This window comes from Micrococcus flavus, from assembly GCF_014204815.1.
Classification (GTDB): domain Bacteria; phylum Actinomycetota; class Actinomycetes; order Actinomycetales; family Micrococcaceae; genus Micrococcus; species Micrococcus flavus.
The window spans coordinates 1-40,805 of record NZ_JACHMC010000002.1; the positions used below are offsets into that span (position 1 = coordinate 1).

The following is a 40,805-nucleotide window of genomic DNA, read 5'->3' on the forward strand; positions in this document are numbered from 1 at the left end:
GGCAGTTGGAGCAGACGACCTCACCGCAGATGGTCCAGTCCCGTGTGCGGCAGCTTCAGAGCTTCGCCCTGGACCCGACGAAGGCGCTGGCGGCCACCAAGCAGCACGGCCGCCGCGGAGCGCACGGCCAGGGCGTCGAGCAGGGCCGGCAGGAGGTGCTTTCGCGGTGACCCTGGCGATGGAATACGACGAGGCTGAGGACGAGCAGCCCGAGGCCGCCGAGCCGGTGTTCGCCACCGCTCAGGAGTGGGTCACCGAGTGGTTCCTGCCCCACTTTCGCCGCAACCCCAAGGCCGTCCGGTGGGACCCGCAGTGGTGGCGTCACGAGGAGGCCGGCACGGTCCTGGAGGCCATGTGGGGATCGTGGGAGGCCACCCGCGCGACCGGTGATGCCGGCGCGATGGTCGCGTGGTTCCGTGATGTGTTCTACCCGCTGACGGACCGGCTCACGGCCGAGAACGGGCCGTTCTGGTCCATCCATGAGGCCCTGGGGCGTGTAGAAGTCCCCGACACCCTGCCCCATGAGCCGGCGCCGGCCGGCTGGTTCGGCTGAGCTTCCAGCTCACACGAAAGCGCCGCCCCTAGTGACAGGGGCGGCGCTTTCGTTGCCGCGAGTCCTTCACTCCCCGCTCGGGGAGTCCTCCCCCTCCATCTCCATGAAGTCCTCGTTGAAGCGGTAGATTCGTTCCCAGGTGCCCGGCCCGTAGGCCCGAACGAACCCGTCGTCCTGGTGCTCGATCACCAGAGCACCACCCCCCTGGATTTTGAATGACAGGGGAACCGTGACGGTCCCTTCGTTCGGCAGAGTCTCCGTCACGTCTTGCCCGACCACGGCGCTGTAGAAATGAATCCACCCCTTGCCCTGGTCAGCGCCGCGGATGATGAAGCACGGCGCCATGTGGGTTTCCTGCAGCTGGAGCCGCGCCATGCCCTCAACGAGCTTCTCCTGGCTCATTACGACGAGGCCCCGCCCGGGGACATGCACCATCACACTCGCCAGCAGCTCGGTGTCCTGATCGTCGGTCTTGTCCGTGTCCGTCATGCTCACTCCTCCAGTTCAGTTGGGTGATCGTCAGCCTATGGGCCCGCCCGACGCCTTAGCCGTCATCCTCATGGCTCGTAGTGGTCCTGGGACGCCTTCACGGCCGGTCCGTAGGGCTTGGAGCTGTAGTGGGTCAGCGTCACGAGGGCCGCGGGCGCCCCCGAGGTGGACAGCACCGCGCGGCCGCGCGGCATGGCCGCCAGGTCCGACACGTCGAGGATGCGTTCACGCTGCACCGAGGTGGTCACCGACCGGCCACCCCGCGCCGCCGAGGAGGAGGTGCGGCGCACCACGTCCCGGTCCCCGACCACCTGGGACAGGAACGGCAGGAAATCCGCGTCCTGGAGGCCACTACCGGCCACGCGCACGTTCGAGGCGTTCCAGAGCTTCCGCATCCCCTCCCGGCCGAAGGCTTCCACGCCCTGATCCCAGCCCTGGAAGAACGAGGACAGGACGATCCCGCGCGAGCCGTAGTGGCTGTAGACGTCGGGCAGCTGACGCCACCGGCACACGTTGGCCACCTCATCGAGCACGCCCAGCAGCGGCGGCGAGAGCCGCCCGGAGGCCAGCGACGCGGCGTGCTCCTCGGCGTCCGTGAGGATCGCCATCGTCAGCGCGCCCGTGATCGCCCGGGCCGTGCCGGCGCCCTCCTTGGAGATCAGATACAGCGTGTCCGTGGTGGAGGCGAACCGGCGGTGATCGAACTCGGCGCGGCCGAGCGCGCCGGTATCCCTGATCCACGGGATCACCGAGTCATAGGTCAGCACGTTCACCCACGGCCGGGCGGTGCCGAACACGCCGTCACGCTGCTTCGGGGTGAGTTCCTGAATCCGGGCCAGGGACTCGGCCAGCTGGCCGTGCCCGGCCGCGCGCAACTCCCGCACTGGGGTCTCGTCCTCGGGGTCTTGGACCCACCGGGCCACGTCCGTGATCGGGCGATCCGCCACGGCCGCGGCGTAGAACAGGTGCGACAGCAGCCGCTTGCCGTCCGACTCGAAGTAGGCATCGGACTGCGCGCCGGCAGAGGTGGCGGAGGAGACGAACACATCGGTGAGGGCTTCGGCGCGCATCATCGAGGTCACGAACGTCAGCGGATTCCACCACCATGAGGCCGGCTCACCGATGATCCCCTGCACGTCATGGACCCAGACAACGCCCTTCTCCGAGCGGGGCCCACGGGTCAGGTCCACAATGTCTCGCTTGTTCGAGGTGGCCAGCACCGGCCCGCCGGTCTCCACGATCTGCGGCACGCACACGCACGTGGTCTTGCCCGCGCGCGGACCCATGATCCAGGTCTGCACCCACTCCCACGAGGCATACAGCTGGCGGCCGCCGTTGGTCAGCTTGGCCAGGGGCACGCCCGGGCCGGCAGCGTCCGCGTGCAGGCGCCCCGCATCCTTGACCGCCCGCTCCTTGGTCATCTCCCGGAAGTCGCCCGGCCGCGACATGGACCGGGCCAGGTGATCCACACGAGAGGAGCCGGCGCCCATCACCTTGATCCCGACTAGCAGCAGCACCAGGACCAGCAGACCCGTGGCCACCGCGGCGACGATCTGCCACATCGTGACCGGCAGCGTCCCACGCCACTGCATCACCAGCACGTCGAACAAGGACGAGCCGGTCGGCGCGTCGGCCGTGGCCATGCCGACCCCACCCCACACCGCACCGACGACGACGACGACGGCGAGCACCCCGGTGGCGATCAGCCACGGGGTGTCCGCCATGCCCGGCTGGGCCCGCCGGCCGGCCCGACGATCAGACAACATCACGGTTCGTCATCTCCCAGTCGCGGTTGGTCTCGGTGTTCGGTTTCTCCGCGCGGGTCAGCTGGGTGTGGAACGGGATGCCGGCCTCCTTGCCCGTCTTCAACAGGAAGTTGCCCGCGCCGGGCCGCAGACCCGCCTTGCCGGTCCACGGGTCCACGGGAGCCTCACCGATCCAGTCCGAGAGCTGGGCCACCTCAGCGTCGGTGAGCGCGAACGCCTCCTCGAGATTGCCCATCTCGCCCTCGGCCAGACCGCCCAGGAAGACCATCGCGGACCGCTCCACGAAGCCCCACGCCACGTCCGTGAGGTGCTGTTCCGGCAGCTTCAAGTCCTTCATGGTGTGGGTGACCATGATCTGACCGATGCCCATTCCGCGGTTGAGACGGGTGATGGTATCCACGAAGTAGACCATCTCCCCCGAGGCCCGGAGCACCTGCCACAGCTCGTCCATCACCAGGATGTACGTCCGGCGGCGCCGGCCGGCCGCGCGCGAGAGGTGGGACTCCGCCGACACCGTGGCCGAGCCCAGATTCCAGCACAGTGACTGGATGGCAGCCATGAGCACGCCATCGTTCTTGTTCGCCCCGGAAATGTCGAACACGGCCGGACGCCCAGGCTGGAGGTGTTCGGAGGTGGGCTCGGAGAACAAGGTGCCGTAGGGGCCGCTGGGTCCGAGGGACACCAGGGCGTCCAAGAGGCCCTGCACGCGGGCGTCGAATGCGTCCGCGTTGTCGTAGGTCAGCGCCACGTTCCGGAGGCCCTCCGGGCGCGCGCGGATCAGGTCAGTCAGGTCTGTGATGACCGGAGCGGTCCGCAGCTCAGGATCGAGCATGTGCACCGCCTGGGTCAGCACAGACGCCTCATGGGGGGCCAGAGGCCGCCCGAGGATCATCCCGATCATGCTTTTCAGCTGCGCCAGACGCCGCGAGGCCATCTCGTCCAGGGCCGCCTTCCGCGCCGCCGGATCAGCGATCTGGTGCAGCTGAGCCACGACCGGGCCGAGGTCCAGGGGGTTGATGTGCCCCTTGCCCGGCGCGAACTCGATCACCTGCCCGCCCAGCGCGCGGATCGTGTGCACGTAGTCCGGGCGGCTGTCGGCCAGCACCAGCGGGATCGTGCCCCAGTTCGAGAGCACCGTGATGATCCGGTGCACCAGCGAGGACTTCCCCAGACCAGGCTGGCCCAGGACGAAGGCAGAGGGGTTGGAGATGATGCCGGCGGTGAACCAGCTCACCGGGTCCGCGCAGACGGTGCTCCGCCGCCGCGTGTGGTAGCCCAAGGGCACCCCGACCACCGGCAGGCCGGCGCCGGCGGTGAACGGGAAGAACCCGCACAGCTGCACCGCGGACCCCTGGACCTCGAACAAGTCCTCCAGCATCCCCGCCGGGGCGCCGGCCGCCCGGTTCCATCCGCGAGGACCGGGCCGAGAGGTGTTCTCCCGGCGCGAGTCGGCCCACCGCTGGAGGATGCCCCCGGCGCCGCGGCGGGCCGCGCGCTCGGCCTTTGCGGCCTCCTGCCGCGCCCGCTTCTCCGAGCGAGCCATGCGGCGCACGTCCCGCTTGGACAGGGTCAGCGCCCCTGCCAGGCCGTCACGTCGGCGCTCTGCGCCCACAGCCTCCAGCGCATCAGCCCCCAGCTGCTCCGGGGCCTCATTGACGGTCAGCTCGTCCACGCTCATGGTCACAGGCCCTTTCGGATCGACTCGGGGATCAGCATGTGGTCAGACAGAACCGTGCCCAGCGGCAGGCCGGCCTGGAAGGTGACGGCCTGAGTGGACAGCGCCGTGCGGACCCGGAGCTTGGCCGGCGTCAGCTGGGCCGGCACCTGCCGATCCCACAGCCGCAGCTGGTCCTTGTCCTTGACCGAGACGGTCACGATGATCCCAAACCGGGCCAGGCCGGCGCCCTGGGCCTCCTCCGCCGCGGTCTTCGCGGCCGCGGCCTGCCGCTGGGCCGCGCGCGCATCGAAGCGGCTCTGCGAACCCTTCCACGTGGCGTCCTTCTGCTCCTGCTGCACCACCGTGGAGGTCCGCGAGGACGGGATGGGGCGGAACAACAGCGTGACGCGCTTCCTCAACACATCGGGGCTGGGCTCCACGATGCGCGCAAGCGAGTTCGACCGGAAGTGCCCGTTGGGGCCGCGCCACATCGTCCAGGACCGGGAGAACGCCCGGTCATGCTGCAACGTGTCGAAGCCATCGACCATGAACGAGGGGCCGGCCTCCTCCCACACCAACCCGGTGTCCTCGCCACGGGCGTGCAGCTCCTCCACCAGCGGGGCCACGCTGGGGTCATAGGCCACCCGCGTGAAGTCCACGATCTGCTGCGCCGAGCACACCATGACGTTGCCGGCGCCGGTGCCGGCCAGGTTCGCCGTCAGTTCGGGGATCTTGTTGCCGATCTCCTCGGCCATCTCCTCCAGCCCGCGGTCCTTGTTGCCCCCGTCCAGGTGGCGCCCATCGAAGGTCAGCGCCACACGGCACACCAGCTGGGGGGCACCCGTGGTGTGGGTGTCTCGAATCTCTTGGACCACAGCATCCGAGAACTCGGGCGCACCCTCCACACGCTTGGAGTCGAGCAGGTTCCGCACCCGGAACCCCGAATCCGGCGAGGACTCGATGACAACCTGAGCCCCGCGGATACCCTCGTCGTGGCCCAGCTGAGTGATCCAGTTCGCCCAATGGGCCACCCGGGAGTCCAGCTGATCGGGGTCGATCAGCGAGCCGCCATCAGGGTGCGTCTCGAACACGATGGTGTACTGCGACACGTCCTTGGTGACCATGCGGATCAGCCCGAAGGGCCGGCCGAAGGCGTCGGGGTGCTCGGACAGCTCCGACCGGGCCATGAGACCGGGCAGCCGCGCTGCCCCATCGGGGGTGCCCTTGCCGGTCACCCCGGCCAGGTACACGTCTTTGTTCGCCTTCTCCTTGCGCCGCTGATTCAGTCGCACGCCGACCCTCCCAAACACCGTTCGCCCGTTCTGGACCTTGACCCGCATCAATAGGATGACCACGCCCGCGGTCAGCACCACGGACACAGCCACCAACCACCGGCCCGTAGCCATGAACAGCACTACGAGCACCACCAGGGGCACCATCGCCACGCTTTGCAAGAGCGTGAAGCCCCACAGCCCGCTGCGCCCCGGCACCGTCAGATTTCCGAACACCCCATGCTGGGGCTCACGCACAGCAGCACTCACCGCTGATCCCCCTCCTCGGTTTCGATCATGCGGGCCGGATCAAGGCCCGCCGTGGTTGCCCGAACGTCCGCGACGGTCCGGGCCGCCCGGCCCATCCGCCCGCTCCTGGACCGCACGGCACGACGACGCTCCACGCGCCGTTCCTGCCGCGAGCTCGCAGCCCCCGTGGCAGGGGCAGCGCCCGCTCCCGGAGCACTCGTTGTGACGGTTCGGCTCTGCACGGTCCTGGCTGACGAACCGCCCGAGGCCGCGGGCCGGGCCGGCGCAGGGCTCCGCCCCGGCAGCGGCGCCGCGACGATCCCCGAGGGACCGTCATCCGCGCCATCCGCGCCACCGGCCCACCCAGCGGGCTGAGCCAGCACCTCACCACTCACCCCGCCACCGGCAGGGGCACCCCCGGAGGAAGCAGGAGCCGAGCCCGCGATCACCCCGCTGGAGACGGCAGCCGCGCCGCCCGAGGCCGGGGCGACCTCACCGGAGACCGCCGAGGATTCCTCCGCCGCCGGGGCCGCGCCCGAGGGCGCCGCACCCGAGACGTCAGCCACGCCGCCGGAGGCCGGGACAGCGCCACCGGACACGCCGGCTGCATCGCCCGAGGCCGGGGCAGCGTCCGAGGGCGCCGCACCAGCCGGGGCGTCCGTACCAGTCGGTGCGGCCGGCGTCTCGCCCGCAGCAGAAGTAGACCCGCCGGGCAGCCCCGGCATCTCGGCGCCGCCCGAGGTCTCACCCGCGGCGGCGTCTTCCCCGCGGGTGACGCCGGCAGCTCCGCCAGCACCCGGAGCCGAGAATCCGACCACGCCACCGGCCTCAACGGAGGCCGAGCCGGTACCGTCACGCGACCCCGACGCTCCACCCCGGCCCGAGGCCGGCCCCGCACCGGAGGCCACCGCGCCGCTGAGCACCCCCGCGGACGTGGACCCGGCACCCGCAGGACGATCCTCAACCTTCCCGCCCTTGGATGCAGCGGAACTGTTGGCCCCACCGGCCACGGCTCCGCCCTGGCCCGCGCCCGACTGGGACGCACTCTCTCCGGCCTTGCCCGTCGTGTTCAGCGGCCGCGCGCCTGGTGCCGCCGCGCCCGCCGACTGACCGCTGGCCGCCGGAGCGATCCCGCCCGCAGCGCGCCCCGCACCGGCGGGCGCCGCTGAGGTGTCCGCAAGGGCCCCGGCCGCTCCGGCCGCAGCGGCCGCAGCCACCGTGCCCGCGTCCGTGTCGTCATCGCCCGTGGACGGCGCGTGGTCAACGCCAGAAACCGAGGATGCGGCCCCGCCGATAGGCGCCGCACTACCCTCCGCCGGACTCGCCCCAGCGTCGGAATCGTTGTCGCCCTTGGGGCCCGCATGGTCCACGGCCCCATCTGCGCCACCCCCACCGATCCCGGCCGTCGCGCTACCACCGGCCGAGCCCACGCTGTAGTCGTCGGCACCGGAGGAGGACGCTCCACCCCCAGCAGCCGCGGTGTCGTCCTCCGAACCGGCCGCGCCGACGCCCGACACGGCGGCCCCGCTATCCGCGTTACCGCCGGCAGAGCCGCCCGCCGCGCCCGGCTCCTTGCCGGCACCCTTCGCGCCGGCCGCGTCCCCGGAGACAGTGGCCCCGGCCGTGCCCTTGGCTCCACCTGCCGTCTCGGCACCGCCACCGGCAGTCGCGGCCCCGCCACCCCCGCCGCCCGCGGCACCGCCGCCGGCTCCCGCAGCTCCACCGGCACCGCCGCCGGCTCCCGCAGCTCCACCGGCCCGCGCAGCACCCGCGGCCGCACCGGCTCCACCCGTGCCGGCCAGGATCGCCGCGCCGGCAGCGATGCCCAGGGCCGCACCCGCGACCCCAGCACCGGAAAAACCGCCCATACCCGTGGCCACGACCGGAGAAAGGAACCGGACCAAGGTCGGAAGGACGAGACCGGCCATCGCCAGCAGGAGGATGCCCGAGATTGCGGAGGAGAGCAGCACGCCGAAGTCCTCCGAGGTGCTGGTGACCAGCATGAACCCGAAGGCGTAGATGCCCGCCGCGACTGGCTTCATCAGCAGGCAGGCCATGAGATAGGCGTTTGCCTTCTTCCAAGACTGCCGACCCGCCTCCGTCGTGGATGCCGCAGCGATGACCGGGATGAACACGATCAGCAGCAGCAGCAGCACGTCACGAACGAGCATCATCAGGAAGTTGGCGATTGCGCCGAGGAACAGGCACAGCGCGAGCAGGAACGCCGTACCCGGCGAGGCGATGATGGGACCGGCCGCCATAGGCTCCGCAAGGCTGGCGAAGTCGATGCTCTCGGAGGACTGGTCGAGCAGCCATTCCGCGGTGGAGTCGCCAGCGGTCAGCAGCATGGGCACGAGCGCGACGTAGACGCCCGTGGCCAGCGTGATGTTCAGGATCAGCGTGCCCATCGACATGATGCCCTCGCGCGCTGAGCCATTCTGGTGTGCCGAGACCACGAGCCGCCCGATGGCGAGCAGCAGTCCCAGCACCCCGAAGAACCATACGAAAAACTGCAAGTTCTCGCGCATGAGGACCACGGCATCGGAGCCGAAGGCCGGGCCGGGGGCGTCCATCCACCACGTGCCCACGAGGCGAAGGATGCCCACGGCACCCTCGACCATGCTCTCGATGAAGCTCGTGATTGCTTGCTCTGCCAGGCTGCCGGCGGCGTCAGCCGCGGCCTCTTTGCCCTTGCAGATCAGATCCAGTGCGCCGCATTCCTCTGGCACCGGAGCGCCGGGGGTAGCGGGAGCCGGGGCGGGGGCGGGTGTCGTCGTAGCCATGTCGGTTACCGCCACATCGTGAAGCCGGTGGTGTCCTCGACCACGGCCACACCCAGGTCGTTCGACTGGGCGTTGATGGTCCAGTCGCGTTTGGTCTCGTCCCACACCATCGGGACGCGCATCGTCCCGTGGAAACCCGGCCCGGAAAGGAGGTATTCGACCTCCGCCTCATTTTCGTTAGACAGCAGCACGCGATACCCCTCCACGGTGCCGAACTCAATGTTGGAGCCGAACTGACTCTTGCGGAACAACGTCTCGCGGTTGGGGTCATCGGAAGCTGAGTTCTTGTCTCCAGTCCCGAAGTTGTAAGCCAGGCTGATGCCGCTCACGACGGCCCCGCTGGCCGTGCGGGCGGAGCAACGCCAGTAGGCACCCTCTCGTGACGTTGGCCCGTACTTCTTCGAGACAGGAACCACACCGCCCGAGGGGTGCCGTTCCCACTGGACCTCCGGCGCCTCCGCCGGCAGCCCCTTCTCCTTCACCCGCGGAGGCTTGCACTGGCCCTCCTCCGTGGCAGTCTCCGCCGCCATCGTCGGCGCGGCGGACGTGACGGGCGAGGACGCCACCGGCGCACCAGCCGGTGTGTCCTCACCCGCCACGCCACGCCACACCATGAACGCGACCATCGCCAGCGCCAGGAGCACCAGCGCCCCCGAGACGAACCAGGCCCGACCGAACGGGCTCGAAGAATCAGCGTCAGCCTTGGCCATCTCAGGGCTCCTATCTGTTGTTGACGAGGTGGATCAGGATCAGACGAAGGTCTGCATGATGCCGCCGACCGCGACGGCGAGGATGCAGCCGATGATGGACAGGAACAGGCCCTTGGCGGAGGCGAACTCGCGGCCCGTCACGGACGAGACCACGAGCATCCCGGCCGAGATGAGGAAGCCGAACACGCCGGCGAAGATCACGAACCAGGACACCCAGTTCAGGGAAGTGGTCAGGCCCTCCGTGCCCGGGGGCTGCTCCGGGGTGACGTTCGGGACGGTGGCCAGCGGAGTCAGTACGTCGAGCGCCGGCAGCAGATCGAGAGGCATCACAGGTGTCCTTTCAGAGACTCGCCGCTGCGCTGTGCAGCTGACGAACGATGCGGGTGACACGACCCGGGATCTTCCCGGCGTCGGGTGAGGCGTGTCGCCACGCCTCCACCCAGGGCAGATGAATCCCCCTGGGAGTCCTTTTGAGCAGACGGCGCATCGCCTTGCGCTGGCCGTCCGAGAGAGAGGGGCCGTCGTCCACGATGACCAGGCCCAGCAACGTCGATTCGTTCAGCAGGCCGGCAGCCCACTGCATCGTGAAGGCATCCGCCGCCTCCAGTCCGCGCCAGTGGCTCCGGCAGACCGCCACGACCCCTAGCGCCATCCCCTCCGGCGGCACAGGCCAGGTCCGCCCGTGATCCACGGCGTCAGCCCCGAGAAGCGTGGCCACCGTGCTGGCACCAGACCCGCCATGCAGCCCCATGACAGTGAGGCGTGTCACAGAATCGGCGGAAATATGCACTTTCGGCCAGGTGGCCGAATCGACATCACCTGGTGTGATCGGGAGGGCGCTCGGATCGGTCGGCCCGCTCTCCATGAGTCGCTGGCCCAGCAGGCTGTCGTGCAGCACCGCCTCCTCCTGCTCCGGCGCCACGCTGACCGATTCAGACGGCACGAACGGATTGGCTCTGGGGCTCACTTTTCACTCCTCCTCTAGCCTGTAACAGACAGAGTAGACGCTCTGTGTTCGCTATGCAAGCAGTATGGCATATGTCCGCAACATCGCTTGTGCGGCTTGTGTCTCTTGACTCGCTTGTGGATCTTAGAAAGAATAGAGGAGTGACTGTGAACGACGTTGCCGCTGTGGATGAGCTGCTGGCCGATCTGCCCGAGGTGCTGACGCTGGAGGAGATCGCTGACCTGCTGCGCGTCAGCACCGCCACTGTGCTGCGGTGGCAGCGGGAGGCGGGGTTGAAGACCCTGGTGCTCGGGGAGCGCCTACGGCGCGTCCGTAAGACCGACCTGCGCGCCTTCCTCATCACGGCCGACGAGATGGAGGAACGCGATGCCTGAACCTGCCGACCGCGGCGGCCACGAGTTCGACCCCACCGCCGTTCCCCCGTTCCCCGTCTTCACTCTCCACGTGGACGAAGACCTGGAAAGCGCCACCCTGGACGGGGCACCCATCCAGACGGCCGAAGGCCAGACGGTCCGAGAAGCCGGCATCGCGGCCATCGTCCGCCGCCTGGAGGCCCAGCAGCTCGAAGCTGTACGCGTGCGTGTCACCACGCCCGGTGACGAGGAATGGCGGATGGTCGTGACCGCTGATGGTCAGGCCCACGACACCACCCCGGAGGAGGACGCGCAGACACGGGGCCTCACGCGCCGCCGGCTGTTGGCCGGCGGCGCTGGCGTGGCCATGCTCGGCCTCCTGGGCGGAGCCGGGGCCATCTTCGGTCCTCGCCTCCTCGGGGCCAACGAGCCCCCGCCCTGGCAGGTGCCTGGCGCCGGATCGCAGATCCCCGTAGCTGTGCCCGCTGGGTTTGACGCCCGTGCCCGCTGGGCCGTACCCGTGGGGCGCAGTGCCGACGTCGGCCGGTTGGACACCGGCCACATCGTCACCGTCTCTGACGAGGGCACCATCACCGTCCGCCATCCCCAGACGGCGCAGCCGCAGTGGGCTGGCACGGGCGCACCGGATGCCCTCAACGGCGTCCGTCGCGTCTCCTGGGGCGGCACAGACGCCATTGCGGTGGCCACGCCCAGCACGCTGCACGTCTGGCCCATGACCACCCCCGGTGACGGCACTCTGACGGCGGCCGTCACCCACTCGCTCGACACCACCACCCGCGCGGAGCTACACGGGCCGGCCCCGTTCGTGGAACTCGAGGACTGGTTCGTGGACGTGCCCGCAGATCACATGGGCACGCGACGCCTGACGATCCCAGCCGGCACCCGCGCCGCCCTGCGCGAGGAGAGCGGCGTCCTCCACACCATCGGCCCCGACCGAGTGCATCACCTTGACGCCTCCGGCGCCCGCACCGCGGAGCACCAGCTGAGCATGAGCCGCCGCCCCGCCCAGATGCCCGCCGGCGTCTGGGGAGCCGGCCCCGAAACCGTGATCGCCGCATGGGCCGATGACCGGCAGACCCGCCTCACCCTGATCCGCCCTCGCGACGGCGCCGTGCTCATGGACACCACCACAGCCGAGCGCATCGACCAGCGCACCAAAGTCCGCCGCCTCACCGACACCTTGATGCTCCTGGGCTCCACCCTCGTGTCCACCGGCCGCAGCCCTTTCGCTCGGGAAATGACGGAGTTCAAGCCCAGCGCCGCCCACGGCGCCACCCTCTACGGCACGTTCGACCGCACCCCCGCCACGCTGGAGCTCAAACGCAACGCCACCCCCCAGCCCTCCCCCGGCTACCGGCCCGACGACCCGCCCCCAAGCATGGTCACCGACACCGATGCCTTCTTCATTACCGAGCAGCTGGACACAACCACCCTGTTCGTCGCCCCCCGCCGCTAAGGAGCACCGCCGTGGACGACTCGAAAGGCAAGGTCGCCGTCGCCGCCCTGCTGCTGTTGCTGTTCATCATGCTGCTGCCCCTGTTCCTCCTGACCACCGCGGCCCAGGAGGAGTATGACCAGCGTGCGACAAGTCTCGCCGGCTGCATGTTGGGGGCAGACGGTCAGGTAGAGGTGCCGGAGCAGTACGTCCCACACATCGAGAAAGCGGCCACTGTTGCTAACATGCCAGCCGCAGTTATTGCCGCGCAGATTTGGACCGAATCGCGTTTCAATCCGCAAGCCGTCAGCAAGAGCGGCGCCCGGGGGATCGCACAGTTCATGCCCGACACATGGGATACCTACGGCAATGGAGCGGACCCGTTTGACCCCATCGCTGGCATAGACGCACAGGGCCGATACATGCGCGACTTGCAGAAGATGGTCGCCCCTCTCGTGACCTCAGACCGCTCACGCATCGAACTTGCCCTAGCCGCCTACAACGCCGGTCCAGCCGCAGTCATCGCAGCAGGTGGGATGCCAGCCAAGCCGGAGACGCAGGCATACGTCCCCCAGATCATGCGGCTGGCGCAGGTCGATTTCACCACCGGCTGCCAAGACCCCGGCGGAGAAGTGATCGGAGAGCTGGGCACCGGCAAGTGGGTCAACCCCCTGCCAAACAGCTACGTCACCTCCCCGTTTGGCCGGCGATCCTGCCCCCCTGCCCCGGCTGAATGCACGGGAAGCGCGCGGAACCACTCGGGTCTTGACTTGGGCACCAGTAGCCGTGCTGGCACCGTGGTGGCCAACGCCGACATGAAGATCATCAAGGTGAACAAGAACGAGGACGCCGGATACGAAGTCGTGGGCCAGTCCCTTGACAATCCCAACGTCCGTTTTGCTTTTTTCCACTGCGCGACCGGCAGCCACCGCGTCACCGTGGGCCAGACCGTCACCCCCGGGACGCCCTTGTGCACGGAGGGAATGAACGGAAATGCCTCCGCTCCGCATCTACATTTCATGGTGATTATCAACGGCACCCCCGTGGACCCGGAGCCCATCCTTCTAGCGAAGAAAGTCCCATTGAGGTACACGTGAATATGAATACCACCCGCCCCGCAGCGGCCATGCTGGCCGCTCTCGCCCTGTCCCTGAGCGCATGTGCCTCAGACCCGGACCCGACGCCCACGTCCCTGCCCACGGTGGCCACCACCAGCGAGCAGCCCGAGGCGCCGCCGCCCGCAACCGAGGATCACGGCCACGACCACACGACTCCCACGGAGCAGCAGAAGGCCGTCGCGCTCGAAGCCGCCCGCATCATGAGCACGTGGAACCCCGCGAAGGACACCACCCGGACGGCCGCCGAGCTGCGCGCTCGGCACCTGATGACCGAGGAGTGCGCGGCCGACGTCGAGGAGCCCGAGCGCGGCAGCGGCGGCGCCGAATGGATCGCCGCCGAGCAATCCGGTGCAACCTCAGTGCCCGAGGTCCGATGGAACGACCGCGCCGACGTGGACGGCGTGGCCGTCGTGGCGACCTGGACATGGCAGAAGGCGGACGGGACGACGTTGGCCGGCCCCGCCCGCCAGCCCGTCCGGTTCTACACATTCCAGGTGTCCGAAGACGGCAAGATCACCGACTACGAATACCAGGACCGCTGACCCAACCCGCCGTCCCGGGGCATGCCCTTGGTAAACCTGACAGGTACAGGTACAGTGGCCCTCATGAGGACCACATATCGACGCCCGAGGGGCACGGAGACTGTGCAGCTGCACGTCACTCTCACGCCCGAGGTCAAGGCGCGCATTGACGCAATCGCTGTGCGGGCCGAGGCCCCGCTCTGGGCCGTAGTCGAGGCCGCGCTGAAAGCCGGCACCGAGGACGCCGACGGCATCCCCGTCGAGTGGAACCTCCGCAACCCCGATGCCGAGGCCCTGCCCGGCGTCGAAGGTACCCAGACAGCCGCATAAAACAGTGGTGGCCCCCCTGCCCAGGGAGGCCACCACTTGAAATCTCGACTCCGCCCACAGTCGGCAAACTTTCCGGCGGAGTCGCTTACCAGGAACCAGAGACGATGCAGTACGCAATAGGACCTAGCGGTGTCTAGGATACCCGACTACCAGGGCCGAGCAACAGCCGGCCGTGCCGCGATCCAGCGCGCCCGTGCCGAGCGCCACGAGGACACCCCCGAGCAGCCCCGCCATCGCGGCCGTGAGGGCACCCGCCGGCTGCTGGCTGACCTCGCCCCTGCCCACGCCACGCGCGTCACCGTCGCGGACGAGAAGGACGGCCACGGCACCGTCCGCACGATCCCCCCCACGGGACGCCCACGCGCCCGCGCCGTGGAGGACCACCCGTTCGTCACCCTCACGACCACCGGCACTGGACGATGCACTGGCGGGATCATGTGGGCGCTCGTCGTGGACATGGACCACGACGACTCGCTGCTGCGCCTCTACGCCGCCGACGTGCCCGCCCCGTCCTGGATCATCGAGAAGGGACGCAACGGCCACGTTCAGGCCGGATGGATCATCGAGCCCGTAGCCCTCGGACCGAACGCCCGCCCCGGCCCCATTGCCTACGCCGAGGACGTGCGCGCCGCGCTCACCGCCGCATGCGAGGGCGACCCCGCGTTCACCAACCGCCGCCACTGGAACCCCACATGGCCCGGATGGGAGACCGAGGGCCGCGTGATCTGGGGACCGACTGCCCCTCGCACCCTGGGAACGCTCCGAGCTGAGATGATCGAACGCGGCACCTGGCCCAGCTCCGAGGCCCAGCGCGCCCGGCGCCAGCGCACCCACCCCGACGCCGCCCGCGCCCTCGTGGCCACAGCCACCAGCTCCATCACCGTCACCACGGGAGAGCGCAACCAGTTCGTGTTCGACTACGCCCGTCTGCGCCCCTCCGGGACCGTCGCCGACGCGGCCGCCGAGGCCAACGCCATGTGCGCCCCTCCTTTGCCCTCCGCCGAAGTCGCCGGGATCGTCCGGTCCATCGAGCGGTACGAGGCCCGCACGGGCCGTTGTGGCCGTGAACGCGGCACCGGGAAGGTCAGCGATACCTACCGCGCCGCACAAGCCGCACGGGGCCGCGTGGGCGGATCACGAAGCACCCCCGCCCAACACGCCCAGCGCGTCGCCGCCGCCCACCGCGCCACCACCGCCCGGTCCCGCCGAGCCGCCGAGCGCGCCCAGCAGGCCCGTAGGCAGGCCCGCAACGGCTGGACCACGGCCCGCATCGCGGAGCACCACGGCGTCACGACACGCACTGTTCGGGGCTGGCTGAGCGCCCCCACCAAGCGGGCGGAAAATACCGGAGCATCAGGGTATCCGGGCGCCCCCCGCTGGACGCCCATCCCCCTCCGGGCAGCAGCGCACGAAGCTCCCCACCCTCCGCTGAGGTCCAACACGTGCCCCCGTCTGCACCCACCGCCGCACCCTGAGCCTCACGCGAAGATGACCCCATGAGCATTCCCCCACACCCAGAGCAGCGGACCCTCCCCGAGCCCTCCGCCGTCGTCGGCTACGCTCGCGTCTCCACCCCCGGACAAGCCGAGTCCCTCACCGAGCAGCGCGAACGACTTACCGAGCTGGGGGCCGTGCGCGTGTTCGAGGACGTGGCCAGCGGCAGCCGCGCTGACCGGCCCGGCCTGGCCGCAGCCCGTGACTACCTCCGCCCCGGGGACACCCTCACCGTCACCCGCCTGGACCGGCTGGGCCGATCCATGCTCGACACCCTCACCACCCTGCACGAGCTGGCCGAGACCGGCGTGCGCGTCCGCGCCCTGGACCTCGACCTCGACACCGGCACCGCCGCCGGGCGCATGGTCGTGAACGTCATGTCCGCCCTGGCCGAGTACGAGCGGCAGCTCCTCATCGAGCGCACGCACGAAGGCCTGGCCCACGCCCGAGCGCGGGGCCGGGTCGGCGGACGCCGCCGCGTGCTCACCGAGGAACAAGTGCAGGCCATCGAGACCATCAGCGAGGCCGGCACACTCTCGGTCGCGGACCTGGCGACCATGTACGGCGTGAGCCAGCGAACCATCACGCGCGTACGCGCGGGTGCGTACCGCAGGAACAAGGCCGATGAGGGGAAGGGGAGTCACACCCTTGTAGTTCGCACAGGAGTGTGATAGCATGACAAAGAGGCCGACCGTAGGTCACGGTCAGCCGGCTTCCGTCAAGCAGGAGGCATCCGCGCTGTGGTGCAGGTCCGAAACCTGTCCCCGTCTCACCAACCAGGTGAGCCAACCACTCCCATGAAACCCCAAGAGAACTCTGAGGAGAAGCACATGAGCACCAAGCAGCAGAGGCTTTGCAGCCGTCACGCACCAGGACCACACGAACGCATCCGTACCCACCTGTAAGCAAGTACGAACGCTGACGTTACTACTCGTAACTGACTACTGCAAATCCTCCAGGTAACCAGATACCAAGGAGGTGATGCTCGATGAGCATCCACAACAACCGCACGACCCCTACGACCCCCACCAGCAAGAAGCCCCCCCTGGCGCGCGAAGCGCTGATCAAGGGGCTGTTCTACGGAGTAGGGCTCCAGATCGCCAAGTGGCTGGGTGAGCCCGAGCTGTGGGAGTGGGTGAGTGCACTGATCCCGTGGATCACCTAATAGAAGTACCCGAGTGACCCTCTGGGCCGGCGATTCCCGCCGGCACAGGGGGTCATCTTTTGCCTCCCACGCGCCCGTGCGCCGATGGGCACCGGCGCCGGCCCGGCACTACCCCGCGCCGCTCTAGCGTCTCCCCGTGGCGGAAGTAGCTGGGCCTGGGGACTGGTCCACGCGGCCATGCCCGCTCCCTCGTCATAGGCCCCCCCGGTGAGCACGCGGCCACCCTCCGCCGGCAGCGCACGCCGGCCCCCCGTTGTCGCACGCCATCAGTGCATGCCTACGTGCCTACTTGCCGACGTAGGCACGTAGGTACTAGGCTGAGTGGTGAGCGGCACTCGCCGCGCACCCTCAGACCAAGGAGGAATCATGATCGAGAACGGGAATCCCCTGACGCTGGTGGCGTTGAACTCGAAGGGCGGCGTTGGCAAGACCACCACCACCATGATGCTTGCCGCCGCGTTCACCCACGCGGGCCGCAGCGTCGAGGTGTGGGACGCCGACCCCCAGGGCAGCGCGTCCGAGTGGATCGAGGACGCCACCGAGGCCCACGGCGAGGCCCTGCCGATCCGCTACGCGGCGGTCAACCGGGCGACGCTGGGCCGCAAGACCAGCACCGCGGACGTGCTGCTGATCGACACCGCCCCGGGCGACCCGGGCAGCCAGTCGGCCGCCGTGGCCCGCGCGGACCTCGTGCTCGTCCCGACCGGCGCCGCGCGGCTGGACCTGGCCCGCGTGTGGGCCACGGTGGACGCCGTAGGCCAGGCTGTGCCGTCCGTGGTGCTGCTGAACCGCGTGGACGCCCGCACGCGCACCTACACCGACACGCGCGCCGTGCTGGAGGCCGAGGGCGTGCCGTCCTTCACCACCGCGATCCCCCGCCGCGAGGCGTTCAACACCGTGGCCGGCTCGTGGCCGACCCCCGCCCAGCTTGGCCCGTGGGCCGATGTGGCCGCCGAGATTCAGGAGATGACCCAGCGATGAGCACCGAGCGCAAGCCCTCCACCGTCGGCGGACGCCGCCGCCCCAAGACCGACCAGCCGCAGACCGCCCGCCCCGCAGGCGACATGCGAGCCGCGTTCCAGGACCGCAGCCGACCCCAGGTCGTCAACACCTCGTTCAACTTCCCCCGCGACTTCCACGAGCACATGCGCCGCCTCGCGTTCGAGCGAGGCGTGAGCATGAAGGACATCATTATCGAGGCCGTGCAGGCCCAGCACCCTATGCCCTGACCCCCCAAGGAGAGCCCCCATGAGCCAGGACCACCGCCTCAACCGAGCCCGCGAGATTGCGAAGTTCGCTGCTCGAAACGCGGACGAGACCGCCAAGTACAACCCGGCTGCTGTCACCTTCTACGCCCATGCGGGTGATGACACAGGCCGGCTTGCAGCCGAGGCATTCCGAGCAGAGGGCGCGGACGCCGCCGCCGAGGTGGTGGCGGAATACCACCGCGCCTATCAGGCCGCGGCGAAGACGGTCACGCCCCCGACGTGGGATAAGGAGATCCAGACCATCGGAAGCGCCCTGCCGCCGTCCATCACCGACGAGGACGGAGCGACCGAACAGATCGAGGAAGCCATGCGCAGGATCACGCCCTGATCCGTCAGCACAAAAGAACGGCCCCCGCCGGCATGGCGGGGGCCGTCGCGCGTGCGGGGCCGGGCCGGACCCGACCAGGCGAAGCCCACTCCCCCGTCCGCGCGTCCATCCTGCCGGAGCGGAGCCCGGCCTAGTGGTCCCGCCACGGCATCGGATCACGGCCAGCCGGCGGACGCCAGCGCGCGGCGTCCGGGTCGATCCGCTGCACCCACTCCCCCGGCACCCACGCTTGGAGCATCGGCCCGCCCGGCACGTCCTGCCAGGCCACCAGCACGTGCGAGGCCGACCACCGGCAGGCCATCGCGTCCACGTCCTCCCGATCCGGCAGGGCCACCCGCACCAGCGGCTCACGCCCGTACCGGGCCGAGACCACATCAGCCGGCGCACCGAAGGCCGGCCCCTCGTACACGCGGATGCTCATGCGCCCGATCCCACCACGAGGCCCGGACCCGGTAGCACGCGGGGGCGCTCCGCCCCCCGCACCCCCAGGCCAGCGCGGCGCTGGACCACCGACGCGGCCCCGTGCTCGCTCCGCTGCGCGCGGGGCCGCTCAGGGGCCCCAGTGGGTCACCGCCGGCGCAGGGGGACAGGCCAGGGTCAGGCGGGCACGCCCAAGGCGGCCAGCACGAGGGAGCCAGGGACCAGGGACCAGGGATCAGCAGGACGTAGAGACTCCCACACGGACGGATCAGCGCGGCGCGCCGCGTCCAGCACTTCCCTCTCGAGGTCGTCCGGCACGATCACGTCATCCTCCCCGGCCCGGCGGGACAGGTGCAGTGCGAGCGTCGCCGCCGCCACGGACTGCACACGATCGACTTCTGCGGCGAGATCGCCCAGGGGCGGCAGCTCGTGCAGCTGCGCCCACTCCACCGCCACACGCTGCGCGTCCTCGTCCACCAGCTCCGCCAGCTCGTCATCCCACATGCTCATGCTCTCCCCCTTGATCCGTGGGCCGGCTTGTGCCGGCCCGTGCGCCCATCATGGTCCGCCGAGTCCGCCACGGCCCGCGTCATCCACAGGCCACCCATCCCAGCGTGCTCACCAGAGGGCCTAGACAGGGGGCGGGCATGGCCGCGTGGACCAGTCCCCGGGCCCAGCGACTTCCGCCACGGGGAGACGCTAGAGCGGCCTGGGGTAGTGCCGGGCCGGGGCCGGTGCCCATCGGCAGCACGAGCCGGGAGCAGCGCCCGAACGGCACCGCGTAGGCATGTGCCTAGGTAGGCACGCGCCTACAACAACGCCCGAATCCTTCACGAATCCGACGAAAAAATCCCCGCCAGGAGTTGCGCCCGACGTTCACTGTCTAGTACACTGGAGGAGTCGGCAGGGGAGACCAAGCCCCACGCCGACCCGGACGGAGACACCGCCCGGACCCACTGGAACAAGGAGAAGCAGTCATGAGCGTTGACACGTACTGGACCAAGGTGGCCGCCGTCCGCGAGGCCCTGGCCGAGGCCAAGCCCAGCACCGCCGCCGAGGTGATCGCCATTCTGAAGGAGCACGACCCGATGACGGTCCACCTCACGGGGGATGCTTTCTACTCCGGCTCCGGCGACGGCGGGAGCCTGGCCGAGGACCTGGAGGCCGCCGGGTGGCGCTACGCGTGGGCGGAGGCGGATCACTACTACGTCATCCGCCACGAGGGCACCGGCGAGGCCCTGACCTACATCGAGGGCGACGTGTACGCCGGGGACAGCCGGCCCCGCTGACAAGCCCACCAGGACGCCCCCGCCGATCCGGCGGGGGCGTCCCCGTGTCCGGTCCCGGACGGCATCGCGTAGGCATGTGCCGACGTAGGCACGCACCTACGACAACGCCTGAATCCCGCAAGAGTCCGCCGAAAAAATCCGCGCCAGGAGTTGTGCCTAGTGTTCGGTGTCTAGTACACTGGAGGAGTCGGCAGGGGAGACCAAGCCCCACACCGACCCGGACGGAAACACCGCCCGGACCCACTAGAACGGAGTCAGACCATGACCGCCATCGATTCCCGCATCGTGACCGGCTACCCCCTCCCGCGCAGCATGGCCGAGGCCGCCGATTTCGCCGAGAAGTGCGGAGCCCTGATCGTCGTGGACGTGAACGAGGGTGACGAACTGGAGTTCACGCCCGCGGACGTGCGCGAGTATGACGAGGACCGCGCCCCCGGCGAGCCGCTGGAGTTCGTGCGCTACATCTTCCCCAAGCAGCAGCAGCAGCGGCGGCGCGAGCAGCAGGAGGAGCGAGACCAGCAAAAGCGCGCAGCCCGCGAGGCCGCAGCAGCCGAGAAGAAGGCCCGCGCCAAGCGCGAGCGGCAGGAGCGAGCCCGGGGCGCGCTCATGTACGCGCGCATCGAGGCCCTGCGCGCCCTGGCCGAGCACACCGACCCCGCCGCCATCGCCCCCCAGCTCGGATGCAACGTCGCGGACGCCATCGCGGCATGGCTGTACGCCGAGGGCGTCACCGACGCCGCCGCCGCGTGGATGCAGGCACACGAGGCCCGCCCCGAGGCGTCCGAGGCTCACCGGCACGAGACATTGACCGCCCATGCGCGCGGGCGACTGGCCGAGGAGCAGGTCCGGCGGGGTGGCGAGCATCTGCCCATCGTGAGGGGCTGACCATGCGGACAGGCCCGGCCCCCGAGGGTGGGGCCGGGCCCAGCGCGGCCCGCGCCGACGAGGGGCCGGCAGGAGATGCCGGCGCGCCGTGGCCGTGTGCTCACCAGGGGGCCAGGAGGAGGGGCGGGCATGGCCGCTGGGGTGGGCTGGCAGGCCCAGCGACTTCCGCCACGGGGAGACGCTAGAGCGGCCTGGGGTAGTGCCGGGCCGGGGCCGGTGCCCATCGGCAGCATGAGCAGGGAGCAGCGCCCGAACGGCACCGCGTAGGCATGTGCCGACGTAGGCACATGCCTACATCAACGCCCCAAGCCCGCAAGAATCCGCCGAGAAAATCCCCGCCAGGAGTTGTGCCTAGTGTTCGGTGTCTAGTACACTGGAGGAGTCGGCAGGGGAGACCAAGCCCCACACCGACCCGGACGAAGACACCGCCCGGACCCACTAGAACGGAGTCAGACCATGACTGAGAACATCCTCACCACCGCCCGCCGGATGACCGAGGCCGAGAAGGCCCGGCGCGAGCGGAGCCGAGACAACATCGCCGCCACCCTGGCCGTCCGCGCCGCCCGCGCAGAGCTGCGGATCAACGCCAGCGAGACGGAGGCGGCGGCGTTCGAGGAGTTCGCCGCCCGCTTCCCGGACCTGCCCCGGGTGAACGTCGTCCTGCTGTGGGACCAGTGCCCGGCGGCCACCAAGGTGAACACCCGCCAGTCGTGGCCGTTCGACAGGACGGAGCCGCGCCGCGTGCGCCGGAGCGCGGCAAGCCTGTGGATCCTCCACACCACGGACGGCGCTCTGCGCGGCGTCGAGGTCTACGACAAGTCGGCCACGGACCCGGCGTGATCCGGTAGGAGCCCAGCCGGGGCCGGTGCAGGACACCGGCCCCGGCGGGCATCCCGCCCACCAGGACGCGAGCACGCGGACCACGGCGGGGGAGACCAAGCCCCCGCCCCCGAGCACCACAAGACCCCAGGAGGGAACCACGATGACCACCCAGACCCGCCCCCAGACGACCAAGCCCGCCGCCCTGTGGATCGCCAGCGATGGCCGGATCACGTGCGTGGAGCACGGAGGGATGGCCCTAGCCGCCGCCGTCGAGGCCCGCCCCGAGCGCCTGGCGCATGTCACCGACCTGGACGACTGGCAGGCCATCACCCCGGACCACATCGAGCAATGGGCCGCGCAGATGGGCGCGGACGCCGCCGCCGAGGTGGCCCGGTGCGAGACGTGCCGAATGCAGGCGCCGGCGCGAGAGGATCAGCCCATGAGCACCGAGCCCGCCCCCGTGATCGTCTACAGCCGCCCGTCATGCGTGCAGTGCACGAGCACGACGCGCGCGCTCGACAGGCGCGGCATCCGCTACGAGGTGCACGAGATGACCGAGGACGACGCGGCCCGCTTCAAGGCCCAGGGGCACATGCAGGCCCCCGTGGTCGTCACCGAGGCCGACACGTGGGCCGGATTCCGCCCGGACAAGATCAGCACGATCCTGGCCCCGTGAGACGAAGATGCCCCCGCCCCCTATCGACCAAGACAGGGGCGGGGGCGGGCCACCACCCCGGAGGGGGAATGGGGCGGCGGCAGGGCCACTAGGGCATGTCTGACAATCGTTTTGACCACGCGAGCACAGCATTCAGGACCACAGCGGCCCTGTAGATGATCGCGTACTTGTCATACCGGGTCGCCAGACCCCGCCACTGCTTCAGGTGAGCGTACTGACGCTCGATGACGTTGCGGCCCTTGTAGGCGTCCGCGTCGAGGCTGACGGGGCGCCCGCCGCGGGCACCGCGCCGTCTGCGGTGGCCCTGCTGGTCGGCCGGTTCGGGGATGACCGCTTTGATCCCACGGGCACGTAGGTGGGTGCGGATCGCCCGGGAGGAGTACGCCTTATCGCCCAGCACGGCCTCGGGGCGGGTCCGGGGCCGCCCTACTGGCCGGGGCACGCGCAGCTGCTCCAGAAGAGGAAGCAGCATCGGGGAGTCCCCTGCCTGGCCGGGGGTGATCAGGCTGACCAGCGGCAGCCCGGTCCCATCGACGAGCTGATGGATCTTCGTGCTCAGCCCGCCACGGGAGCGCCCGATGCCGTGATCGGCCGGCTCCTCACGCGGATTCTTGTAGTTCGATCCATCCCCCTGTGTGGCGGGTGATGTTCGTCGCGTGCTGGTGGGCGCGGGCGATCGTGGAGTCCACCGAGACCGACCAATCGATCAGGCCTTCGGCGTCAGCGGCGGCGGTCAGCGTGGCCAGCACCGTGTCCCATGTGCCTTTTTCGGCCAAGCGCCGATGCCAGGTCCACACGGTCTGCCAGGGCCCGTAGACCTCGGGCAGATCCCTCCAAGCGATTCCGCACCGGTACCGGTAGATGATCGCCTCCACCATGGTGCGGGCGTCGGCGAACGGCCTGCCGGCGCGGCCGGTCCGGGTCGGGAGCATCGGGGCGATCAACTCCCATTGGGCGTCGGAGAGCATCTGGAACCGGGACATGTCCCCAGGGTCTCAGCTGACTCGTGCATCTATTCTCAGACACGCCCTAGAACGGGATTGGCCACCCACCACAGTACAGAACCAGGAAGGCAACACACATGGACGCGCGCAAGGCAGTGGAGAAGGCGGCGGCAGCCGTCGAGGCAGCAGAGGCCGAGGTCACCCGCACCCGCGATGAACGAGACGCGGCGCTGTGCGACGCTGCCGCGTCCGGTGCCCCGAAAGCGCGGATCGCCCGCGCGGCGGAGATGAGCCGCGCCCAGGTCATCGGCATCATCGAGAAGGGAGCGGGCCGCGCGCGCGGCGGCGACGTGCTCGCGCGCGTCGCCAACAGCGCAGCCGCCGCGCGCGCGGCCCGCAGCGCCCGACACGAGGCGGTCACCGCCCGTGACGCGCTGCTCGTACAGGTGGCCGACGCCAAACAGCTCACCGCCGCAGAGGCGGCGCGCATCGCGGGCGTGCCGCCGTCAACCATCAGCAACGCGCGCGCCCACCAGCGCACCGCCGCGGAGTCCGCCGGCTGAGGCCACAAACGCCAATCCCGGCGTAGTTCTGGCGCGTATGTTGTGGCGTGAGTTTTGGCGCACGACACGCCGGCATTCCACGCCACCGTGCAGCCCACCGGCCAGCCGCCACAAACGACCGATTCCGCCGGGCGAGGCCAAGCGCACCCGGCACCACTCACCACCACCTGAACGGAGAACGATCATGCACATGAAGCGCAGCACCCTGGCCCTAACCGCCGCCGCCCTGGTTCTCACTGGCTGCGCCAGCGGGGAGATCGAGCCGACCGCAACAGTCACGGAGACCGTGGCCGCTCCCACGGCGATTGACCGCCCAGACCCGCTGAGCTCGTGCACGGTGGACGTGCGGACGACGCCGGGGGCTGAGCATCCCAATGAGGCTGTGATCGCGTGCGGGGACGACCCCATCACCCTCTCGGGTGACTTCCGTGACCAGACGATGAACCGCTACGATCCCGCGACGGCGCGCGGCGTGCAGCGCGTGATGATCGTGGGCCGTGAAGCCCGCGTTTGGACGGGGGAGTGCCTGCTGACGCATCACCTGGACGCGGACGGCACGAGTGCGTGCACGCCGTCCGGTGCGAACGCGCCGGCTGATCCTGACCACATCGGTCCGACCCCCAAGGCGGAGCAGCGGAACGACGCCTGAATGGTCGTGGCATGTGGCGCGGTCCTGCCGCGCCGCAGACCACCGAATGTGCCGCGGGCGCGCATCTCTATTCCGCCCGCGCGCGAGGCGGTTCGGATGGGCCTGTCAGACAGGAGGTAGTTGGAATCGCTCCATGGGCATGGTGGCCAGGTCGCGGAGATACCCGCCCTGTCGTGCGTCTGCGTAGGCCGCGTCCTCGTTGTCCTCGAGCGCCCAGGTGCCTTCTTCCCAGGCCATGTGGTCTAGCGCTGCGGGCCAGAGCTTCCGTTCGGTTGAGGTGAGTGAGATGTGTCGAGCATAGGAAGAGTAGAAGTCGTTCCACTCCTGTGCGGTCATCATCCGAGCCGGAGCTGACGGTGACTCGTTGTGGAGAAGCACTACTGCCATGGCCAGGTCGAAGAGTCGCGGTTCCCAGCCCCCGTTGTCTGGGTCAACCACCGTGGGGCCGCTGGCACTGAAGATCACGTTCGCGGCCTTGTAGTCGCTCGTTACGCTCGCATAGGGCAAGGCGTGTTCGTCATCGGCGGCTCGCAATGCGGGCAATGAGTGGTCCCACCAGCGGTCCGCGAGGGAGTGGAGGGCCGCGAGGGACTTAGGGCGTGTCTGAGAATAGATGCACGAGTCAGCTGAGACCCTGGGGACATGTCCCGGTTCCAGATGCTCTCTGACACCCAATGGGAGTTGATCGCCCCGATGCTCCCGACCCGGACCGGCCGCGCCGGCAGGCCGTTCGCCGACGCCCGCACCATGGTGGAGGCGATCATCTACCGATACAGGTGCGGGATCCCCTGGAGGGACCTGCCCGAGGTCTACGGGCCCTGGCAGACCGTATGGACGTGGCATCGGCGCATGGCCGAAGAGGGCACCTGGGATGCGGTGCTGGCGAGGCTGACAACTGCCGCGGACGCCGAAGGCCTGATCGATTGGTCCGTCTCGGTGGACTCCACGATCGCCCGCGCACATCAGCACGCGACGAACATCACCCGCCTCACAGGGGGCTGGATCGAACTACAAGAATCCGCGTAACGAGCCGGCCGATCACGGCATCGGGCGCTCACGTGGAGGGCTGAGCACGAAGATCCATCAGCTCGTGGACGGGACCGGGCTGCCGCTGGTCAGCCTGATCACCCCCGGCCAGGCAGGGGACTCCCCGATGCTGCTGCCCCTACTGGGGCAGCTGCGCGTGACCCGGCCGGCAGGCCGGCCCCGGACCCGCCCCGAGGCCGTGCTGGGCGACAAGGCGTACTCCTCCCGGGCGATCCGCACCCACCTACGCGCCCGTGGGATCAAAGCGGTCATCCCCGAACCGGCCGACCAGCAGGGCCACCGCAGACGCCGCGGTGCCCGCGGCGGGCGCCCCGTCAGCCTCGACGCGGACGCCTACAAGGGCCGCAACGTCATCGAGCGTCAGTACGCTCACCTGAAGCAGTGGCGGGGTCTGGCGACCCGGTATGACAAGTACGCGATCATCTACAGGGCCGCTGTGGTCCTAAATGCTGTGCTCGCATGGTCAAAACGATTGTCAGACATGCCCTAGCCCAACCCTCGCAGTAGAACACCGCACCCGGAAACACGAAGCGGCCCCGACCCTCCCGCGATGGGAGTGCCGGGGCCGTTTCGCCATGCAAGGGTCAGGCGCTCTCGTCGCCGTCCAGCTCCCCCAGGAAGGTAGCCAAAGCCTTCATCCGCGCCTGAGGGCGATCCATCGTCTCGCGATTGAAGTAGAAAGCCGTATTGTCGTCGAACATCACAGAGAACTCTGGCGAGCTGTACTTGATGCCACGGACGTCCTTGCGCTCAAGGCTGGTGACGTCCACAGCCCGGACGTCACCGCGCCGCTTGACGCTAGGGCCTGCGAACGCGAGGTCGCGCTCAGCAGCCTGCACGTTGGACGCCTCGCTCTCGGCGAAGCCCACGGTCACGACTCGCTGCCCGCCGATCACGATCAGGCTTCCCCTGACCGTCGCTTCACCTAGCTCATCAAGGTCTGAAGCATCGTCGGACTGACGGAGTGCAGCAGCGTTGGACGAATGAAGTACGGCGAGAATCTCGTCCTCTCCCATCCCCAGCGCAATGCGATGGATGACATCCGACGCTGCCTTCTGAGTCGCCCTGTCCGTTCGATCCAGTCCAGCCGCCTTGTCCGCTCCGAACTCCCATAGCGCTGACTCGACCTTATCCAGGGCCTCCGACTGAACTTCTGCGAAATCGTAGTCCAATCCATAATCGACCATTTGACCCACCCTTCACCTAACGCATATCCGGTCTGGATGCGTCATGTGGAAGGAGTCTAGCTGTAAGAGGTCATGACGTTGTTGACTCGGGCCGGGGCCAACGAGGCCGGAGGGGCGTCTCCGCAGGAGGTATGAGGCCGATGGTAGTTGTAGTGGTTCACCCACACCGCCAGGGCCTCACGCCGAGCTTGCTCTGAGGAGTACGGGCGGGCGTAGAGGACCTCGTCCACCATCAGCCGGTTGTACCGTTCGACCTTCACGTTGTGACGCGGGGTGTAGGGGCGGATCCGGTGGTGCCGGCCCCCGAGCGAGACCACCTTCCGGGTGAAGTCCACGGCCCGGTAGTTGTTGCCGTTGTCCGTGATCACCCTGTCGATCCGGATCCCGTGGGCGGCGAAGAACGCCCTCGCCCGGCAGAAGAACCCGATCGTGGTCACCGCCTTCTCGTCCTCCAACGCCTCGGTGTAGGCCAGGCGGGTGTACCCGTCGATCGCCGAGTGCAGGTAGGTGTAGCCGACCCGTCGGTCAGGCCCGCGCTTGGCTGCTCGCGCGTTCTCGGAGTCCCGTCCGTGCGCACGCCAGCCGCCCCCGTCAGGGATGCGCCCGATTTTCTTCACGTCCAGGTGCACCATGTGCCCCGGGCCGCGGGCGGTGATCCTCTGGGCCGGCTGCTGGCGCAGGTCCTCACCCGTGGGCGCGAGGTCTGGCAACCGGGAGATGCCCAGCCGGTGCAGCCACCTGCCCACCGTTCGGAGGCACACCCGGTGGCCTTCAGAGACGAGGTGGTGATGGATGCGGCGGGCTGACCACTTCTCCCTGCGACGCAGGGTCTGGATCTGAGCCACCACCTCGGGGTCGAGCTGGGCAGGTGAACGGCGCGGCCGGCAGGAGCGGTCTTGCAGTCCTGCCTCGCCCTCGGCGCGGTAGCGGGCGACCCAGGTGGCCACCGTGGGCCGGCTCACCCGGAACTCGGCGGCCACGTGTGCCTGCGGGATGCCGTCGTGCAGGTGGCGGTGGACCATCCTGAGTCGGCCGGTGGGGGTCAGGGGTGCGTTAGAGTGGGTGATGAGCGGGCTCTTTCCAGCGGATGGGTTGTTGAGGAACTTCCATCCTGCCGGGCGGGGCCCGCTCGTCTCATCTCAGTCGGGCCCTCGTGCCAAGAACCTCATGACCCACAACACCTAGGCTGGGATCTTCCGATACCCCCGGACCTCTGCGCCAAAGCCGCACTGGTGGGACCCCTTATCTTGTCCCTGCCGCGTCTTACTCTTGAGCCATGGCACAGTGCACAGCCCCCGTTGAAGGTCACCGCACCGCGAGTGGAGCGGCGAACTGCCCCGCATGCCGTGGAGGCCGGTCGTACTACAGCACGCCCTCCTACTACTCACCCCCGGCAGCGCGGCCCAGTGATGGGGGCACATCGAACAGCGGGGGAGGCTCTTCCGGCAGGGGGGCGACGACTTCACGGCGCACACGCAGTGGTGCCTCGGTCGTGTACATGCCAAGCGAGGAGCGGACGTTTGCGCCTGTGGCGCGCCAGGCAGAGCAGATCGCACGGAGCTACCCGGATCGCCGTGACATCTTCCTCTGCCACGCCTGGGACGATCGGCAGGAAGCTGCCCTAGAGCTGCACGATCTGCTCCGGACCTATGGCGCGACGGTGTGGTTTAGCGAGTACGACGTGGGCCTCGGTAAGTCGCTGCTCACGGAAATCGATAAGGGTCTTCGGAGTTCTCGAGTCGGGATTGTGTTGGTGACCCCGTCAATGCTGACCACTCTGGACAGGGCTACGGGCATCGCGAGCAAGGAGCTGGCGGCATTGCTGGCCACGGACCGAGTGATCCCGCTGGCGCACGGGACGGACTTCGACGCCCTTCGCGAGGTGAGCCCTCTGCTCGGTGCCCGGTCTGGCCTAACCACGGGGGACGCTCTTTCGTTGGAGGAAGCTGCCAAGAAGATCGCCGCCGCGACGGCTGCCCAAGAAAACGACTGACAGATCCCGCACCTAGGGTGTGCCTGAGAAACCGTCCAGTCGGGTATACCCCTTTACACGCCCTGCCCGCCCACGAGAGCATCACGTCAGAGACGGTCCCAAACCGGGCCGTTAGACAGAAGTGTCGGAAGGTCTAAAACGTGGTTGGACAGACCGTGGCCTACGTGCGGGTCAGCTCGGCCGAGCAGAACCTGGATCGTCAGCTCGAGGCGGTGGGGGAGTGCGACCGCGTCTTCCAGGACAAGATCAGCGGCAGCTCGAGGGCTAAGCGCACCGGGTTGGCTGAGCTGATGAAGTACGTCCGCGAGGGGGACCTGGTGAAGGTCGCCTCGATGGACCGGCTGGGCCGGGACACCCGGGACCTGTACGCGATTGTGGACGAGCTCACCGACAAGGGGTGCGCGGTGCAGTTCGTGTCAGAGCGGATCACCGTGGACAAGTCCGGCACCTCCCCGGTGGACGGGCTCATGCTGGGCATCCTGGCGGCGTTCGCTGAGTTCGAGCGCCGGCGGATCAAGGAGCGTCAGGCCGAAGGCATCGCCCTAGCCAAGGCCCGCGGCAAGTACGTGCAAGCCCCGAAGATGTCTGATCAGAACGTGGAGCAGGCGCGCGTGATGATCGAGATGGGGATCCCGAAGGCCGAAGTGGCGCGCACGTTCGGGGTGAGCCGGCAGACCCTGTACACCTCGTTGCGCCGGCAAGCCTCTGACTGAACCCCGTCCTCGGCCGCCGGCGTCTCTTGAGTTTCTGTTTCAGTACGCGGGCGCGGCCTTGTACAGGGATTCAGCGTCCTGGGCTGCGTGGACGCCGGCCCGGACGACGTCGTTCTTCATGTCCAGCACCCGCAGCTGGCCGTCGATTTCAGCGACGGCCTCGATCCGGCCGAAGGCGTCCCCGTGTGCTTGGGCGTAGTCGGCCAGGCCTCGCAGCTTGGGCAAGGCGTCGGCCAGGTGCGTGCCGTGGGGGTCCACGATGTCCGCGCGGATCGTGCCGTCCTGGTTGGTATGGAAGAAGAGGAAGTCCGGGCGCAGGGCCTGCCACTGGCCGGTGCCGTCCTGGTACGGGATCGCCAAAGACTGCTTGGAGGCCCGGGAGGGGTTGCGGTACCAGCCCCGGAAGGAGGGCTCGGCGGCTTCGGAGTCCAGCACCTGCCGCTCCCAGGCGTTCAGATCCACAGGTGCGGTGCCGTCCTCGGCGGCCATCAAATGCAGAGTGCGGGTCGGCAGAGGACGCTCGCTGCCATCAGGGAGGCGCTCCTGCTGGTCGGCCTGGGCCAACTTCGGGCGGGTCAGGTCCACACGTTCAGGCCGACGGGCCATCTCCCGCACCCGGTCATACACCGCCTGGCGCTCATCGGTCAGGCCGTTGATCTGCACGCGGTACTGGCTCAGCCAGTCCTGCACGAGCTTGTCGGCCTTGGCCTCCAGATCGGCGACGACCTCGGAGGTGCGGGCCAGGGAGGCGATGATGATGTCTCCTTCGCGCAAGTCGAGATCCTCTTCGTCCTCGGGGACGATGTGATCGATGTAGGCCCCGGCGATCCAGCCGGTGAGGGTGCGGGCCGCCGCGGCAGCGGCCTCCTCGATGGCCCGGTCATCGGCCAGCAGTTCCAGGCTGGTGGTGCTCAGGGTTGTGGTTCCCAGCCGGCCGGTCAGCCGCTGGGCCGACAGCGTGAGCACATCCTGGCGGGCCGCGGCGATCTGCTCGGAGTACTGGACCCTGCATCCGTCCAGGAGCTTGCACATTGTGTGCGCGGCGGTCTTGACCGCCCCGGGCAGCAGCCCGTCGTGGGAGAGGGCGTTGGCCAGGATGTCCAGGCGCTTGAGCGGTTTGGTGGCGCCCTGGGGGATGTTCATGGAGGGCAGGGTGTCGAACACCGCCCACACGTCTTCTGCCACCGCCGGGTTCGGTGTCAGGGTGACCGGGTCGAACAGCACCCGCCGGGCGGCCTGCTTGCCGGGGTCGGAGGTGGTGTCGTCCATGTCGGACTGTCCGCGCATCAAGGTTTGGGCGATGGCGGTGGAGGTGGTCTTGTCGAAGTGGGGCAGGAAGCAGTCGATGGAGTTGAGCACCTCGTTGCCTGGGATGCGTCGGGCCAGGGGGGTGCGGACCATCCGGCCCAGCAGCTGGTGGACGTAGGTGGCGTCCTTGTAGGTGCGGAAGGACATCAGCACCTCTGCCCTGGGGCAGTCCCATCCGGTGGAGATCGCCTCCATGGCCAGCAGCACCCGGATGTGCGTGGTTTCCTGCACTCGCTGTGGGGCGATGTAGTTGACGATCTGGCCGGGCAGGTGCCGGTCGGTGTGGGTGCCGAAGACGTGGGCGATGTCCTGGGGTCGCAGCTCGGGCCACTCCTGGTGGATGACATCCAGGATTCGTGAGAGGTGCTCGTCGCTGGGTTTGTCTGCGACCTGCACGACCAGTAGTGGCACCACCGGGTTCGGTTCGCCCTGCTCGGCGGCATAGGCGGCCCAGGCCCTGGTGGAAGCCTTCGTGCGGGCCACGGCCTCGCGCAGCAGCGTGGTGTCGAAGGCGCCGGCTTCCTCGGGGATGGTGAGGACAACATCGTCCTTGAGCAGCCCGGAGGCCTGCACGAGCGCGGGGTCGACCTGCACGGGGGAGAGTGCGTCCCGGTCGGTGGCGTGGGCCATGGCCTGGGTGAAGCGTTCTACGGTGGCGGAGATCCCGAGCACGATCGGCATGGCCGGGGCCAGGGCGGTGCCGTTGATCAGGCGCTGGACGATGGTGGCCCGTTCCTGGTCGTTCTTCTTGGTGGTCTTCATGCCCCGGTGGGCCTCGTCCAGGATGAAGTAGAGGGTTCGTCCGGGGGTGGCCACGGTGTTGGCGATGACGTCGTAGATGGTGCGTTGGGCCATGTCGGGGGCGGCCATCACCGGGGTGGCGGCGTTGGCGGGGTCCTGGGTACCGCGCACCAGGCGGGCCCCGTCGCGCAGCTTCTGGGCGTTGAGGAAGTACACCTGGCCGGAGGCGAAGGTGGTCTCGGCGAAGGAGTTCTCCACGGTGCGCAGCCGACCGTCGAGCTCGGAGGATGCGGCGTGGATCCGGGCGCGGGACTGATCGTTCAGATCCGGGTCATCGGAGAACCAGAGCACGGTGGCCCCAGGATCGGGGGCGATGTCCTCGGTGTACTGGTCGGAACCGAAGAACAGGGCCTCGATGATGGCCGCGGCCATCACCGTCTTGCCAGCCCCGGTGGCCGCGGCCAGGGAAAACTGGGACAGGACCCCGTCGTCCTGGTAGTTCTTCCTGGCCCGATGCAGCCGGTTCAGGACCTGCTCGACGGCTTGGGCCTGGTAGTCCTTGAGGGTGTAACGCATGGGGGTCAGGCCCTCCGGTTGATCTGGAAGTTGTGCAGGTAGGACTCGTACAGGCGCACCGGCGTGGTGTGTCCAGGCAGCTGCCGGGCCACGGACTGGAAGGCCGCCTCGGAGTCGGTCACGATGAACGCCACCCTCACCTGGGGGTCAGCCTCCAGGGCGGCCAAGAACTCGGGGGCGTGGTCCATGTCCTCGAGCACCCCGTAAGCCTGAGCCACATCCCAGCCTTGTTCCGGAAGGCTGGAGATGATCCGACCGCGAGAGCCGGCCTTGAGCCAGAGCATCGGCGCGACCCGAGCGAAGGCACGGTTGCGACGCACCTGCCGGGGCGCCTCATAGGTCAGAGTGAAGAACGCCGCGTTCTCCTCGAAGCCCTCGGCCATGGGGAACTCGTCAGTGAACTTGTACTCGCCCTTGATCGGGTCCCCGGCCGGAGTCCTACCGATGATCGCAGCGGTCACGCGGGGCTTGGTGACGTAGTCGCAGATGCCCCACTGCTCCCACTCCGCATCCCCGGGACGAAGCCCCTTCTTCCACAGGCCCTTCTGCTCCTCGGCGGACACCTCGTTGTTCGTCACGGAGATGCACTGACGACGCCCGCCGTCCTGCTTGTTCAGACGCATGACGGCATGTGCAGTGGTTCCGGAGCCGGAGAAGAAGTCGAGAATGACCGCCCCGGGCTTCTCCGCGACGAAGAACTTGATGCAGTCCTCGACCGCATAGAGAGACTTGGGGAAAGGAAATGCCCTGTCCGGCAAGAGGTTCTTGAGCAGGCGGGAGCCATACTGGGTGCTGTCGTGTGCGGCGATGCGCCACTGGGTCCCAGGGATTGCGCGGTTGGTCACTTCAATTGACTCACCTGTGATGAGAGACCCATCGTGATCCCGTCCCTGAATGGGATAGGTCCCATTCAGGACCTTTGCGTACTCTCCGCCCTTGATGTAATAGGCGACGAATCCCTTCTGGAGAGAACCTCCAAGGCGAACCCGCCCTTGCTCCAGATGTTCAACCAGTCTGGCCTGGGAAAGTTGCCAGTTTCCGTGGGTGCCATCCTTCCGAATCGGCCAGAGAAGGACACGCCCTTCCGGTACCGCGACGTCGAGATGGTCTGCGTCCAACGGGATACTCGCACCCACCCCCACCACAGCACCAACGTTAGGGTCGATTTCCAGGGGGTAGAAGAGGTTCGGCCGATCAACGCGATTGGCATTCGTTCCAGACCTTCGCAGGAGGTCCCACCTGACCCGGCCAGTGAAGGTCCGCCCCTTCATGGAAACCCACCCATCACCAAGGGGGACACGCATGGGAGCACACTCGCCGAGCATCACAAAGTATGCGTACTCATCGCTTCGCCCAAACGCCCCCCTGCGAGCCACATTCGCAGGGTTGATCTGGATGCTCACCATCTGAATCCGCGCTTCTGGGAAGGTCTGCTCCAGGAGCATTCCGAGACGCAGGTACTCTTTCTCGTCAATGGTGACAATGAGGACGGAGTCCTGGGGGTTGAGAAGGTCCTTGGCGACCTTGAGACGACGCTCCATGAAGGAAAGCCACTTGGAGTGACGGTAGTCGTCGTCGCCCTCGACGTAGTCGTTGTTGTACTTCCAGTCCTTGGCGCCCGTGTTGTAGGGCGGGTCGATGTAGATGCAGTCCACCTTGTGGCGGTGGGTGTATGTGAGCATTTCGAGGGCGTGGTAGTTCTCGGCGTTGATGACCGTGTGGAACGGTTTGTCCCCGCCGTTCTCGACGCGGCCTGTCTCGACCAGGCCCGGGTAGATCGGGTCCTCGAAGCGGGCGACGACCACCAGGTCCTCGAGTGCTGCTGTTGAGGTGGCCGGCTCGCGGACCTCGGGGTCGACGTCTGCTTCGGTCAGGTGGGCTTGCTTGCCGTCTGGGGTGCGTTCGATGTCGGTGACGACCCAGTGTCGGGTGTCCCCGATGGTGAGGCTCCCGCGCGGGGGCAGCACCCGGACGGTGTCCCCACGGCGCACGGGTCGGCCGGGCAGCTCCACGGCCTCGGGCTGATGGCGCTCGAACACGAGACCGAACTGGCTGCGCCCGGTGAGCTGACGGAACTCAGCTTCCAGGTCTGCGGCCAGCTGCGGGTCGGCCTTGCGGGCCTGGGCGAGCAGGTCAGTCAGTCGAGACACGGGTGTTCTTTCTCTGGGCCGAGTGGCATGTGGCGCTCTCCGCGCTGATCCAGCCCATCCTAGGGACCGGGGACCCCGTGCCGGGCATGGGCTTCACGCGAGCTTAGGATCAGCGCTGATGCAGACGCGCATCCCCGTTCACTCGAGCAAGGAACTCGCCCATGTCACGACGCTCTCTGGCTTCTCTGGCCACTGCTGCCGCTTTCGTCGCCACCGCTGTCTTCGGGGGTGCTGCTCCTGCTTCGGCCGGCACCACGTATTCGGCCCCGCTGCGCACGGCGGTGTCGTCTTTGGCGGTGGCGGCGGAGAACAACACCGGCTATGACCGGGACGCCCAGTTCGGTGGCTGGAAGGACGCGAACGGGGACTGCCAGAACACGCGGGCTGAGGTGCTGATCGCCGAGTCCAAGGTGTCCCCGACGTACACCACGACCCGTAAGTGCACGGTGGCCACGGGCAAGTGGGTGACCGGTTGGGATCTGGTCACGCACACCTCGGCCTCGACGGTGCAGATCGATCACATGGTGCCCGTACATGAGGCGTGGGGCTCGGGAGCCCGGTACTGGACCAAGGCCAAGCGGGTGGCGTTCTACAACGACTTGGGGGATGCCCGATCGCTGAACGCGCAGACCTCGGCGTTGAACTCGGCCAAGCAGGCCCGCGGTCCGGAGCAGTGGCTGCCGCCGAAGAACCAGTGCCAGTACATCGCTGACTGGACTGCGGTGAAGATCCGCTGGGGGTTGAAGGCTGATGCCACGGAGAAGGCGTTTCTGGTGAAGAAGGCCGCGTCCTGCGCGAACACCACCCTTAAGGTGACCCGGTACTGAGGCTGCACGGCCGCAATGGTGCCCATCCCCTACTCGTTGACGGCTGCGGGTGTGGGCACTGGCCTGCCCGGGGGCTGGCTCGAGGACTTGTGTTCGTATTTTGTCTGTCATGGCCACCCCTCCACTGGAGCTTGCCGGGAGTCGAGGCGTCTGCTTCCTGCTGCGAGCCCGTCGGTTACCCCCGGCACCCTGTCCAGAGGTCTCGAGGCACCCGCCGTATGGGGCTTCTGCCGTCTTGAGTAGGCGTGGTCCAGGAGCTCCGGTCGTCCAGAGAGCGCGAACATGCTACGGGGGTCTTACCTCACGGCGGGGGACCGCTTCACCCTGCGGGTCGGGGGCGTCGTTGTCGGCATTGGGAAGGTGGCGGTGCAGGACGCGTGGAGTCGGGGCGGCCCGCGGCAGGAGGGCCGGAACGCCGGCCACAAACGACCGATTGAGCCCCAATGGGGCCTAGCTTCCCCGCGCGTGTGGGGGTATACTCATAGACGAGCGGAGGCCAAGCCGCTCCACCACCGAGAGAAGGGGGCTCACCATGAGCCAGCAGGCCACACCCAAGCAGATCGACCACATCATCCGTCTCGTGAACCGCATCACCGGTCAGCGTTCCGGGTACATCAGCCAGTGCGACGGTCACGCCGGTCTGGACCTCACGCAGCGGGAGAAGAAGGGCGGGATGACGAAGGCCGAGGCGTCGGCGCACATCGACGCCTTGACCGCCCGCGCGGCGCGGGAGGGCTGACCGATGGGACAGCAGATCGAGACGAGCCCCGCCGGCTACTTCGTGGACCGTGCCCGCGTGGTCCTGGCGCAGGCGTCCGCCGCGCCGGACGCGGACCCCACGCCGCTGGCCCAGTGGGCCGAGGAGGCCAAGCGCCGCGACCAGCGCACGGGCGGCGTGCTCGTCACCCGGGACGGGCGCATCGTGGCCGAGTGGCACCAGCGCCGCGCGACGACGACGGACCCGGGCGGGGCGTGGGTCGCGTCCAAGGACATGCAGCGCATTGTGGGCGGCACGTCGTGGGTGAACGCCCTGGACCGGGCGCAGGCGCAGATCGGGCGCGCGCTCGGGGAGCCGGTGGCCGCGCTGAGCGCGTCCACCCTGACGACCGGGCACGCCCCCCGCTACGGGGGCGGCGAGTGAGTCCGGCGCTGCTGCACACGTTCGTGGACGTGGCCCGTCACGTCGGCGTCACCCCGCCCACGGTGCGGGTGTGGGTGGAGAAGGGCTGGCTGACGGCATCGGGACCGTGGACGACGGCGGACGCCCGCGCCGCCGCCGCCCGGAGTCGGCAGCGCGCAGGGCGCGGAGCCGTCGCCGCGCACGGCACGGCGAGCCGGTGGCGCGCCGGCTGCTCATGCGAGGCGTGCCGGGCAGCTCACAACGCCGAGTCCCGCGACGTGAGGGAGGCTGCTCGTGTGGAGTGGTGGGCGGACCGAGAGGCCCCGCTGCTGGAGGCGTTGGCCGGCGGCGCGCCGTGGCGCGAGGTGCTGGCCGAGGTCGGTGTGACGGCGCAGGCTGTGACGGCGCACCGACGCCGGTCGCCCGCGTTCGCGGCGGCGTTGGACGGGGCGCTGATGGAGGGACGGGATCAGTCCATCGAGCACGGCAGAGCGGGCGCGTGGCGGGCCGGTTGCCGGTGTCCCGAGTGCCGGGAGTACCACGAGGGCACGCGCACCTGAGCCGTCCCGTAGGGAGCACGGAGCCCCCCGCAGTCGCGGGGGGCTCCTGTTCGTCCTCAGCCGCTCCCACGCGCCCGCGCGCCGATGGGCACCGGCCCTGGACCGGCACTACCCCAGGCCGCTCTAGGGTCTCCCCGTGGCGGAAGTCGCTGGGCCTGCCAGCCTGCCCCCGCGGACGTGCCCGCCCCCTGTCTAGGCCCTCTGGTGAGCACGCTAGATCAGTGCGCCGACAGAGGTAGTGACGGCCGACCGCTGTGACGCAAACGGGCGGCGCCCGGGACACCTGTAGGTACCCCGGGCGCCGCCCGTTCATGGTCGGCTGTGTCAGTCAGCCGGGGTGTTCTCTGAGTCCGCAGCGTCGATCGAGGGATGCTCCTCGACAGACGCCCTCGACGTGCGCCGGCGGGGCCGAGAGGCGCGGGACTTAGGGGCCATGTCTGAGGGGCGCAATGAACGCAGCTCTGTCTTGGTCCACCCTGACTGCTCAGCTTCCTTGAATGCCGCTTCCACGTCCGCCGTCGCGGTCTCAAACGCGGAACGCTTGTCCTCCCGAGTGGCCAGCGCCTCCGCGATCCGTTCAGCAGCCGTCATCCGGCGCTCGGTTGCCCGTCGAGCGTCCTCCAGGAACTTCTGTGTGTCCATAGCCATGTCTAGAGCTTACGCATCCGGGCGTGCACGGGACACCCATTCGGCTACGGAAGACGCGAGCACACGAGCGCAGGTGGGGCCGAGACGGATTACCAGCAGGTCGGCCGCGTCCGCATCGCACCCCCCGAGCGCCGCGCGCGCTTCTTCCAGAGTGAGCACGCGCGGCGTCTTGTCCACGTGCTCCGGCGAGTTGGGTACGTCAGTCATGGGGCACTCTCCTATCCACTTGCCGTTCTTCCGGCACGGTTTGGCCACTTGGGCCGGTGGTGGCCGTCAAGCGGCGGAGGGCGTCGTGGAATACCGGAGCGAGCGAGGAACGAGCGAGTGAGGATATGCCGCGAAAGCGCCCGGGAGTCCGCTTGACGGGCGCCGGCGGCCCAGTAGCCTCGGGTGCCGGATGAACGGCGTGCCGTTCACAAGAGCGAGCGCGCGGAGCGCGCTCCGTGACCGGCTTTGCCGGAGCAAGCTAGATACTTATGTGCCATAAGTAGCTTGTCCCGTTGCCGTCCGGCATCGGGCGTGGGACACTCGTGGTGACGAGTGGCGTTGGCACTGTGCGGGGAGGAGGCGGATCATGGCTGATCGGAAGCGACAGGCGAACCAGGTTGGTGGTCGTCCGCACCGCCGTGTTCTGGTGCTGACGGAGGCGGAGAACGTGGAGCTGCGGGTTGCCGCCGACCGCGAGGGCAAGAGCGTGCAGCGGTACTTGGTTGAGGCCGGCATCGCCCGGGCGCGCGGCGTGGACCCGCAAGCCGCCCACGAGGCCATCACCGCTCTGTTCAAGGTGGAGCACCAGCTGAGCAAGGTGGGGACGAACATCAACCAGCTGACCCGTCACGCGAACGCAACGGGTGAGATGCTGGCTGCGGAGCTGCGCGAGGAGCTAGCAGAGCTGCGCCGGTGCCTGGGGCGGCTGGATGAGACCGTGGATCAGGTGTCCGTGGAGGCCCGCCGATGATGCCGAACGTCACCCGCGGCGGGGACATGCCGGGGCTGATCTACTACTTGGCCGGGCCGGGCCGGGCAAACGAGCACACGCGCCCAATGATCGTTGCCGGTGACGAGAGGATCACCTTCCGGGTCGAGCCCGGGAAGGTGCTGGACAAGCGAGATGCCTTCGAGGTGGCTTACCAGCTGGAGAAGCCGCGTCGCGCGCACGGGACCGTGGTCACCGTCCCCGTGAAGGAGTGGGACGAGGAGCAGCAGAAGCAGGTCAAGGTGGGGGAGCGCGACGGGCACGTGTGGCACTGTTCCCTGGCCATTCGCCCGGATGATCGGGACGTGAGCACCGAGGAGTGGGGGCAGATCGCGCAGCGGTTCGTGGAGGAGATGGGATTCATCGACCCGGACGGGGCGAAGTCCTCCCGCTGGGTGGCCATCCATCACGGGCAGTCCAAGAACGGCAACGATCACATTCACATCGCTGTGCAGATGGTCCGTGAGGACGGCACCAAGGCGAACGTGAACGCGGATTATCACCGCGTTCAGGAAGCCGCGCGTCGGCTCGAGAAGGAGTTCAACCTCGCCGTGGTCGAGGGGCGCAATGCCGACCGGACGTTGGGCGCACATCACCCGGCGGAGAAGGCCCGCGCCGAGCGGTCGGGGGAGAAGCTGGCCGTGCCGGCCCAGCTTCGTCAGGCAATGCGCGCGGCCCTTGCAACCGCGGACAGCCCGTTGGAGTACGTGCAGGCGTTGCAGGCGTCGGGGGTGACTGTTGCACCGTCGTTCGTGAAGGGTTCGAGGTCGCAGGTGCGGGGCTACAAGGTGGCCCTGCCGGGGCAGTCATACCGGACACGCGAGGGGCAATATGTGTTCGCTACCCCGTCGAAGTTGGACCCGTCGTTGTCGTGGCCGAACGTGTGCGCCCGGTTTGGGGGCAAGGGGCGCGATGAGGCCGAACGGTACCTCGCGAGTCTTCACGGCACCGGCGCCCAGGAGGCCAACCGGCCGCACCGTCCGCACCAGCGCCGACCGATTCATCCGCAGCACATCGAGCGCATGGTCAGCGGGAAGAAGGGAACCGGGCCCGACACGTTGGCGAACATCTACGCGCGTCTGGCCATTGAGCACGAGGAGGGCCGAGACGGCCCGCTGGGGCGTCTGTCCGAGCGCATGGCGCAGGCCGTTGTCTCGGACACCGCCGGCGCCTACCGGGTGCGTCAGGCGGCGCGGTTCGGTTCCCGTTCGAGCGAGCGTGGATGGCTGGCCGTGGTCAACCAGGCCAACCGTCTGTCCCGGACGATGATCGGCGGTCAGATGGGCCGGGATCGTCCGCAGCTGGCCCGTGACGTGGTGGCGTTGATCGCGGCCGCCGAGCGGGTGCATCGACTGGTCACACCAACCACCCCTGCCCGCGGAGCCGTCCGCGAGCAGCACACCGAAAGGGGAACCGGCTATGGCCGAGGATGAGGAGTCGCAGGTTGCCGAGGACTTCGGGCGGATGGTCCGTATCGCCACCGGCAGCATCATGCAGGTGGCTGAGTCTCGCGCGCGGCGCCGGCAGGTCGGCGCGTCTACGGACGCGGCCGCCACGAGGGACCGGCAGCGCATGGAGGACAACGCTTCGCGTGTAGTGCAGCACGACCTCTACCGGGCGGAGTTCTGGAAACACGCCGGGTCGGAGTCCATCGCTGACCGCATGGCTGTGGCCGCCACGCTGGGGGAGTCGAACCCGGCTGCACAGTCGGCGTGGATGCACGGCGCCGACGTGATCCGTTCGACCTACGGGATCGACCTCCAGAAGATCAATCGGGAGTACCCGAACAGCCAGGAGGAGCGTCACGCCGCGCTGCGTGATGCACTCGATGATCGGTTCCAGATGAACCGCTACGACGCGGAGGCGGATCGTGTCCGTGACGTGGCCGAGGAGCTAGGCCGGCCGAAGACCGAGCGCGAGAACGTCACGGCCGGACCAGGGAACGTGCGGGGCGCCGAGACCGAGGCCGAGGCGATCCAAGTGGCGGAGAAGCTGGAGGCCGAGGCCGACCGTGAGCGCATGGAGGAAGGTGAGTCGCTGGAGCGTGCTGAGCGCGCCGAGGATGCCGGCCGGGACGTGCAGCCCACGCTGGACACCGATGGTCTGGCCGCGCGCCGCGAATTCGCCCGGGAGCGCGCCGACGAGGCCACCGCGACCCCCCAGGGCCCGGGACCGTCGCCCGTGGCCACCGCCGCGCATGAGCGCGTGGCCGGCACCGGACGGGTAAACCTGG

General features: G+C 68.8%; 45 protein-coding genes and 1 pseudogene. 28 read left to right on the forward strand and 18 right to left on the reverse strand.

Annotated elements, in window-relative coordinates:
• The first annotated feature begins 166 nt into the window (after nt 1-166).
• Nucleotides 167-553: a DUF4913 domain-containing protein gene (locus BJ976_RS11655; RefSeq protein ID WP_167736967.1), complete on the forward strand. Its 387-nt coding sequence runs from the start codon at nt 167-169 to the stop codon at nt 551-553.
• Between the two features lie 66 nt (nt 554-619).
• On the opposite strand, the gene BJ976_RS11660 is transcribed toward BJ976_RS11655, so the two are convergent.
• The 8 genes from BJ976_RS11660 to BJ976_RS11695 all read right to left on the reverse strand — a co-directional run bounded on the left by BJ976_RS11660 (nt 620) and on the right by BJ976_RS11695 (nt 10,445).
• Nucleotides 620-1,042, reverse strand: coding sequence for a hypothetical protein (locus BJ976_RS11660; RefSeq protein ID WP_135030759.1), 423 nt, complete (start codon nt 1,040-1,042; stop codon nt 620-622).
• Between the two features lie 68 nt (nt 1,043-1,110).
• Complete coding sequence (locus tag BJ976_RS11665) at nt 1,111-2,766, reverse strand: type IV secretory system conjugative DNA transfer family protein (RefSeq protein WP_229667502.1); 1,656 nt, start codon at nt 2,764-2,766, stop codon at nt 1,111-1,113.
• A gap of 31 nt (nt 2,767-2,797) precedes the next feature.
• Nucleotides 2,798-4,486, reverse strand: a complete 1,689-nt coding sequence (locus BJ976_RS11670; protein ID WP_229667494.1) for a putative type IV secretion/conjugal transfer ATPase — start codon at nt 4,484-4,486, stop codon at nt 2,798-2,800.
• Nucleotides 4,487-4,488: 2 nt separating this feature from the next.
• Nucleotides 4,489-5,994, reverse strand: coding sequence for an SCO6880 family protein (locus tag BJ976_RS11675; protein ID WP_135030761.1), 1,506 nt, complete (start codon nt 5,992-5,994; stop codon nt 4,489-4,491).
• A gap of 8 nt (nt 5,995-6,002) precedes the next feature.
• Nucleotides 6,003-8,714, reverse strand: a complete 2,712-nt coding sequence (locus tag BJ976_RS11680) for a hypothetical protein (RefSeq protein ID WP_184231912.1) — start codon at nt 8,712-8,714, stop codon at nt 6,003-6,005.
• A 59-nt stretch (nt 8,715-8,773) separates the two neighbouring features.
• Nucleotides 8,774-9,478, reverse strand: a complete 705-nt coding sequence (locus BJ976_RS11685) for a DUF8175 domain-containg protein (protein WP_135030763.1) — start codon at nt 9,476-9,478, stop codon at nt 8,774-8,776.
• A 39-nt stretch (nt 9,479-9,517) separates the two neighbouring features.
• Nucleotides 9,518-9,805 carry a hypothetical protein gene (locus BJ976_RS11690; protein ID WP_144860533.1) on the reverse strand — a complete coding sequence of 96 codons (288 nt, stop codon included), beginning with the start codon at nt 9,803-9,805 and terminating at the stop codon, nt 9,518-9,520.
• A gap of 13 nt (nt 9,806-9,818) precedes the next feature.
• Nucleotides 9,819-10,445 (reverse strand): DUF6668 family protein, encoded by a 627-nt coding sequence (locus BJ976_RS11695; protein WP_135030764.1) that lies wholly within the window; start codon nt 10,443-10,445, stop codon nt 9,819-9,821.
• Between the two features lie 140 nt (nt 10,446-10,585).
• On the opposite strand from BJ976_RS11695, the gene BJ976_RS12125 reads away from it, so the two are divergent.
• From BJ976_RS12125 to BJ976_RS11750, 11 genes are all read left to right on the forward strand, one after another.
• Entirely contained in the window at nt 10,586-10,819 is a 234-nt protein-coding gene (locus tag BJ976_RS12125) for a helix-turn-helix domain-containing protein (RefSeq protein ID WP_229667493.1), read from the forward strand.
• Nucleotides 10,812-12,275, forward strand: a complete 1,464-nt coding sequence (locus tag BJ976_RS11705) for a hypothetical protein (protein ID WP_135030765.1) — start codon at nt 10,812-10,814, stop codon at nt 12,273-12,275. Before BJ976_RS12125 ends, BJ976_RS11705 begins: the two co-directional genes overlap by 8 nt.
• Nucleotides 12,276-12,286: 11 nt before the next feature.
• Nucleotides 12,287-13,351 (forward strand): transglycosylase SLT domain-containing protein, encoded by a 1,065-nt coding sequence (locus tag BJ976_RS11710; RefSeq protein ID WP_135030766.1) that lies wholly within the window; start codon nt 12,287-12,289, stop codon nt 13,349-13,351.
• Nucleotides 13,352-13,353: 2 nt separating this feature from the next.
• A complete protein-coding gene (locus BJ976_RS11715) occupies nt 13,354-13,914 on the forward strand; it encodes a hypothetical protein (RefSeq protein WP_135030767.1) in 561 nt (186 codons plus the stop codon).
• Between the two features lie 102 nt (nt 13,915-14,016).
• Nucleotides 14,017-14,223 carry a hypothetical protein gene (locus BJ976_RS11720; RefSeq protein ID WP_135030768.1) on the forward strand — a complete coding sequence of 69 codons (207 nt, stop codon included), beginning with the start codon at nt 14,017-14,019 and terminating at the stop codon, nt 14,221-14,223.
• Nucleotides 14,224-14,352: 129 nt separating this feature from the next.
• The gene (locus BJ976_RS12210) at nt 14,353-15,723 is read left to right on the forward strand and encodes a replication initiation protein (protein WP_135030769.1); all 1,371 of its coding nucleotides are present in this window, start codon (nt 14,353-14,355) and stop codon (nt 15,721-15,723) included.
• Nucleotides 15,720-16,388 carry a recombinase family protein gene (locus tag BJ976_RS11730; protein ID WP_135030770.1) on the forward strand — a complete coding sequence of 223 codons (669 nt, stop codon included), beginning with the start codon at nt 15,720-15,722 and terminating at the stop codon, nt 16,386-16,388. The genes BJ976_RS12210 and BJ976_RS11730 overlap by 4 nt, the downstream gene beginning before the upstream one ends.
• A 317-nt stretch (nt 16,389-16,705) precedes the next feature.
• On the forward strand, nt 16,706-16,882 hold the full coding sequence (locus BJ976_RS11735; protein ID WP_167736969.1) for a hypothetical protein: 177 nt from the start codon (nt 16,706-16,708) through the stop codon (nt 16,880-16,882).
• A gap of 366 nt (nt 16,883-17,248) precedes the next feature.
• Nucleotides 17,249-17,863 carry a nucleotide-binding protein gene (locus tag BJ976_RS11740; protein WP_135030771.1) on the forward strand — a complete coding sequence of 205 codons (615 nt, stop codon included), beginning with the start codon at nt 17,249-17,251 and terminating at the stop codon, nt 17,861-17,863.
• Nucleotides 17,860-18,111 (forward strand): hypothetical protein, encoded by a 252-nt coding sequence (locus BJ976_RS11745; RefSeq protein WP_135030772.1) that lies wholly within the window; start codon nt 17,860-17,862, stop codon nt 18,109-18,111. The genes BJ976_RS11740 and BJ976_RS11745 overlap by 4 nt, the downstream gene beginning before the upstream one ends.
• A gap of 19 nt (nt 18,112-18,130) precedes the next feature.
• Nucleotides 18,131-18,478, forward strand: coding sequence for a hypothetical protein (locus BJ976_RS11750; protein WP_135030773.1), 348 nt, complete (start codon nt 18,131-18,133; stop codon nt 18,476-18,478).
• Between the two features lie 130 nt (nt 18,479-18,608).
• On the opposite strand, the gene BJ976_RS11755 is transcribed toward BJ976_RS11750, so the two are convergent.
• Complete coding sequence (locus BJ976_RS11755) at nt 18,609-18,899, reverse strand: hypothetical protein (protein ID WP_135030774.1); 291 nt, start codon at nt 18,897-18,899, stop codon at nt 18,609-18,611.
• 176 nt (nt 18,900-19,075) lie between these two features.
• The gene (locus BJ976_RS11760; RefSeq protein ID WP_135030775.1) at nt 19,076-19,408 is read right to left on the reverse strand and encodes a hypothetical protein; all 333 of its coding nucleotides are present in this window, start codon (nt 19,406-19,408) and stop codon (nt 19,076-19,078) included.
• Nucleotides 19,409-19,875: 467 nt separating this feature from the next.
• On the opposite strand from BJ976_RS11760, the gene BJ976_RS11765 reads away from it, so the two are divergent.
• The 4 genes from BJ976_RS11765 (at nt 19,876) to BJ976_RS11780 (ending at nt 22,570) form a co-directional block, all read left to right on the forward strand.
• The gene (locus BJ976_RS11765; protein WP_135030776.1) at nt 19,876-20,187 is read left to right on the forward strand and encodes a hypothetical protein; all 312 of its coding nucleotides are present in this window, start codon (nt 19,876-19,878) and stop codon (nt 20,185-20,187) included.
• A 261-nt stretch (nt 20,188-20,448) separates the two neighbouring features.
• Nucleotides 20,449-21,072 (forward strand): hypothetical protein, encoded by a 624-nt coding sequence (locus tag BJ976_RS11770; protein WP_135030777.1) that lies wholly within the window; start codon nt 20,449-20,451, stop codon nt 21,070-21,072.
• A gap of 456 nt (nt 21,073-21,528) precedes the next feature.
• Nucleotides 21,529-21,912: a hypothetical protein gene (locus tag BJ976_RS11775; RefSeq protein ID WP_135030778.1), complete on the forward strand. Its 384-nt coding sequence runs from the start codon at nt 21,529-21,531 to the stop codon at nt 21,910-21,912.
• Between the two features lie 421 nt (nt 21,913-22,333).
• On the forward strand, nt 22,334-22,570 hold the full coding sequence (locus BJ976_RS11780) for a glutaredoxin domain-containing protein (protein ID WP_135031020.1): 237 nt from the start codon (nt 22,334-22,336) through the stop codon (nt 22,568-22,570).
• 88 nt (nt 22,571-22,658) lie between these two features.
• Here BJ976_RS11780 and BJ976_RS11785 read toward each other — a convergent pair.
• Nucleotides 22,659-23,553, reverse strand: a protein-coding gene (locus tag BJ976_RS11785; RefSeq protein ID WP_184231858.1) for an IS5 family transposase whose coding sequence is annotated in 2 segments (ribosomal slippage) — nt 22,659-23,195 and nt 23,197-23,553 — 894 coding nt in all. Because the reading frame shifts where the segments join, the coding sequence is not laid out codon by codon here.
• Between the two features lie 98 nt (nt 23,554-23,651).
• Here BJ976_RS11785 and BJ976_RS11790 point away from each other — a divergent pair.
• Together BJ976_RS11790 and BJ976_RS11795 are read left to right on the forward strand one after the other, a co-directional pair.
• The gene (locus BJ976_RS11790) at nt 23,652-24,077 is read left to right on the forward strand and encodes a hypothetical protein (protein WP_135031013.1); all 426 of its coding nucleotides are present in this window, start codon (nt 23,652-23,654) and stop codon (nt 24,075-24,077) included.
• Nucleotides 24,078-24,267: 190 nt separating this feature from the next.
• Nucleotides 24,268-24,726, forward strand: a complete 459-nt coding sequence (locus tag BJ976_RS11795; RefSeq protein ID WP_135031012.1) for a hypothetical protein — start codon at nt 24,268-24,270, stop codon at nt 24,724-24,726.
• Between the two features lie 105 nt (nt 24,727-24,831).
• Here BJ976_RS11795 and BJ976_RS12140 read toward each other — a convergent pair whose 3' ends face one another.
• The gene (locus tag BJ976_RS12140; RefSeq protein WP_260399382.1) at nt 24,832-24,963 is read right to left on the reverse strand and encodes a hypothetical protein; all 132 of its coding nucleotides are present in this window, start codon (nt 24,961-24,963) and stop codon (nt 24,832-24,834) included.
• A gap of 114 nt (nt 24,964-25,077) precedes the next feature.
• Nucleotides 25,078-25,401 (reverse strand): annotated as a pseudogene (locus tag BJ976_RS12270) (phosphotransferase); the annotation flags it as partial.
• Here BJ976_RS12270 and BJ976_RS11805 point away from each other — a divergent pair.
• Nucleotides 25,369-26,263 (forward strand): IS5 family transposase gene (locus tag BJ976_RS11805; protein WP_184231913.1). Its coding sequence is split into 2 segments (ribosomal slippage): nt 25,369-25,719 and nt 25,721-26,263, totalling 894 coding nucleotides; the frame shifts between segments, so codons are not numbered across the junction. The pseudogene BJ976_RS12270 and the gene BJ976_RS11805 sit on opposite strands and share 33 nt — an antisense overlap.
• A 94-nt stretch (nt 26,264-26,357) precedes the next feature.
• Here the strand turns inward: BJ976_RS11805 and BJ976_RS11810 are convergent.
• A complete protein-coding gene (locus BJ976_RS11810; RefSeq protein WP_135030744.1) occupies nt 26,358-26,960 on the reverse strand; it encodes a hypothetical protein in 603 nt (200 codons plus the stop codon).
• A gap of 56 nt (nt 26,961-27,016) precedes the next feature.
• Nucleotides 27,017-28,027 (reverse strand): IS481 family transposase, encoded by a 1,011-nt coding sequence (locus BJ976_RS11815; RefSeq protein WP_135030745.1) that lies wholly within the window; start codon nt 28,025-28,027, stop codon nt 27,017-27,019.
• Nucleotides 28,028-28,458: 431 nt separating this feature from the next.
• Here BJ976_RS11815 and BJ976_RS11820 point away from each other — a divergent pair, with 431 nt between their 5' ends.
• Nucleotides 28,459-28,953: a toll/interleukin-1 receptor domain-containing protein gene (locus tag BJ976_RS11820; RefSeq protein ID WP_229667503.1), complete on the forward strand. Its 495-nt coding sequence runs from the start codon at nt 28,459-28,461 to the stop codon at nt 28,951-28,953.
• Nucleotides 28,954-29,093: 140 nt separating this feature from the next.
• On the forward strand, nt 29,094-29,666 hold the full coding sequence (locus BJ976_RS11825; protein ID WP_135030747.1) for a recombinase family protein: 573 nt from the start codon (nt 29,094-29,096) through the stop codon (nt 29,664-29,666).
• A gap of 39 nt (nt 29,667-29,705) precedes the next feature.
• Here BJ976_RS11825 and BJ976_RS11830 read toward each other — a convergent pair whose 3' ends face one another.
• The gene (locus BJ976_RS11830; protein WP_135030748.1) at nt 29,706-32,291 is read right to left on the reverse strand and encodes a DEAD/DEAH box helicase; all 2,586 of its coding nucleotides are present in this window, start codon (nt 32,289-32,291) and stop codon (nt 29,706-29,708) included.
• Between the two features lie 5 nt (nt 32,292-32,296).
• Nucleotides 32,297-34,441, reverse strand: a complete 2,145-nt coding sequence (locus tag BJ976_RS11835) for a site-specific DNA-methyltransferase (RefSeq protein WP_135030749.1) — start codon at nt 34,439-34,441, stop codon at nt 32,297-32,299.
• 161 nt (nt 34,442-34,602) lie between these two features.
• On the opposite strand from BJ976_RS11835, the gene BJ976_RS11840 reads away from it, so the two are divergent.
• From BJ976_RS11840 to BJ976_RS11855, 4 genes are all read left to right on the forward strand, one after another.
• Nucleotides 34,603-35,268, forward strand: coding sequence for an HNH endonuclease family protein (locus BJ976_RS11840; RefSeq protein ID WP_135030750.1), 666 nt, complete (start codon nt 34,603-34,605; stop codon nt 35,266-35,268).
• A 532-nt stretch (nt 35,269-35,800) separates the two neighbouring features.
• Nucleotides 35,801-36,007, forward strand: coding sequence for a hypothetical protein (locus tag BJ976_RS11845; protein ID WP_135030751.1), 207 nt, complete (start codon nt 35,801-35,803; stop codon nt 36,005-36,007).
• Nucleotides 36,008-36,010: 3 nt separating this feature from the next.
• The gene (locus BJ976_RS11850) at nt 36,011-36,409 is read left to right on the forward strand and encodes a hypothetical protein (RefSeq protein WP_135030752.1); all 399 of its coding nucleotides are present in this window, start codon (nt 36,011-36,013) and stop codon (nt 36,407-36,409) included.
• Nucleotides 36,406-36,948 (forward strand): hypothetical protein, encoded by a 543-nt coding sequence (locus BJ976_RS11855; protein WP_135030753.1) that lies wholly within the window; start codon nt 36,406-36,408, stop codon nt 36,946-36,948. The genes BJ976_RS11850 and BJ976_RS11855 overlap by 4 nt, the downstream gene beginning before the upstream one ends.
• A gap of 657 nt (nt 36,949-37,605) precedes the next feature.
• Here BJ976_RS11855 and BJ976_RS11860 read toward each other — a convergent pair.
• Nucleotides 37,606-37,803: a hypothetical protein gene (locus BJ976_RS11860; protein WP_135030754.1), complete on the reverse strand. Its 198-nt coding sequence runs from the start codon at nt 37,801-37,803 to the stop codon at nt 37,606-37,608.
• Between the two features lie 367 nt (nt 37,804-38,170).
• On the opposite strand from BJ976_RS11860, the gene mobC reads away from it, so the two are divergent.
• The 3 genes from mobC to BJ976_RS11875 form a co-directional block, all read left to right on the forward strand.
• Nucleotides 38,171-38,554: a plasmid mobilization relaxosome protein MobC gene (mobC, locus tag BJ976_RS11865; protein ID WP_135030755.1), complete on the forward strand. Its 384-nt coding sequence runs from the start codon at nt 38,171-38,173 to the stop codon at nt 38,552-38,554.
• Entirely contained in the window at nt 38,551-40,005 is a 1,455-nt protein-coding gene (locus BJ976_RS11870; RefSeq protein ID WP_135030756.1) for a relaxase/mobilization nuclease domain-containing protein, read from the forward strand. The genes mobC and BJ976_RS11870 overlap by 4 nt, the downstream gene beginning before the upstream one ends.
• Nucleotides 39,992-40,805 (forward strand): hypothetical protein (locus BJ976_RS11875; RefSeq protein ID WP_184231914.1); only part of this gene is annotated, 814 nt, incomplete at its 3' end. The genes BJ976_RS11870 and BJ976_RS11875, both read left to right, overlap by 14 nt.

Coding starts and splice junctions, on each gene's coding strand:
- BJ976_RS11870 (WP_135030756.1), top strand. CDS start 38,551: ATGATGCCGAACGTCACCCGCGGCGGGGACATGCCGGGGCTGATCTAC.
- BJ976_RS11755 (WP_135030774.1), bottom strand. CDS start 18,899: ATGAGCATCCGCGTGTACGAGGGGCCGGCCTTCGGTGCGCCGGCTGAT.
- BJ976_RS11830 (WP_135030748.1), bottom strand. CDS start 32,291: ATGCGTTACACCCTCAAGGACTACCAGGCCCAAGCCGTCGAGCAGGTC.
- BJ976_RS11735 (WP_167736969.1), top strand. CDS start 16,706: ATGAGCATCCACAACAACCGCACGACCCCTACGACCCCCACCAGCAAG.
- BJ976_RS11750 (WP_135030773.1), top strand. CDS start 18,131: ATGAGCCAGGACCACCGCCTCAACCGAGCCCGCGAGATTGCGAAGTTC.
- BJ976_RS11740 (WP_135030771.1), top strand. CDS start 17,249: ATGATCGAGAACGGGAATCCCCTGACGCTGGTGGCGTTGAACTCGAAG.
- BJ976_RS11715 (WP_135030767.1), top strand. CDS start 13,354: ATGAATACCACCCGCCCCGCAGCGGCCATGCTGGCCGCTCTCGCCCTG.
- BJ976_RS11860 (WP_135030754.1), bottom strand. CDS start 37,803: ATGACTGACGTACCCAACTCGCCGGAGCACGTGGACAAGACGCCGCGC.
- BJ976_RS11775 (WP_135030778.1), top strand. CDS start 21,529: ATGACTGAGAACATCCTCACCACCGCCCGCCGGATGACCGAGGCCGAG.
- BJ976_RS11770 (WP_135030777.1), top strand. CDS start 20,449: ATGACCGCCATCGATTCCCGCATCGTGACCGGCTACCCCCTCCCGCGC.
- BJ976_RS11780 (WP_135031020.1), top strand. CDS start 22,334: ATGAGCACCGAGCCCGCCCCCGTGATCGTCTACAGCCGCCCGTCATGC.
- BJ976_RS11670 (WP_229667494.1), bottom strand. CDS start 4,486: ATGAGCGTGGACGAGCTGACCGTCAATGAGGCCCCGGAGCAGCTGGGG.
- BJ976_RS11820 (WP_229667503.1), top strand. CDS start 28,459: ATGCCAAGCGAGGAGCGGACGTTTGCGCCTGTGGCGCGCCAGGCAGAG.
- BJ976_RS11730 (WP_135030770.1), top strand. CDS start 15,720: ATGAGCATTCCCCCACACCCAGAGCAGCGGACCCTCCCCGAGCCCTCC.
- mobC (WP_135030755.1), top strand. CDS start 38,171: ATGGCTGATCGGAAGCGACAGGCGAACCAGGTTGGTGGTCGTCCGCAC.
- BJ976_RS11685 (WP_135030763.1), bottom strand. CDS start 9,478: ATGGCCAAGGCTGACGCTGATTCTTCGAGCCCGTTCGGTCGGGCCTGG.
- BJ976_RS11810 (WP_135030744.1), bottom strand. CDS start 26,960: ATGGTCGATTATGGATTGGACTACGATTTCGCAGAAGTTCAGTCGGAG.
- BJ976_RS11660 (WP_135030759.1), bottom strand. CDS start 1,042: ATGACGGACACGGACAAGACCGACGATCAGGACACCGAGCTGCTGGCG.
- BJ976_RS11760 (WP_135030775.1), bottom strand. CDS start 19,408: ATGAGCATGTGGGATGACGAGCTGGCGGAGCTGGTGGACGAGGACGCG.
- BJ976_RS11790 (WP_135031013.1), top strand. CDS start 23,652: ATGGACGCGCGCAAGGCAGTGGAGAAGGCGGCGGCAGCCGTCGAGGCA.
- BJ976_RS11745 (WP_135030772.1), top strand. CDS start 17,860: ATGAGCACCGAGCGCAAGCCCTCCACCGTCGGCGGACGCCGCCGCCCC.
- BJ976_RS11665 (WP_229667502.1), bottom strand. CDS start 2,766: ATGGCGGACACCCCGTGGCTGATCGCCACCGGGGTGCTCGCCGTCGTC.
- BJ976_RS12140 (WP_260399382.1), bottom strand. CDS start 24,963: ATGGCCTGGGAAGAAGGCACCTGGGCGCTCGAGGACAACGAGGACGCG.
- BJ976_RS11845 (WP_135030751.1), top strand. CDS start 35,801: ATGAGCCAGCAGGCCACACCCAAGCAGATCGACCACATCATCCGTCTC.
- BJ976_RS11765 (WP_135030776.1), top strand. CDS start 19,876: ATGAGCGTTGACACGTACTGGACCAAGGTGGCCGCCGTCCGCGAGGCC.
- BJ976_RS11705 (WP_135030765.1), top strand. CDS start 10,812: ATGCCTGAACCTGCCGACCGCGGCGGCCACGAGTTCGACCCCACCGCC.
- BJ976_RS11690 (WP_144860533.1), bottom strand. CDS start 9,805: ATGCCTCTCGATCTGCTGCCGGCGCTCGACGTACTGACTCCGCTGGCC.
- BJ976_RS11850 (WP_135030752.1), top strand. CDS start 36,011: ATGGGACAGCAGATCGAGACGAGCCCCGCCGGCTACTTCGTGGACCGT.
- BJ976_RS11840 (WP_135030750.1), top strand. CDS start 34,603: ATGTCACGACGCTCTCTGGCTTCTCTGGCCACTGCTGCCGCTTTCGTC.
- BJ976_RS11795 (WP_135031012.1), top strand. CDS start 24,268: ATGAAGCGCAGCACCCTGGCCCTAACCGCCGCCGCCCTGGTTCTCACT.